Below are 57,409 nucleotides of genomic sequence, written 5' to 3' on the forward strand. Positions count from 1 at the left end.
CGTGGACGCGTGCCAGGGCGACTCCGGCGGACCGCTGGTGGTGGGCGACACGCTGATCGGCGTGGTGTCGTGGGGCGACGGCTGCGCGCAGGCGGGCAAGCCCGGCGTGTACACCAGGGTGTCCTCCTACGTCGAGGACCTTCCCGGCATCTGATAGTCATGCGGGGTGGCCGACTTTCACTCCCGCAAGGGCACTGACCTGACCGCCGCCGAGCTGCACGACCTGCTCCGGCTCCGCGTCGACGTGTTCGTCGTGGAGCAGGAGTGCCCGTATCCCGAGATCGACGGCAAGGACCTGCTGCCCGGCACCCACCACATCTGGGAACAGGGTGACGGCGGAGTCACCGGCTGTCTGCGGGTGCTCGAGCAGCCCGGCGGCGTCCTGCGCATCGGGCGCGTGTGCACGGCGGCGTCGGCGCGGGGCACCGGCCTCGGCGCGCGGCTCATGGCGGCGGCGCTGGAGTATGCGGGCGACGCCGAGTGCGTGCTCGACGCGCAGACCTACGCGCAGGGCTTCTACGCCCGCTTCGGCTTCGAACCGGAGGGCGAGGAGTTCGACGAGGACGGTATCCCGCACATCCGGATGCGCAGGCGATGAGTTCTGCTCGTCATCGCGGTCTGCTTTGTCAGGACCGCGACGACGAGGAGGGACCATGACCACCGAACCGGCGACCGAGCTGGACCATCGCTTCAGTGAGCCCGGCGCCACGGCGACCACCTGGGCGCGGGCGCGCGAGCACCTGGCCGCCGCGCCGCTGTACTGGCTGTCCACCGTCCGCCCCGACGGGCGTCCGCACACGACGCCGCTCATCGGGGTGTGGCTGGAAGGCGCGCTGCACTTCTGCACGGGTGCCGACGAGCGCAAGAACCGCAACCTCGAGGGCAATCCGCACTGCACGATGACCACGGGCAGCAACGACCTCGACGCGGGCCTTGACCTCGTGGTCGAGGGCGACGCCGTGCGCGTGCGCGACGAGGCACGGCTGCGCCGGATCGCGGAGGCGTACGTGGCGAAGTACGGCGAAGACTGGCGGTTCTCGGTGCGCGACAACGCCTTCCATCACGGCGACGGGGGTACGGCATTGGTGTACGAGGTGGCGCCGAGGACGGCGTTCGGCTTCGCCAAGGGCACCTACGGGCAGACCCGCTGGCGGTTCCAGCGAGCCTGACGTGGCCTCGTCGCTCTCGAAGCCCCGGAGCCGACCGCAGTGAAGGCCACCTTGCCTGCGCTCAACGCAGCGAAGGTGGCCTTCACTGCACACCCACCGCACCCGGCTCCGCCACGGCCCAAAAGGTCTCTAGCCGCGTGCTCCGCGCGGGGCGACCTCGGTGATCACCTTCACCGCGCGCTCCACATCGGACTCCGCGAGCGCGGCATGCGCGGTGAGCCGCAGGCGCGAGACACCGTCGGGCACCGAGGGCGGCCGGAAACAGCCGACCCGGATGCCGTGCTCGGCGCACGCCGCCGCCCAGCTGACGGCCGCGTCCGCGCTCGGCGCCTGCACCGACACCACCGCGCCATAGGGCGTACTCACGCGGAAACCGGCTTCCCGCAAGCCGTTCGCGAGTCCCTGCGCGGCCGTGAGGACCTTGCCGGGCAGGTCCGGTTCCTCCTTCAGCACGCCGAGTGCCGCGAGCGCCGCTGCCGCGCTACCCGGCGCGAGGCCCGTGTCGAAGATGAAGCTGCGCGCCGTGTCCACCAGATGCTTGATCACGCGGCGCGGCCCCAGCACCGCGCCGCCCTGCGCGCCGAGCGCCTTGGAGAGCGTGATGGTGGTGACCACGTCCGGTTCGCCGGACAGGCCCGCCTCGTGCACGGCGCCTCGCCCGCCCGCGCCCAGCACGCCGAAGCCGTGGGCGTCGTCGACCAGCAGCGCGGCACCGTGGGCGCGGCACGCCTCGGACAGCTCCCGCAGCGGCGCGAGATCCCCGTCCACGGAGAACACCGAGTCGGTGACCACGATGGCCCTGCGCTTGCGCCGCGTGGCCAGCGCGTGCGCGATCGCGGCCGGGTCGCCGTGGGCCACGGCGGCGACGTCGGCGCGGCCGAGCCGGCAACCCTCGATCAGCGAGGCGTGGATGTACTTGTCGGTCACGATCGCCGACTCGGCGCCCGAGAGCGCCGTGACCGCGCCCAGGTTGGCCGTGAACCCGGACGAGAACACCAGCGCCGCCTGCGTACCGCAGAAGCGGGCCAGCTCGTGCTCCAGTTCGGCGTGCAGCTCGGTCGACCCGGTGACCAGCCGGGAGCCGGTGGAACCCGCGCCCCAGCGCAGCGAGGCCGCCGCGGCCGCGCCGGCGACCCGCTTGTCCCTGGCCAGCCCGAGGTAGTCGTTGCCGGCGAGGTCGAGCTCGTCGGAGACGGGTCCGCGCGGCCGGAGACGCCTGGTGAGGCCCGCTTCGGTGCGTTTGGTGGCCTCGGCGTCGAGCCAGTCGAAGACCTGGTCTGGCTGGGTTGCGGGGAAAGCTGGACCGGGTGCGTTCACGCCTGGCAGTCTCGCACCGGGCAGGAAAGGAGTGGGGAGCGAGGGTGACAGAGGACGCACAACTGGCACCGATGCCGGAGGACTGGGAGCGCGCACTGGCCGTGGTGGCGCACCCCGACGACCTGGAATACGGCAGCTCGGGCGCGATCGCGCGGTGGACCGACCAGGGCCGTTCGGTGGCGTACGTGCTGGCCACGCGGGGGGAGGCAGGCATCGACGGGCTCACGCCGGAGGAGGCGGGCCCGCTGCGGGAACAGGAACAGATCGCGAGCGCGCGCGTCGTGGGCGTGGAGACGGTGGAGTTCCTCGACTACGCCGACGGCGTGATCGAGTACGGCCTGCCGTTGCGCCGCGACCTCGCCGCCGCGATCCGCAGGCACCGCCCGGAGCTGGTGGTGATGACCAACCACCACGACACGTGGCCGGGCGGGCCGTGGCTCAACATGGCCGACCACCGCAACGTCGGGCTCGCGACCCTCGACGCGGTGCGTGACGCCGCCAACCGCTGGGTGTTCCGGGACCTGCTGGACGAGGGCCTGGAGCCGTGGTCAGGGGTGCGCTGGGTCGCCGTCGCGGCATCTCCGAAGGCGACGCACGCCGTGGACATCACGGCGACGATGGACCGCGCGGTGGAGTCGCTCAAGGCGCACCGTGCCTACCTCGACGGCCTGTCCGGGCCGATGGCCGACCCCGGGTTCCTGCGCGAGGCCGCCACGGAGACGGGTCAACGCTTCGGCGGCGTCCTGGCCTGCGCCTTCGAACTCATCCCCATGCAGTAACGCCAACCGCCCCCAAGGCCACCTTTGTTGCGCCCGCCCGTCTCCCCCCACCGCCCAAACGGAGACGCTGACGCGCCACTGTGTCGATTCCACGCAACAAAGGTGGCCTTGGGGGCAGATCAGCTGAAGCCCTCAGTGACTGTCCGTGACTGCAGTGAAGGTCACCTTGCCTGCGTTGATCGAACACAGCGGCGCGGAGCGCCTCCGGTTGGGTGGTGGCGCGGGCGACGGGTGGGCGCAGGCAAGGTGGCCTTCACCGCGGTTGGGTGGGTCAGGCGTGGGTGTGGCTGGGGCGGCGGTTGCCGCGCTGGGGGCGGCCGCCCTTGTTCGCGGGCTCGCGACGGCCGCCGAAGGCGGGCCTGCCGCGACCGGGGGCGCCACGACGGCCACCCTGCTGACGCGGCGCGCGGTGCTGCTCGACCACGGGAACACCGCTCGGCGTGCGGGCGCCCGTGATGCGCGCCAGCTCCTCGTCACCGGGGCGGACGGTCGCCGACGCCGGCTTCACGCCCGCGCGGTCGGTCATCCTGCGCACCGTGCGCCGCTGGTCACGGGTCACGAGCGTCACCACCGTGCCCGACGCGCCCGCGCGCGCGGTGCGGCCCGCGCGGTGCAGGTAGTCCTTGTGATCGGCGGCGGGGTCGACGTGCACCACGAGGCTCACGTCGTCGACGTGGATGCCGCGCGCGGCGACGTCGGTGGCCACCAGCACGTGGGTGCGGCCGTCCTTGAAGTCGGCCAGCACGCGGTTGCGCTGGCCCTGCGTCTTGCCGCCGTGCAGCGCGCCCGCGTGCACGCCGCTGGAGCGCAGCCGCGTGGTCAGCCGGTCGACGTGGTGCTTGGTGCGCACGAACATGATCGTGCGGCCCTCGCGGGCACCGATCTCGGTGATCACGGCCTGCTTCTCCTCGTGGGAGACCTGCAGGAGGAAGTGGTCCATCGTGGTCACGCTGGCCGTCACCGGTGCCACCGAGTGCGTCACCGGGTCGGTGAGGTAGCGCTTGACGAGCCGCTCGACGTCACCGTCGAGGGTCGCCGAGAACAGCAGGCGCTGGCCATCGGCCGGGGTCAGGTCGAGGATCTCCCGCACCTGCGGCAGGAAGCCCATGTCGGCCATCTGGTCGGCCTCGTCGAGCGCCACGAACTGGACGGCGTCGAGCCGGCAGGTGCCCTGCCGGACGTGGTCGGAGAGCCGGCCGGGCGTGGCGATCAGCAGGTCCACGCCGCGCGCGAGCGCGTCGGCCTGCCGGGTGAAGGCCATGCCGCCGACGGCCGTGCGGCACCACAGGCCGAGCGACTTGGCCAGCGGGATGAGCGCGTCGGCGACCTGCATCGCCAGCTCACGGGTGGGAACGAGCACGAGCGCGCGGGGCTGCTTCGGCTGGGCCTTGCCGCCGTGCAACCTGGACAGCAGTGCCAGGCCGAACGCGAGGGTCTTGCCGGAGCCCGTCTGGGCGCGGCCGAGCACATCCCGGCCTGCCAGCGCGTCGGGCAGGGTCGCCGCCTGGATCGGGAACGCCTCCGCCATGCCCGCCTGCTGCAGAGCACGCAGCAGCGGAGCCGGAAGGTTCAGGTCGGCGAACGAAGTCGTTGTCACGCAATGCCTCTCGGACGTGGTACGTCGCAAGGAGGCCCGGTTGCCCGCACAGGGGCAGGTCGCGATGGTGGTGCGATGGGCGTTCACAGGGACGGACCCGGCGCACGGTGCTACTGGGCACCACGCGCCAACTGATGGGTGGAGCACCGCGCTCTGGCTACTCGGGCTTGGCGGTGCTCCACCACTCTACCTCAGGGCGCCCCGGCGCTTCGGCGCAGCCTCGCTGCCAGCTCTTGTTCCGCGATTTCGCCTGCGTCCAGACCCCTTGCGGCGAACCACTTCGCCATGTTGCGCACGTCACGTTCGAGGAACGCCGCCCCGCGCGGGTTGCTCACCACGTCCACCACCTGTGGCAGATCGATGAGCAGCAGCCGTCCATCGTGGACGAGCACGTTGTACGGCGAGAGGTCGCCGTGGCACAGACCTTCCCCGGCCAGCAGCTCCAGTGCCACGACGAGCTGGTGCCACAGTCGCAGCAGTTCGTCGTGGCCCGGCCGCAGCTCGGCGAGCCGGGGAGCGGCGGTTCCGCCATCGTCGCCGAGGAACTCCAGGAGCAGCTCCGTACCCGAGAGCTGGACCGGGTACGGCACGGGCGCACCGATCGTCCACAAGCGACTCAACGCGGCGAACTCGGCCGCGGCCCACTGCTCCGCGATGAGGTTGCGGCCGAACGCGCTGCGCTTGCGCATCGCCCGCATCTCCCGGGACCGGCGCACGCGCCTGCCCTCGAGGTAACCGGCGTCGCGGTGGAACGTCTTGTGCTCGTCGGAGCGGTACCGCTTGGCGGCCAGCAGGCATTCCCGCGACCGGTCGGGCAGCCCGCGCCGCAGCAGGTGCACGTCGGCCTCCTTGCCCGTTTTGAGCAGACCGAGCTCGGTGTCGGTGGCGGCGAGCTCGGTGACCACCCAGTCCGGGAACGGGCTCGGGCCGTGGCCGCCCGCGTCCCACGTGGACCAGCGGTCGGCACCGCCGGGCAGCTCGGTCTCGGTGTAGGCGTCGTCGCGCAGCCGGGCGAGCCGGGCGCGCTCGTGCTCGGTGAGCCGTCCACCTCGCGCGGGAGCGGGCTCATCGGCGAAGCGTGGTTTGCGCGGCTTGCGGCGGACGGGACGGTCGTCGAAACGGTCGAAATCGGAAAAATCGTGCGATCGCACTGGAGGGGCTCCTCGTGGAAGGCCCCGCCAGTACTGGCGATCAGCGCGGCGGGGCGGATGGGCGGGCGAACGGAACGCCCGTGACCTCGATAGACACCAGGCACCTCCTTCGGCTCGCCGGCTCTCCGCCGGACCTCACGGTTCGCCTGTCACTGTCCCGGGTCGCCTGCGGGCGCGCAACCGAATTCCGGCAAGCTGGGGATCATGCGGATCGTGGTCATCGGATCGGGGATCGCCGGGGCGGGCGCGGCCTATCAGCTCGCCAGGCTCGGCGCGGAGGTCGTGGTCGCCGACGCGGACCTGCCGGGTACGGCGACCGCCGCGGGCGCCGGAATCGTCTGCCCGTGGACCTCGCGCAAGCTCGACGACGCCGAGCTCGGTTTCGCGGCCAGGGCCGCGGCGTACTACCGGACCTTCACCGAGCGGCTCGCCGAGGACGGCCAGCGCGACTCGTCGTTCGAGCTGGTCGGCGGCATGGTCGTGGCCGAGGACGACGCGGAGCTGGCCGAAGTGCACGAGCGGGTGAGCGCCAACGCGACCCGGTGGCCGGAGGCGGGCGAGGTGAGCCTGCTGGACGCCACACAGGCGCGTGAGTTGTTCCCCGCGCTGGCGCCCGGACTGGGAGCCGTGCACGTCGCCGGCGCCGGGCGGGTGGACGGGCGCAGGCTGCGTGCGGCGATGCTGCGTGCGGCCATCCGGCTCGGGGCTCGGCTGGTCGAGGGCACGGCGGAGCTGCACGTCGCGGGCGAGCACGTCACCGGCGTGCGCGTGGGCAGGGAGCTGGTGGCGGCCGACCGCGTGCTCGTGGCCGCGGGCGCGTGGAGCGCGCAGCTGCTCGCACCGCTCGGAGTGCGGATCGGGGTCGAACCGCAACGCGGCCAGATCAGCCACTTCGAGCTGCCCGGCACCGACACCGCGGCCTGGCCCGTGGTGCTGCCCCTGTCGAGCCACTACCTCCTGGCGTTCCCCGGCTCACGGGTCGTGGCGGGAGCCACGAGGGAGACCGGCTCCGGTTTCGACCACCGGATCACGGCGGCGGGCCAGCAGGAGGTGCTGGACAACGCGCTCGCGGTCGCGCCGGGGCTCGCCGACGCGACGCTCGTGGAAACGCGGATCGGCTTCCGCCCCGCGACCCCGGACGGCAGGCCCCTGCTCGGCGCGCTGACCGCGTACCCCGAGGTGTTCGTGCTCAGCGGCTTCGGCCCCTCCGGCCTGACGCTGGGCCCCTACGCTGCGGCCCTGACCGCCTCGCTGCTGCTGGACCAGCCGGTGGCCGACGACCTCGGCGCGCTGGCTCCGGAGCGCTTCACGCCCCGGTGACCAGCTCCAGCTCGTGCTCGCCGGTGCGTTCCACGGAGATGCCCGCCTTCACCGCCACGGAGACGACACCGTCCACTGTGGATGGTGTGGCCCTGCTTGTGGCCAGCGCGGCGGCGAGCTTGCCCTTGTACGCCTTGTTGTGGTGGCTCACCGTCTTGCGCCTGCCCGCCGCGTCCTCGGTGACCACGCGCACCGTCACCGCGCCCGGCACGCGCGCGAGCGCCGCGTAGGTGCCGGAGCGCAGGTCCACCACCAGCTCGCCGACCTCGGCCAGCACCGGTTCGAGCACCGGCCGCCACAGCGAGCGCAGCGTGCCGAACCCGGGCACTCCGCTGCCACCCGAGAGCCGGTACGCCGGGATCGGGTCACCGGCCCGCACCACGCCGAACAGCGCCGACGCCACCGCGAGCCGCCGCTCGGCCCGTGCCAGCTCGCTCTTGCGGAAGCTCCCCGCGTCCAGCGCGTCGTAGAGCACGCCCGTGTAGCGGCGCAGCGCCGGAGTGGTCGGCGCGGTCCACAGTCGCCCGTTGCGGGCCACCTCGTCCTGCTGCCGTTCCGAGAGTCCCAGCGCGGCCAGGCTCGCCGGCACGTCGGCCGACAGGTCCACGAGCGCGTCGATGAGCTTGCGCCGCAACGGGTTCAGCTCGGGGAAGGACAACGCGCCGAGGTCCAGTGGACCGCCGTCGCCGCCATCGGCCTTGGTCTCGGAGGGAGGAAGCAGAACGAGCACGGCCGGCAAGTCTAGTGGTCAGTCGTGATAGCTCCCCACGCAGAACTCGTTGCCCTCCGGATCGGCCAGCACCGTCCAGATCAGCCCCGGCATCTCGTGGGCGGCGAGCGCCGTGGCCCCGAGTCCCACCAGGCGTGCCACCTCGCCCTCCCGGTCGCCGGTGCCGAAGTCCAGGTGCACTCTGTTCTTGCCCGTGCGCGGTTCCGGTACGCGTTGCAGGGCCAGCCGCACCCCTCCTTCCGTCGTGCTCGACAACATCACGTACTCGCCGTAGTCGGCGGCGATCTCCACGCCCAGTGCCTCGCACCAGAACGCCGCGAGCTTCCGCGGGTCCTCGCAGTCGATCGTCACCATGCCCAGCTGCATCGTCATGCCGTGACACTAGGGAGGGGGTACGACAAATACCGGTTGCAGCAGCTAGGCGGCCGTTGGCTACCCTTCGACGAACGTCTTTTGCGCTTCCCAGGAGAACATCGTGATCACCAGGATGTCGTCGCTGTTCCTGCGCACGCTGCGGGAGGATCCGGCGGACGCCGAGGTACCCAGCCACAAGCTGCTGGTGAGGGCCGGGTACGTCCGCCGCGTCGCGCCGGGCGGTTACTCCTGGCTGCCGCTCGGGCTGCGCGTGCTGCGCAACATCGAGGCGGTGGTGCGCGAGGAGATGGACGCCATCGGCGGGCAGGAGATCCAGTTCCCCGCGCTGCTGCCGAGGGAGCCCTACGAGGCGACGGGCCGGTGGTCGGAGTACGGCGACGCGCTGTTCCGGCTCAAGGACCGCAAGGGCGCCGACTATCTGCTGGGGCCGACGCACGAGGAGCTGTTCGCGCTCACGGTGAAGGGTGAGTACAGCTCGTACAAGGACTATCCGGTCATCCTGTACCAGGTGCAGACGAAGTACCGGGACGAGGCGCGGCCCCGGGCCGGCATCCTGCGCGGGCGCGAGTTCGTGATGAAGGACTCCTACTCCTTCGACCTCGACGACGAGGGCCTTGCCCGCTCGTACCAGCTGCACCGCGACGCCTACATCCGGATCTTCGACCGGCTCGGGCTCGAGTACGTCATCGTCAAGGCCACGTCCGGCGCGATGGGCGGCTCGGCGTCGGAGGAGTTCCTCGCTGTCGCCGAGACGGGCGAGGACACCTACGTTCGCAGCACCGGTTCCGGCTACGCCGCCAACGTCGAGGCCGTGGTCACCCCGCCGCCCGCCGAGCAGCCCGTCGAGGGCAGGCCCGAGGCGCAGGTGCACTACACGCCCGGCACGCCGACCATCGAGACGCTGGTCGACTTCCTGAACAAGGCCGACCTCGGCCGCACGTTCACGGCGGCGGACACGCTGAAGAACGTGCTGGTGAAGACCCGCCAGCCGGGGCAGAAGGACTGGGAGCTGCTGGCCGTCGGCGTCCCCGGCGACCGCGAGGTGGACCTGAAGCGGCTGGAGGCGTCGCTCGAGCCCGCCGAGGTCGCCCTGCTCGAGGAGAGCGACTTCGCCGCCAACCCGTTCCTGGTGAAGGGCTACATCGGGCCGGGGGCGCTGCAGGCCAACGGCGTCCGGTACCTGGTGGACCCACGGATCGTTCGCGGCACCGCGTGGGTCACCGGCGCCGACAAGGCCGACCACCACGTGGTCGACCTCCTGTGCGGGCGCGACTTCACCCCGGACGGCACGATCGAGGCCGCCGAGGTGCGGGAAGGCGACGCCTCGCCAGACGGGCACGGCACGCTCGTCGCCGCGCGCGGCATCGAGATCGGCCACATCTTCCAGCTCGGCCGCAAGTACACCGATGCCTTCGAGGTCGACGCGCTCGGGCCCGACTCGAAGCCGGTCCGTATCACGATGGGCTCCTACGGCATCGGCGTCTCCCGGCTCGTCGCCGTGCTCGCCGAGCAGTTCCACGACGAGCTCGGGCTGGTGTGGCCGCGCGGGATCGGCCCCGCCGACGTGCACGTGGTCGTGGCGGGCAAGGACGAGACCGTGGCCGAGGGCGGTGAGCGCATCGCGGCGCAGCTCTCCGAGCGCGGTGTGCGGGTGCTGCTCGACGACCGCAAGGCCACGCCGGGCGTGAAGTTCGCCGACGCTGAGCTGATCGGCGTGCCGACGATCGTGGTGGTCGGCCGCGGGCTGGCGAAGGGCGTCGTCGAGGTGAAGGACAGGGCGACGGGGGAGCGTTCCGAGATCGCCGTCGACGATGTCGTCGAGCACGTGGTGTCTCTCAACAGCCGGTAGAGTCCGCGCGCATGGGGTGGTGGCGTCGCAAGCCGGACGATCTTTCGGCTCGGTACGGCTACGAGGACCGCGCGGCGCTCAAGGGAATCGGCGGGTACGAGCCGGCCGATGCCGCCGACGCGACGCCGGAGTTCGTCAGGAGCGCCCCGCAGGCGCCGCCTCCTCCCGAACCGCCGAAACCGCGCCCGAAGCGGAAGAAGGCTCCGTTCGCGGTGGTGCTGCTGCTGACGCTCGTCGGCGGGGTCATCAGCCTGGCCAGGGGCATCGCGGGCAATCTCGAGGACGACGACGCCTCGTCGCCCGCGCCGCCCGTCACCGAGGCGGCTCCGTACACGCCGGAACCGGACGTGATCGTGCCTCCCGTGGTCGAGGGCTGGCAGTCCGTCGCGGGCGGCGACGGCGCGTACGCCTACGACGTGCCGCCGTCGTGGACACCGGAGCCGAGCGTGATCCACGGCTGGGAGGCCGACGACGTCCGCCCCGGCATCACGCTCGCCGCCAGCGCGTTCACCGGCGGGGAGGTGTGTGACCACCGGGACCGAGGGGGCGCGGGGGTGACCCCGGTCGACAGCGCTGACCCGGCGTCGGCGGCGAGGGAGACCGCCGAGCTCCTCGCGGGCCACGCCTACTCGGAGGAAGGCGGCCCCGCGCCCGCGCTCGCCGCCGGTGCGCCCGAGCAGGCGACGGTGTCGTTCGGCGGCGACGCCACGCAGCCGGCGAGCATCACGGTGGTGGAGGTGACCACCGAGGGCGGTGACTGCCTGCCCGACCGCGCGCTCGTGGCGGCGATCGCGGTGGAACCTGCCGGGGGCACGGGCCGGATCCCCGTGCTGGTGACCTACGCCGACCAGGACTACGCGGGGGCGCCGACGCGCGACGAGCTGCTGCGCATCCTGCACAGCCTGCGGTCGGTGCCCGAGGAGGACCGCACGACGGTTCCGGCCACGCCCACGTCCTGACCGTCCTAACGCAACAGTCCCGCGAGGACGGCGGCGGTGTCGGACAGGTCGCCGAACACGACGTGCGCGCCGCTGGCCCGCAGCTCGTCCTCGCCGTACCAGCCCGTGGCGACGCCGACCGCGACCGCACCGTGGTGCAGCGCCGACTCGATGTCGTGCGGGGTGTCGCCGACCACCGCCACGGCGCCGGGCGCGAACGTGGTGCCGTGCTTGGCCGAGGCCAGCGCGACGGCGCGCTCGACGAGGTCGGGCCGGTGTGCCGAGAGCGAGCCGTAGCCGCCGATCCCGAAGTCGATGTGGGTGTGCAGGCCGAACGCGCTCAGCTTGTGCTCGGCGATCTCCGGCAGGTTGCCCGTGACGAGCGACTGCACCACGCCGTGCCCGGCGAGCGCGGCGAGCGCGTCCTGCGCGCCGGGCAGTGCGTGTCCCCGGCCGCTCAGCGTCGGCAGTGACCGCGTCGAGAGGGCGACGAGCTCCCGCCACACGCGCTGGACGAGCTCGTCGTCGGCCTCGATCCCGTGTGCGGTCAGCAGCTCGGTGGTGATGGCGAGCTCGGTGCGGCCCGCGAACCTCGGCATCTCCTCCAGCGCGATGCCGGCGACGGAGGCGAGCGCCTCGGTGTACCAGCTGCCGCCGAGCCCGCGCAGGTCGACGAGCGTCAGGTCGATATCCCACAGCACGAGGCGGTTCGGCGAAGCGGTCACCCCGCTCACGCTACCGGGAGCTGTTTTCAACGGACGTTGACATCTTCCGCGCGACGACCGTACCGTGGTCGTGTAATTCAACGGAGGAAGAATTGGGAGGGGATCAGCATGGCTGGTCCGACGTCACGCGGAGGTGGACGGCTCGCGGTGCTGACGGCACTCGTGGGCGGCCTTGCCGTCGTGGTGCTGGGGTTCCTCACGTTCGGCGCGCAGACCACGGCCGCGCCCAAGCACGTGCCGGTCGCGGTCTCGGCGCCGGCGACCGGGCCACTGCACCAGGCGGCCCAGCGGGTCGCGGGGCAGGGCGGCGAGGTGCTCGGGTGGCGCGTCACCACTCCGGCCGAGGGCAGGCAGCTGCTCGAGGACAAGGAGGTCTACGGGGTTCTCGAGCTGACCGCGGCGCAGGGGGCGCCCTCGGCGAAGGTCGTGGTCTCCGGTGCGGTGAACCCGACCGGGACGCAGCTCGCGCAGCAGGGGCTGACCGGTGCGGGTCAGGCACTGACGGCCGCGTTCGCCCAGGGTGGGGCGGCGGCTCCCGTCGCCGTGGAGACCGTGCACGAGACCGGCGCCGCCGGCCGGTTCGCCCCGCTGGGCCTCAGCGCGCTCGCGTGGGTCGGCGGGCTCGCCGCAGGCGCGGCGCTGACGGTGCTCTCGCAGCGCAGGGGGGCCCTGCCGTCGCCGCTCGCCCGGTTCACGCAGGTGCTCGGCACCAGCGTGCTGGTGACCGGTGCGCTCGTCGGCTTCGTCGCGCTGTGGGACTCCTCGCTGCACCTCGGCTGGGAGACGATCGGTTTCGTCTTCCTGACCGCGATGGCGTTCGCCTCGCTGCAGGCCGGGCTCCTGCGCCTGCTCGGGGTGAGGGCGATGGCGATTCTCGGTCCGCTCTACCTGCTCGCGCCGTCGGTGGCGAGCCAGGTGCCTGAGATGCTCAACCCGGCGTACGCGAACCTGCTGTGGTCGTGGACGCCGTTCCGGTTCTCGACCGAGGGCCTGCGGAGCCTGCTCGTCGGCACGCCTGACGCGCCCGACGTCGCGACGGGCGTGTGGGTGCTCGGCGCGATGCTCGTGGCCGGGCTGCTCGTGGTGCTCTGGCCGCGGCGCGGCTCAGCCGGCGAGGAAGCTGAACCGCAGTCGCCGCACGGTGTTGTCGATGTTGGTGTCGACCAGGCAGATCGACTGCCACGTGCCGAGGGCGAGCACCCCGCCGAGCACGGGAACGCTCGCGTACGGCGGTAGGAAGGCGGGCAGCACGTGGTCACGACCGTGGCCACGGCTGCCGTGCCGGTGCCGCCAGCGGTCGTCGCGGGGGAGCAGCTCGTCGATCGCGGCCAGCAGGTCGTCGTCGCTGCCCGCGCCGGTCTCCAGGATCGCCAGCCCCGCCGTCGCGTGCGGGACCCAGACGTGCAGGAGGCCGTCGCCCGCGTCGGCATCGGCGAGAAATCGTTCCGCTTCCTTGGTCAGGTCCTGTACCACGGCGTTTCCGCCGGTACGCAGCTCGATCTCGGTGGAGTACATAGCACAACCGTATCGCTCACCATAGTGCATACTGTATGCGAAACTGTGGTGATTGCGACACTCCTCACGTGATCTGGATAACGTTGTCGTCCAGTATGGTCACCACGCCGGACCGCAGGCCCGAGAGGACGCCAAGGTGACCGAGACTGAATCGCCGACTGGATCGACGTTGACGATCGGCGTGGTCAAGGAGACCAAGCCGGGTGAGCGCAGAGTCGCGCTGGTGCCGAAACTCATCGAACGACTGACCAGACGCGGGCTCAAGGTGGTTGTCGAGCCGGGGGCCGGAGCGGGCGCCCAGCTCGCCGACGACGTGTTCACGGAAGCAGGCGCAACCACGGGCGACGCGTGGAGCGCCGACATCGTGCTCACCGTGGTGCCGCCGAGCATCGCCGACATCGAGCGGCTCAAGCCGGGGACCGTGCTCATCGGGTTCCTCGCCCCGCTCACCAACACCGACGAGGTGGCCGCCATGAAGAAGGCGGGCATCACCGCCTTCGCCGTCGAGTCCATCCCGCGCATCTCCCGCGCGCAGGGGATGGACGCGCTCTCGTCGCAGGCCAACGTCGCGGGGTACCGGGCCGTGCTGCTCGCGGCGCAGCGACTGCCGAAATTCTTCCCGATGCTCACCACCGCGGCGGGCACCGTGCCGCCCGCGAAGGCGCTCGTGCTCGGCGTCGGTGTCGCAGGCCTGCAGGCGCTGGCCACGGCGAAACGGCTCGGCGCGCAGGCGACCGGGTACGACGTGCGGCCCGAGGTCGCCGAGCAGGTGCGCTCGGTGGGCGCCCAGTGGCTCGACCTCGGCATCGAGGCCGCGGGCGAGGGCGGCTACGCGCGTGAGCTGACCGAAGAGGAGCGGGCGCGGCAACAACAGCGGCTCACCGAGGCGATCGGCGGCTTCGACGTCGTGATCACCACGGCGCTCGTGCCCGGCCGCAAGGCGCCCACGCTCGTCACCGCGGAAGCCGTGCGCGGCATGAAGGCGGGCAGCGTGATCGTCGACATGGCCGGGGAGACCGGCGGCAACTGCGAGCTCACCGATCCGGGCAAGGACATCGTCGCCCACGACGTGACGATCTGCTCCCCGCTCAACCTGCCCGCCGAGATGCCCGTGCACGCGAGCGAGCTCTACGCGCGCAACCTCACCGAGCTGCTGGAGCTGATCGTCGACACCGACGGCAAGCTCGCGATCGACTTCTCCGACGAGGTGGTGGCCGGTGCGTGCGTCGCCGGCCGCGACGAGGAGGTGAACTGATGCTGGTCGAAAGCCTCGCCGTGCTGGTGCTCGCCGGGTTCGTCGGCTTCGCCGTGATCTCCAAGGTGCCCAACACGCTCCACACGCCATTGATGTCCGGCACCAACGCCATCCACGGCATCGTGCTGCTCGGTGGCCTGATCGTGCTCGGCATGGGCGCCGACGGGGTGCTCAACAAGATCCTGCTCGTCATCGCCATCGCCTTCGGCACGATCAACGTCGTCGGCGGGTTCCTCGTCACCGACCGCATGCTCGGGATGTTCAAGGAGAAGCCCAAGGAGCAGCAGGACGCCGCCAAGGAGGCGAAGAAGTGACCACCTTCGTCTCGATCCTCTACATCATCGCGTTCGCGCTCTTCATCTACGGCCTCATGGGCCTCACCGGCCCGCGCACCGCGGTGCGCGGCAACTGGATCGCGGCCGTCGGCATGGCGATCGCCGTGATCGCGACGCTGTTGCTGCCCGGCATGGGCAACTGGTGGCTCATCGCGCTCGGCATCGTGCTGGGCACCGTGGTCGGCGTCCCCGCCGCGCGGCAGGTGAAGATGACCGCGATGCCGCAGATGGTGGCCCTGTTCAACGGTGTCGGCGGTGGTGCGGTCGCGTTGATCGCGTGGGTCGAGTTCCGCACCACGGACGGCTACGCGCACGAGCCCCTGTACGTCGCGATCGCCTCGCTGTTCGCCGCGATCGTGGGTTCGGTGTCCTTCTGGGGCTCCAACATCGCGTTCGGCAAGTTACAGGAGCTGATCTCCGGGCGGCCCATCAGCGTCGGCAGGCTCCAGCAGCCGCTCAACGTGCTCCTCGTGGTCGGCGCGCTCGCGTGTGCCGTCGCGATCGCCTCCGGCGGCGGCTCCGAGTGGCTGATCATCGGGGTGCTCGTGGCCTCCGCGTTCCTCGGCGTGATGGTGGTGCTGCCCATCGGCGGTGCCGACATGCCCGTGGTGATCTCCCTGCTCAACGCGTTCACCGGGCTCTCGGCCGCGGCGATGGGCCTCGCACTCGACAACACCGCGCTGATCGTGGCCGGCATGATCGTCGGCGCGTCCGGCTCCATCCTCACCAACCTCATGGCGAAGGCGATGAACCGGTCGATCCCGGCGATCGTCGCGGGCGGGTTCGGCGGCGGCACCGCGGTCGCGGCGGGCGGCGGCTCGGGCGAGCAACGGCCGGTGCGCAGCACCAGCGCCGGCGACGCCGCGATCCAGATGGCCTACGCGAGCAAGGTGATGGTGGTGCCCGGCTACGGCATGGCCGTGGCGCAGGCGCAGCACGCCGTGCGCGAGATGGCCGACCTGCTGGAGAGCAAGGGCATCGAGGTGCTCTACGCCATCCACCCGGTGGCCGGTCGCATGCCCGGCCACATGAACGTGCTCCTCGCCGAAGCGGACGTTCCGTACGAAAGCCTCAAGGAGATGGACGAGAGCAACTCGCAGTTCCCGCAGACCGACGTCGCTCTGGTGATCGGTGCGAACGACGTGACCAATCCGGCGGCACAGTCCGATCCGAGCTCGCCGATCTACGGAATGCCGATTCTCAGCGTGAACTCCAGCCGTTCGGTGATCGTGCTGAAGCGCTCGATGAGTTCCGGGTTCGCCGGAATCGACAACGAGCTGTTCTACGACCCGAAAACGGCCATGCTCTTCGGCGACGCCAAATCGTCGGTGGCCGAGATCGTGGAAGAGCTCAAGGCGTTGTGACGCCGCGGCGGCTCACTGAGCCGCCGCGGAGAAGGTGACCTGCGGGACCTTGGCCGAGGCCGAGGTCCCGCCGCCTTTCCTGGCACCGGTCTTCTTCGCGGCGGGCGATTTCGGGGCGGCGGATTTCGGTGCCTTCTTCGCGGTCACCGTTTTCGCGCTGGCCTTCGTGGCGGTGGCGCTTTTCGCCGGGGCGCTCTTGGTGGTCGTCCGCTTGGCAGCCGCGGTCTTGGCCGTTGCGGTCTTCGCGGTGGTGGTCTTCGCCTTCGTGGTTTTCGCGGCGGCGCTTTTCGTGGTTTTCGCTGCCGCGCTCTTCTCGGCGGTGGTGGTGCGCGTACTCGTCGCCGCCTTCGCGGTACGGCCCCGCGAGGAGGGCTTCGCGGTGGCGGAAGCCGCGGCCTTCTTCGGTGCGGCGGCCTTCTTCGCGGCGGTCTTGGGGGCGGACTTCGTGGTCGGGGCCGATTTCCTCGCCGTCGTGCCCGTGGCGGGCTTCTTCGCGGTGGTGCTCCCGCGGGTGCCGCGCCGCTTCGCCGTGCCGATGATGCGGGGTGCGCGCTTGCGGCCGCCGGTGCGGCGGCCACCGCGCACGTAGCGGTCCAGTACCTCGCGGAGGCTTTCCGCGTTCTCGCCGGAGAGGTCGATGTCGTACTCGACGCCGTCCAACGCGAACCGGACCGTCTCCTGCGCGGGTTCACCGTTGATGTCGTCGAGCAGCTCGACCGCCGTGCTCCTGGCCATGAATGACCTCCCCGTACCGAAACCGTGTGCGCGGCAAGGATAGCGGCAGCGCGCTTTCCCTTGTGTGGCGCCCAGGTTGCGGGACCGGCGCGCGTGGTGTGCGCTCGAGGCATGGCTGAGCGGACTTTCGACGTGGTGGTGATCGGCGGCGGCGCGGTCGGCGAGAACGTCGCCGCGCGGGCGGTCCAGGGCGGGCTCACGGCCGCGCTGGTCGAGCACGAACGCTTCGGCGGTGAGTGCTCGTACTGGGCGTGCATGCCGAGTAAAGCCTTGCTACGACCGGGAAATCTCCTCGCGGCGGTGCGCAGGATGCCCGGCGTCGCCGAGGGTGCCCGGCTCGACCCGGCCGAGGTGTTCGCGCGCAGGGACGCGTTCGTGTCGAACTGGGACGACGGAAGCCAGGTCGACTGGGCGCGCGGTGCCGACGTCGAGGCGGTACGCGGTCGCGCCCGGATCACCGGTGAGCGCGAGGTCACGCTCGGCGACGGTTCGGTGCTCGGCGCCAAGCACGGGGTGGTCGTGTGCACGGGAAGTGTGCCCAGGAAACCGCCGGTGGAAGGGCTCGATGCCGTGCACGTGTGGACCTCGCGCGAGGCGACGTCGGCCTCGCGGGTGCCCGGCACGCTCGTCGTGCTGGGCGCAGGGGTGGTCGGGGCCGAGATGTCGCAGGCGTGGGCGCGCCTCGGCGCGCGGGTGGAGCTGATCGCGACGGGCCCGCGACCGTTGCCGCGCTACCCGGACTTCGCGGGTGACGCCGTGGCTGAAGGCCTGCGCGCGGACGGCGTGCGCCTGCACACGGAGACCCGTGCCGAACGTGTGTCCACTGTAGAGGGAAAGGTGCGCGTGGAGCTGTCCGGCGGCACGACGCTGGATGCCGACGAGCTGCTCGTCGCGACGGGCCGCCGCCCGGCGACCGACGACCTCGGCCTCGACGTGGTCGGCCTCACTCCCGGCGATCCGCTCGAGGTCGACGACACCGGCTTGGTGTCGGGAGTGGACGGTGAATGGCTGTACGCCGCCGGGGACGTCACCGGCCGGGCTTTGCTGACCCACCAGGGAAAGTACGCCGCGAGGGCGGTGGGCGACGTGCTGGCCGCGAAGGCCGCGGGGCGGCCGGTCGACACCACTCCGTGGAGCCGTTACACGGCGACCGCCGACCACCACGCCGTGCCGCAGGTGGTGTTCACCGACCCCGAGGTGGCGTCGGTCGGCCTGACCGAGGGGGAGAGTGACCGGCACCGGGTGCTCGACCTCGACATCGCTGTGGCCGGGTCGGCCTTGCACGCCGACGGCTACACCGGCAAGGCGCGCATCGTCGTCGACACCGAGCGGGAGGTGCTGCTCGGGGTCACGTTCGTGGGCCAGGACGTGGCGGAGATGCTGCACGCGGCGACCATCGCGGTGGTGGGCGAGGTGCCGCTGCGGCGGCTGTGGCACGCGGTGCCCGCGTTCCCCACGATCAGCGAGGTCTGGCTGCGGCTCCTGGAGGAGTACGGCCTGTAGCCGTCACAGCGGCAGTTTCAGCGCGGCCTTGGCGGTGTCGGTGAGGCGGGGGTCGTCGGGCCGCGAGGCTCCGTCGAGCAGGCACGTGAGCACGAGCCGGACGGTGCTGCCGTCGAGCGCGCCCGCGTAGGCGGCGTTGGCGAACGCGGGGACGTCGCCGGGCCAGCGCCTGGTCTCGGTGGCGAAGTCGATGATCGTTCCGCTGCCGGGGGTGTCGGCGAGCTGGAGGAACTCCTGTGCGCTCGCCTCGTCGGCAAACGCCAGCGCGGCGACGGACACGGCCACCGTCGTGCCGTCGACGGTGGTGTCGAAGCTGGCCCTGCGCACCCCGGTGCAGCCGGACTCCTCCAGCGCGACCTGGAGGTCGCCGGTCGCATGCGGGGCGCAGTCGTCGTCGGCGCCCGCGGCGCGCTCGGTGAACTCCACGCCGCCCGCCGTCGTCACAGCCGTCGGCGTGACGGGTGGCGCCTCGTCCTCGCCGCCCCGCGTGAGCACGAGCGCGAGCACCGCGCCGACCACGGCGACGAAGGCGCCCGCCGCGGCGAGCGGCTGCCAGCGCACCCGCTGCGACCGCGGCGTGGGGGCCGGGGGTGGAGCCGGAGCGGGGGCCGGCGCCGGGAGCGGGCTGGGCAGGGGAGCGGGCCGTGGAGGGCGTGGCCGCTCGGGGTTGACGGCCACGGTCACGGGAACGGGCGTGCCCTCTGGCCTGGTCGGATGCTCGATCGGCACCGTCTCGGGCGCGAGCGCGAGCGGGTGTTCCTCGGTGGTGAACCCCTCGGCGGCGAGCGTCTCGTCGTCCTGCTCCGGTGCCGTGGGCTCCAGCGCCCGGACGAGCGCGCGGACCTGCCGCGCCGTGAACGGCTGCTCCGCCGAGGCGAGCGACACGGCGGCCGCGAGCATGCTCGTCGGCGTCGGGTGGACGACGCGAACGGGGCCGGTGAGGTCGGCGGGCGGCTGCTCGACGGTCTCGACGAACGGGCCGACCGCGATCACCGTGCCCAGCGTGGCGTCCGGTTCGACGGCGCGGACGCGTTCGGCGACCGTGGCGGCGAGCGCGAGTGCCTCGATGCCGGGGTTCACGGCCTCGTCCGTGCTGACGAGCGGCCAGCCGTCGGTCCGCCATCGACCGTCCAGCGGCGCGTCGAGGCGCATCGCGGGGTCGGGCAGGTCGACGCCGACCACGACGAGCACGCCGCCGGGCACGATCAGCACGGCGTCGACGGCCTGGGGTGCGCCTTCGGGCTGGACGCCGGCGAGCGCGACGCCGCCGACGACGTTGCGGCCCCGGCCGAGCGACGCGAGCGCGGCGCGGATGTCCTCGGAGACCCGGGTGGGTTGCCGAGGAAACCGGACGAGTCGCACGCGAACCTCCCCTGCAGCCGTGCCTCGCGCTCACACGCTAGCGCGACAAGGTGCCTGGCCGTACGCGCAGCACCGGATGCGGACGGTAGTCATTGACAGTGATCACCGTCACCTAGTTGAGTAATTACTCGTTGGTAGGTCACTGTTGATCTCTCCGTTTTGGAGGATGAGATGCGCTCACGCTCTCTCCGGCCACTGTGGATCGCCGCGTCCGCCGCGGTGCTCGCGTTGTCCGGTGTCACCCCTGTGCAGGCAGGGGAGCCGCCCGCACCCGTGTCGGACACGCTCGCCGCGCTGCTGTCCTCGGCGTCCGGGACGGTGCCCGTGACGGCGCTCGTGCATGGGACCGATCTCGCCTCGGCAGAGAGCGCGGTGCGCTCGGCGGGACTGACCAGGATCACGAGCTTCTCCCGCATCGGTGTGGTCGCCGCATCGGGCACCGCCGACCAGGTGCGCGCGGTGCGCTCGGCGCAGGGCGTCACCTACGTCGAGAACAACGACCCGGTGCGCGTCTACGCCAGCACGGGCACCACGGCGACGCGTGCGCTGGAGGCCAGGGAGACGCTGACCGGAGCCGACGGCCGCTCGCTCGACGGCAGCGGCGTGAGCGTGGCGGTGATCGACACCGGGGTGGACCCGACGCACCCCGCGTTCCGTGGGCCCGACGGCACGAGCCGTGTGGTCGCCAACCTGAAGAGCCTGTGCCTGCAGGGCACGGCGACCGGCTGCATCACGCGCCTGCCGAACACGGTGGACACGGACACGCTTTCACTCGGCGGCCACGGCACGCACGTCACCGGCATCGCGGCGGGTAATGATCTCACCCTCCCGGGTGGCACCCGAGTGGGTGGTTCGGCGCCGGGTTCGAAGATCGTGTCGATCTCCACCGGCGCGGCGCTCGTCGTGCTCGGCACCGACGCGGCACTGAACTGGGTGCTGGAGAACCACCGGGCGCCGTGCGGCGCGGGCGTGTCCCCACAGGCGTGCCCGCCGATCAAGGTGATCAACAACTCCTACGGGCCCAGCGGCGGCGGCGAGTACGACCCGCAGTCGGCGACCGTGAAACTGCAACGCGCGCTGGCCGCCGAGGGTGTGGTGACGGTCTGGGCCAATGGCAACGACGGCGGCGACGGGAGCGAGAACCTGTCCAACCCGGCCGGGCAGGACCCGACGCCGGGCATCGTGTCGGTCGCCTCGTACAACGACCAGGGCACGGGCACGCGCGACGGCACGGTGTCGGACTACTCCTCGCGGGGCGCGGCGGACGTGCGGCAGAGCTGGCCGGACATCTCGGCGCCGGGGGAGAACATCCTGTCCACGTGCAGGCCGTACCTGGTGATCTGCTCGACAGGTCTGCAGCCCGTCAACGGTCCCGGCCCCCTGGATCTGGGCACGTACAACGTGATCAGCGGGACGTCGATGGCGGCGCCGCAGATCACCGGCATCGTGGCGCAACTCTTCCAGGCGAAGCCGGACGCCACACCGGGCGAGATCGAGCACGCGCTCAAGTCGACGGCGTACAAGTACCGGGACGGGGCTCCGTACCAGCAGGACGGGCCCTACACGTCCAGCTTCGACAAGGGCACCGGACTCGTCGACGTGGTCCCCGCCGCGACCGCGCTCGGCGCCGGACCCGCCTGACTCACCCGCCGGTGTGGTCTCCGGGTGAGCAAGGGAGCTTTGCTCTCGTTTGACGGGAGTAAAGCTCCCTTGCTCCTCCCTGGAATGCTCACCGACCGGTGTGATTTCTGGTGCTCATGTGGTCAAATGGGTGAGCTACGTGCAGAATGACCCATGAGTGTCACAGCACTTTCGGATCTTCGTGGTTCGCGAGGTCGTAGGGGAAGACGCCCCTCGTCGAGCAGCGGAGGTCAGCAGTGAGCACTCGTGGCGTGGTGTACGTCCACTCGTCGCCGTCTGCGGTTTGTCCGCACGTCGAGTGGGCGATCTCGGGCACTCTGGGTGTCCGCGTGGAGTTGCAGTGGACGGCGCAGCCTGCCGCCCCAGGGCAGCTCCGCGCCGAGTGTGACTGGCGCGCGCCCGCAGGAATGGCCGGCAAGCTCGCCGGGGCGCTCAAGGCGTGGCCCATGATCCGGTTCGAGGTCACCGAGGAACCCAGTCCCGGCGTCGACGGCCAGCGCATCTGTTACGCGCCCGGCCTCGGGCTCTGGCACGCGCGCACCAGCGCCAACGGTGACATCGTGGTGGGCGAGGACCAGCTGCGCAGCCTCGTGTCGCGGAGCAGGGCGGGCGAGCAGCTCGCGCACAAGCTCGACGAACTGCTGGGCGCGAGCTGGGACGAGGCACTCGAGCCGTTCCGCCACGCGGGCGACGGCGCGCCCGTCACCTGGTTGCACCAGGTGGGCTGAACCACCTGGTTACCCTTGCGGCGTGCCCTCAGGTCCGCCTCGCCCGCGCTGGCTCGTGCCCGTGCTCATCGTGGTGGTGTCGCTGACGGTCGGCGGCGGTCTGCTGGCGCGTGAGGTGTACCAGCCGCCCGACGACGAGGAGGTGGCGGCGAGCCAGCCGACCACGCCGTCGCTCTCCCCGCGGCAGCAGCCGGGGCCGCGCACCGTGGAGCTCAACGCCGACGCCGCGGCACACCCCGAGGCGGAACCCGTGCGGCAGCTGCTGCAGGCCCATTTCGACGCCATCAACGGCCGCGACTACGACCTCTGGACCACCACGGTCGTCGCCGAGCGGGTGCAGGCGCAGCCGCGCAGGGAATGGCTGGCCAACTACCGCAGCACCAAGGACGGCAGCGTCCGCGTGTATCGCCTGGAGGCGGCGCCGGATCAGCGGCTCACGGTACTGGTGGGCTTCACGAGCACACAGGACGTGACCGACGCCCCGCCGGACCTGCTCGAGCCGTGTATCCGCTGGCGGCTGGCGTTCCCGCTGGTGCGTGAGGATGGCGAGTGGAAGCTGGACACCGTCCCGGCCGGCACCATCCCCGAACGCTCCGCCTGCTGAGGTATGCCAGAAGCACCCAAGGCCACCTTTGTTGCGTACAACGCAACAAAGGTGGCCTTGGGGGACAGCGGCTGGGTCAGGCCCGGGTGAAGAGGAGGGCCGTGTTGTGGCCTCCGAAGCCGAAGGAGTTGCTGATCGCGGCGGTCAGCTCCACCTTGCGGGCCTCGCCGGACACGACGTCGAGGTCGACCTTCGGGTCCAGGTTCTCCAGGTTCAGCGTGGCAGGCACGAGCCCGTGGTAGATCGACAGGATCGCGATGATGCCCTCCACCGCGCCCGCGCCGCCGACCAGGTGACCGAGCGCGCTCTTCGGCGCGGTGACCACCGGGTGGTCGCCCACCGCCTTGCGGATGGCAGCCGCCTCGCCCACGTCACCGACGACCGTGGAGGTCGCGTGCGCGTTGACGTGCCCGACGTCGCTCGGCGTCAGGCCGGCCATCTGGATCGCGTGGTTCATCGCCGCGATCTGGCCGATGCCCTCGGGGTGGTTGCCCGTGATGTGGTAGGCGTCCGAGGTGATGCCGAAGCCGCTCAGCCGTGCGTACACCCGCGCGCCGCGGGCCGCGGCCCGGTCGGCACGCTCCAGCACGACGGCGCCGGCACCCTCGCCGAGCACGAAACCGTCCCGGCCCGTGTCGAACGGGCGCGACGCATGCTCCGGGTCGTCGTTGCGCGTCGAGACGGTCCTCGACTGCGCGAAGCCGGCGATGGTGATCGGGGCGATGCAGGCCTCCGCACCGCCCGCGACCACGACGTCGGCCCGGCCCGACTGGATCATCTGGAACCCGGTCGCGATGCCTTCCGCACCGGAGGCACACGCCGAGGCGGGCGAGTGCACTCCGGCGCGGGCCTTGAGCTCGATCCCCACGTGCGCGGCCGGCCCGTTCGGCATGAGCATCGGCACCGTCAGCGGCGACACCTTGCGGATGCCGTGCTCCTCGAGCAGGTCGTCCTGGGTGAGCAGCGTGACCGGGCCGCCGATGCCGGAGCCGATCGTGACGCCGAGCCGCTCCGGCTCCACGTCCGTGTGCTCGTCGGTCTGCTCGGCGAACCCGGCGTCCGCCCAGGCCTGCCGTGCCGCGACGATCGCGACCTGCTCGCAGCGGTCCAGCCTGCGAGCCTGCACGCGCGGGATCGTTTCCGTCGGCTCCTCGGCGAGAGTCGCGCCGATCTTCACCGGGAGGTCGAAGCGCTCGACCCAGTCGGCCTCGATGGTGCGGACGCCACTGCGGCCCGCGATGAGGCCGTCCCAGGTGGACGTGACGTCCCCGCCGAGCGGCGTGGTGGCGCCGAGCCCGGTGATCACCACGTCGATGTTGCTCATTGCAGTCTCCCCGAGGTAGCCAACCGAATTGTTACTTGGAGTTCGCCGCGACGTAGTCGACGGCGTCCCCGACGGTCTTGAGGTTCGCGAGCTCGTCGTCCGGGATCTTGACCCCGAACTTGTCCTCGGCCTGCACGGCGATCTCCACCATGGACAGCGAGTCGATGTCGAGGTCGTCCACGAACGACTTCTCCGTGCTCACGTCGTCCTGCGCCACACCGGCGACCTCTTCGACGATCTCGGCGAGGCCGGACAGGATCTCTTCTTTGTCTGCCACTGGCGGTTTCCTTCCTAATCGAAGCGCTTGCGCTTGCGACGGACCTTAACGCGTCCGCCGCGGGGCGGGAGTATCACGGGCAGATGACGACCTGGCCCGCGTAGGAGAGGCCGGCGCCGAAGCCGACCAGCAGCACCACGTCGCCGGTCTTCACGGTGCCCGCCGCGCGCATGTGGTCCAGCGCGATGGGGATCGAGGCCGACGAGGTGTTGCCGGAGTAGCGGATGTCGTCGGCGACCACCAGGTCGTCCCTGGCGCCCTTCGCCCGCAGCCGCTTGGCGATCGCCTCGACGATCCGCAGGTTCGCCTGGTGGGGGATGAGCACGTCCACATCGGACAGCTCAAGCCCCGCGAGTTCCACGGCGCGCATGGCGATCGGCGCGATCTGCGTGGTGGCCCAGCGGAAGACGGCCTGCCCCTCCTGGAAGAGGTAGCGGTGCTCCCGCATGTAGATCATGTCGACGAGGTCGCCCGCGCTGCCCCACGCCACCGGGCCGATGCCCGGCTCCTCGGAGGGACCGACCAGTGCGGCACCGGCGCCGTCGGCGAAGATGATCGCCGTGGAGCGGTCCTGCGGGTCCACCACGTCGGTGAGCTTCTCCGCGCCGATCACCAGCGCCTTGCCCGCTGAACCGGAGCGGATGAGGTCGGAGGCCACGCCGAGGCCGTAGCAGAAGCCCGCGCACGCGGCGTTGAGGTCGAACGCACCGGCGGCCTTGATGCCGATGCGCTCGGCCACCTGGCCCGCGGCGTTGGGAATGGGCGAGGGCATCGTGCAGTTCGGCACGATCACCGTGTCCACTTCGGAGGGATCGGTGCCCGCGTCGGCGAGCGCTTTGGCGCCCGCGGTGACGGCCATGTCGACCAGCAGCTCTTCCTTCTCGGCGAACCGGCGCTCGACGATGCCGACGCGCTCGCGGATCCACTGGTCGTTGGTGTCCATGAGCTGCGAGAGGTCGTCGTTGGTGACGATCTTGTCGGGCTGCGTGCTGCCGACACCGAGAATGCGCGTTGCCGCGGGTCCCTGCCGCAGCTTCATGGCCGGTCGGCCACCCGTCATCGGACATCCTCCAGGTTCGCGGGGGTCTTGAGTGCGACGAGCGTGGTGACGGTGCCCTTGAGCTCGCGCTTCACCAGGCCGGTCAGGGTGCCGGCGGGCGGCAGCTCGACGGTGCTCGTGACACCGAGAGCGGCGAGCTCACGCATCGTCAGGTCCCAGCGCACCGGCCGGGTCACCTGCTTCACCAGTCGCTCGAGGTACTCGCCGCCGCTGGTCACCACGGTGCCGTCGGCGTTGGACAGCAGCGGGCGAACCGGGTCGGAGGGGGTGATCTCCTCGGCGAGGGCCCGCAGCGCCTCCTCGGCGGGGGCCATGTACTTGGTGTGGAAGGCGCCCGCCACCTTGAGGGGACGCACCTTGGTGCCCTCCAGCGGGTCGGCGACGATCTTCTCGATCTGCGCTGCCGATCCGGAGGCGACGATCTGGCCGGCGCCGTTCTGGTTGGCGGCCTCGAGCCCGTTCTCGTGCAGCCATGCGACCACGCGCTCGGGCTCGCCGAGCATCACGGCGGCCATGCTGGTGGGTTCGATCGCGCACGCCTTGGCCATCTCGGCGCCGCGGACGGCGGCCAGCGCGACGGCGTCGTCGGGGGAGAACACCCCGGCGATGGCGGCGGCGGCGAGCTCACCGACCGAGTGCCCGGCCACGGGCGCGTCCGAGGGCACGCCCTGGGGCAGGTGCTCGGCGGCCAGCAGCGACAGCGCCACGATCAGCGGCTGCGTGATGGCGGTGTCCTGGATCTCCTCGGCGTCGGCCTCGGTCCCGAGGCGCAGCAGATCGAGGCCGGCACGCTCGGACCACTGCTGTACCCGCTCGCGGGCACCGTCGAGCTCGAGCCAGGGGGTGAGCATTCCGGGAGCCTGCGACCCCTGTCCGGGGCAGAGAAGTGCCATCACCCCTTCAGGGAACACGTCCGGCCCGGTCGCGGGGGATGCCGACGGGTCACGAAGTCCGTCGCGTGACGTTGTGGGGAGCCTACAAACGCCAGGTAGTGTGGCCCCTCGCCGACGTGGACCTATTGTCGGGTTCGGGCAGTTCTTTTGTGACTGATGTCACCACAGGCCGCGGGACCGGGCGAGCCTGCCGACCGTGAGCGCCGTGCGCAGCACGAGCGCGTCGCGCGGGTCGCCCGCGTTGCGGCCGGTGAGCTCGGCGGCCTTGCGCAGCCGGTAGCGCACCGTGTTCGGGTGCACGAACAGCTGCCGCGCGCACGTCTCCAGCACGCCACCGCTCTCGAGGTAGGTCTCGATGGTCTCCAACAGTGCAGGCCCCGCGTCCTCCAGCGGCCGCGCGATGCTCTCGATGAGCTGGCGCTCGGCCTCGGCGTCGCCCGCGAGCGCGCGCTCGGGCAGCAGGTCCACCGAGCGGGTGGGCCTCGGCGCCGAGGGCCAGCCGACCACCGCGCGCAGGCCGGACAGTGCCTCCACGGCGCTGTGGTGGGCCTCCGCGAGGCTGCCGACCGTGGGGCCGGCGACCACGGGTCCCTCGGCGAACGCCGTCGACAGCGTCGGCAGGATCGGGCGGTCCCTCGGGCCGCCCTCGGTCGGCCCTGCCACCACCACGACCAGCCGGGAGCCCTGCACGCCGAGCAGCACGGGGCGGCCGGCCCGCGCGGCCCTGCTGCGGACTTCGAACACCACGGTCGGCGGGTCGTCCGACGGCGGGTTGCCCACGAGCACGGTCGCAGCGGCCGCCGGGTCCCAGCCCAGCGCGGCCGCCCTCGACAGCACCGACTCCTCGGCGTCGCCACGCACGATGCCGTCCACCACGAGCGCCTCCAGGCGCGCGTCCCACGCGCCCCGCGCCTCGGCGGCCGCGGCGTAGGAGTTTGCCGCCGCGAACGCGACCTCGCGGCCGTAGCGCAGGATGCCCTCGATGAGCGCGGCGCGCTCCTCCTCGTTGGCGGCGAACTCGGGCAGCTGCTCCTCGAAAACCTCGATGGCCAGCCGCACGAGGCCCACGGTCTGCCGCAGGCTGATCCAGCGCGACAGCTCGCGGGGCGCGGCGCGGAACGCCTCGGTGGTGAGCTTGAGCGCCTCCTTGGAGTCGCGCAGCCACCTGACGAACCCGGCCGCGCCGGTCTGGGTGATCAACAGAACACTGGCCCGCTGGTCCGCGGGCATCCGCCCGAACCACGGCAGGCGTTCCTCCATGGCCGCGACACTTGCCTTCGCAAGGCGGCCGGAGGCTCGTTCGAGTTCGCGCAGGGTCTTGGCGGAAAGGCGCTGCCGTTTGGGGGGTGCCATCGTGACTGCGATACTACGTCCCTGGCAGGCCAGGCCCTAAATTACGAGACCGCCCGACGCGCTGCGGTTCTCGCTGCGTCGGGCGGTCTCGTCTCCCCGGTCCCCACCGGTGATTCCACTATGGACCTTGTGGATCACCGGACGGAAGGGTTCTCACCCTTTCGTGGTCCCCTTTCCCCGGGTCAGCGGAGTACGGCGTGGCCGGGGTTCAGCGCGCCGATCGTGCGCGCGCCCAGCAACTGCATGGTGCGCACGATCTCACCGCGCAGGATGTCCACGGCCCGTTGCACGCCGCGCTCTCCGCCGGCCATGAGGCCGTACAGGTAGGCCCTGCCGACCAGGCAGAGGTCGGCTCCCATCGCGAGCGCGGCGACGATGTCCCCGCCGGAGAGGATGCCCGTGTCCACCCACACCTCGGCGTCGCCGCCCACGGTGTCCAGGGTCGGGGGCAGCAGCTCCAGTGGCGTCGGCGCGCGGTCGAGCTGGCGCCCGCCGTGGTTGGACAGCACCACGGCCTCGGCGCCCGCCTTCACCACGTCCCTGGCGTCCGCTGGATTCTGTATGCCTTTCACCACGAGCTTGCCGGGCCAGCTTTCCCGCACCCACGCGAGATCGTCGTAGCCGAGCGTCGGGTCGAACATCTCGTCGATGAGCTCCGCGGCCGTGCCGCCCCAGCTCGTCAGCGAGGCGAACAACAGCGGCTCGGTGGTGAGCAGGTTGAACCACCACGCGGGGTGCAGTGCGCCGTCGACGAACGTCCGCAGCGTCAGCGCGGGCGGGATCGTGAGCCCGTTTCGCATGTCCCGCAGGCGCGCCCCGCCGACCGGGGTGTCGACGGTGAGCAGCAACGTGTCGTAGCCGGAATCCCACGCCCTGCGCATGAGCTCGGCGCCCGCACCGTGATCGCGCCACACGTAGAGCTGGAACCACTTCCTTGCCTCGGGTGCCGCCGAGGCGACGTCCTCGATCGACGTCGTGCCCATCGTCGAGAGCGCGTACGGGATGCCGCTGCGCTGGGCGACGCGCGCGACCGCGGACTCGCCCTCGTGGTGCATCATCCGCGTGAACCCGGTGGGGGCGAACGCGAACGGCAGCTCCGAGCGCCTGCCGAGCACCTCCACGCTGGTGTCTACATCGGACACGCCGCGCAGCACGTTCGGGCGGAACTCGACGCCGCGGAACGCCTGCCGCGCGCGGCGAAGGCTGTCCTCCAGCTCCGCGGCCCCGTCGGTGTAGTCGAACACGGCCCTCGGTGTGCGCCTGCGCGCGATCGTGCGCAGGTCGGCGATCGTGTGGGCGGCGGCGAGCCGCCGGTCGGTGGGATTGGCCACGAACGGCTTCGGCCGCAGGATCTCGGCGAGCTCGGCCGGTCTCGGCAGTCGGCGCTTGGTCACGGTCCGCTCCTTTGCGCTCCGCTGACGGGACGACCCGTCGCCGGCAGGGCCGGCGACGGGTCGTTGGGTGCTACTACGGCTCAGGCGACGCCGGAGTCCGACGTCTGCGGGCCTGCCGCTGCGACGTCGTGGATCCGGTACTTCTCCGCCGCCTCGACGACCTTCGCCTGGTCGACCTCGCCACGGCGGGCGAGCATCGTCAGCACGCCGACCGTGATCGACTCCGCGTCGACGAGGAAGTGCCGCCGCGCGGCGGGACGGGTGTCGGAGAAGCCGAACCCGTCGGTGCCCAGGGTGAGCATGTCGGTCGGCACCCACGGCCGGATGAGGTCCGGCACGGCGCGCATCCAGTCCGACACGGCCACGACGGGGCCGTTCGAGTCCTTCAGCGCGGAGGTCACGTACGGCTCGCGCGGGGTGTCGCCCGGGTACAGGAAGTTGTCACGGTCGACCTCGACGGCCTCACGGCGCAGCTCCGTCCACGACGTCGCCGACCACACCGCGGCACGGACGCCCCACTCCTCCTGGAGCATCTTCTGCGCCTTGAGCGCGTCCGGCATCGTGACGCCCGAGACGAGGATCTGGGCCTCCGGTCCGTCGCCCTCGGGTGCCTCCGCGTAGCGGTAGAGCCCCTTGAGCAGGCCGTCGACGTCCAGGTTCTCCGGCTCGGCCGGCTGCTGGTACGGCTCGTTGTAGACGGTGAGGTAGTAGAAGACGTTCTCGCCGTTGCCGTCGGGGCCGGTCTCGCCGTACATGCGGCGAAGGCCGTCCCGCACGATGTGCGCGATCTCGAACGACCACGCGGGATCGTACGTCACCGCGGCCGGGTTGGTGGCCGACAGCAGGATCGAGTGCCCGTCCGCGTGCTGCAGGCCCTCACCGGTCAGCGTCGTGCGGCCCGCCGTGGCGCCGAGGACGAAACCGCGGGCCATCTGGTCGGCCGCCGCGTACAGGCCGTCGCCGGTGCGCTGGAACCCGAACATCGAGTAGAAGATGTAGATCGGGATCATCGGCTCGCCGTGCGTGGCGTACGACGTGCCGACCGCCGTGAACGACGCCGTCGAGCCCGCCTCGTTGATGCCCTCGTGCAGCAGCTGGCCCTGCTCGGACTCCTTGTAGGCCAGCATCAGCTGCGCGTCGACCGAGGTGTAGGTCTGCCCGTGCGGGTTGTAGATCTTGGCCGTCGGGAACATCGAGTCGAGGCCGAACGTGCGCGCCTCGTCCGGGATGATCGGCACGATGCGGTTGCCGATCTCGGCGTCCTTGGCCAGTTCGCGGACCAGCCGGACGAACGCCATCGTGGTGGCGACCTCCTGCTTGCCAGAGCCCTTGCGAATGGCCTCGTACACCTTGTCGCCCGGCAGCACCAGCGGCTTGGCCTTGGCCGCGCGCCGCTCCGGCAGGTACCCGCCGAGCGCCTTGCGGCGGCCCAGCATGTACTGGATCTCCTCGGAGTCCTTGCCGGGGTGGTAGTACGGCGGCAGCTTCGGGTCCTGCTCCAGCTGCTCGTCGCTGACCGGGATGCGCTGGGCGTCGCGGAACAGCTTGAGGTCGTCCAGCGTGAGCTTCTTCATCTGGTGCGTGGCGTTGCGGCCCTCGAACGCAGGGCCGAGCCCGTAGCCCTTGATGGTGTGGGCCAGGATCACGGTCGGCTGGCCGTGGTGCTCCAGCGCGGCCTTGTACGCGGCGTACACCTTGCGGTAGTCGTGGCCGCCGCGCTTGAGGTTCCAGATGTCGGCGTCGGAAAGGTCCTTGACGAGGTCCTTCGTGCGCGGGTCACGGCCGAAGAAGTGCTCGCGGACGTAGGCGCCGTCGTTGGCCTTGTAGGTCTGGTAGTCGCCGTCCGGCGTCACGTTCATCAGGTTGACGAGCGCGCCGTCGCGGTCGGCGTGCAGCAGCGCGTCCCACTCGCGGCCCCAGATGACCTTGATCACGTTCCAGCCCGCGCCACGGAAGTAGGCCTCGAGCTCCTGGATGATCTTGCCGTTGCCCCGGACGGGACCGTCGAGGCGCTGCAGGTTGCAGTTGATGACGAACGTGAGGTTGTCCAGCCCCTCGCCCGCGGCGACGTGGATCAGCCCGCGCGACTCCGGCTCGTCCATCTCGCCGTCGCCGAGGAACGCCCACACGTGCTGGTCGCTCGTGTCCTTGATGCCGCGGTCGTTGAGGTAGCGGTTGAACCGCGCCTGGTAGACGGCGTTCATCGGGCCGATGCCCATCGAGACCGTGGGGAACTCCCAGAAGTCCTGCATGAGCCTCGGGTGCGGGTACGACGGCAGCCCGCCGCCCTCGCCCGCGTGCGAGTACTCCTGGCGGAAGCCGTCCAGCTGGTCGGCGGTCAGCCTGCCCTCGAGGAACGCGCGTGCGTAGATGCCGGGGGAGGCGTGGCCCTGGATGAAGATCTGGTCGCCGCCGCCGGAGTGGTCCTTGCCACGGAAGAAGTGGTTGAAGCCGACCTCGTACAGCGCGGCCGACGAGGCGTAGGTGGAGATGTGCCCTCCGACCCCGACACCGGGACGCTGTGCGCGGTGCACCATGATCGCCGCGTTCCACCGGATGTAGGCGCGGTAGCGCCGCTCGATCTCCTCGTCACCGGGGAACCACGGTTCGTTTTCCGTGGGAATCGTGTTGACGTAGTCCGTCGCGGTGAGTGGCGGCACGCCCACGTTGCGTTCCCGGGCGCGTTCCAGCACGCGCAACATCAGGTACCTCGCGCGCTGCTGGCCACCCCTCGCCAGTGCCGCGTCGAAGGAGTCGAGCCATTCGGCCGTCTCCTCGGGGTCGATGTCCGGTAGGTGCGCCGCCAGTCCGTCACGGATGACGCGGACGCGCGCCGGGGCTCCCTGACCGGGTGCGCCGGTGGTGGCGCCTTGCCCGGCCTTGTCGTTCTGGGGGGCCAAGGGATCTCCTCGCCGTTTGTCGCTTCGTTGTGTGCTTCTTCCAGCCCATCGTCGTCGCATTCGCGGCTTACGTCACCGTTACTGTGCGGTAACGTTCGGCATGCGTGCTGCGCGGTGTTTGGCCTGCTGAAGCCCCAGGTGGAGCTTCTCTCCCACCCTAGTTGAGAGCCCTCGGAAGGGGGACGCCGCGGCGGTGCGAATACCCCCTTTTCGCCTCGCGTCCCGGGCGCTCCGCCCGTAGCCTGCTGGACACGAGTTGCCTGCGATCCGGTGTGGACGGTTGCGCCGTGCGCCGCGCCAGTGTTCGCTAAGCCCATCCGTGTACGAAGCGTGCGGGTCGTCGGCGAATCCGGGTGACGCCCCGTACCCAGTTGTAGTTGGAGGAGTGAGGTCGTGGTCGCCGCGGGAGACGCTGATCAGCACAGCGTCGCCGAGAGGCTTGGGATCAAGCCGGACATGGTGGTCCAGGAGGTCGGCTGGGACGAGGACGTCGACGAAGACGTCCGGGCGGCCATCGAGGAGCACACCGGTGCTGACCTGCTCGACGAGGATGCGGACGAGGTCATCGACGTGGTGCTGCTGTGGTGGCGCGACGGCGACGGTGACCTCGGCGACGCGCTCGTCGACGCGAGGGCACCGCTCGACGAGAACGGCGTCATCTGGGTCCTGACTCCGAAGACCGGCCAGCCCGGTCACGTGGAACCGAGCGAGATCGCGGAGGCCGTGCCGACCGTGGGGCTGTCGCAGACGTCGAACCTGAGCCTCGGTGAGGCCTGGGCCGCGACGCGCCTGGTACCGAGGTCGAAATCACGCCGGTAGGCACGAGACTGGCCCATGTGGCGGCCCGCCCACCGCGATAGGGTTGTCCGGCACACGCGGTTTTCATAGGCCGGACGACCTACGGGAGAGGAAATACTCGCTATGGCGGTCGAGGTCGGTTCGCAAGCCCCGGACTTCACGCTCAACGACTACAACAAGCAGGAAGTCACGCTGTCGTCGTTCCGGGGGGACAAGCCGGTGCTGCTTGTCTTCTACCCGTTCGCGTTCAGCGGGATCTGCCAGGGCGAGCTGTGCCAGCTCAGGGACGAGTTCGCCGAGTACGACAACGAGGGCGTCCAGATCCTCGGTGTCTCGGTCGACACCCCGTTCTCGCTCAAGGCGTGGGCCGAGCAGCAGGGCTACCAGTTCCCGCTGCTGTCGGACTTCTGGCCGCACGGTGAGGTCGCCAAGGCATACGGCGTCTTCAACGACAAGGCCGGCCTGGCCGTGCGCGGCACCTTCCTGATCGACAAGGAGGGCGTCGTCCGCTTCGCCGAGGTCAACCAGCCCGGCGAGGCCCGCGACCAGCAGGCGTGGAAGAAGGCCGTCGCGGAGCTCGGCTGATCCACCCCGGCGGCACCGCACGGTGCCGCCACCAGGGCGCATAGCTCAGCGGAAGAGCACCTGCCTTACAAGCAGGGGGTCGCAGGTTCGAACCCTGCTGCGCCCACCCTCAAAGGTTCACCGAGCCTTCGTCAGGCGTTCCGCCCGAATCGGGCAGAAGTGACGTTTTCGCTGGTTAGCGTCCCTCCCGTTCCCCACGACGGGAGGAAATCCGTGACTGACACCGCCCCCACCGGTGGCCTCGACCGGCGAGGCTTCTTCCGCGCGGGCGTGGCCGCCACAGCCACGCTCGCCGCACTCGGCCCACTCGAAGCGCTCAGCGCCCGCACCGCCGGTGCGGCCCCGCTGACCAAGCGTCAATCCAGCCCCGACTACGGCCCGCTGTCCCCGGTCAGGGACCAGACGACCGGGCTGCCCCTGCTGGCCCTGCCGAGGGGCTTCGAGTACCTCAGCTACGGCTGGACCGGTGACGTCATGTCCGACGGCACGCCGACGCCAGGCATGCACGACGGGATGGCGGCCTTCACGCGCCGCGACGGCAGGATCGCACTCGTCCGCAACCACGAGCAGGGCGGCTACACCGGTGCGTTCACCGAACCCGCCTACGACCCCGCCGCGACGGGCGGCACCACCAACCTCGTGTTCGATCCCGAGAAGGGCGAGTTCACGGAGTCGTGGGCGAGCCTGTCCGGCACCATCCGCAACTGCGCCGGCGGTCCCACGCCGTGGGGCACCTGGCTGACGTGCGAGGAGACCACCGAGATCGGTCCGGACGGCACGCGACACGGCTACGTCTTCGAGGTGCCCTTCGACCGCAAGGGCGACCCGTCGCCGCTGAAGGGCATGGGCCGGTTCAGCCACGAGGCCGTCGCCGTGGACCCCGGCACCGGCATCGTCTACCTCACCGAGGACGCCACCCCCTCCGGCTTCTACCGGTACCTGCCGCGCAAGCGCGGGAAGCTTGAGGCTGGCGGAACGCTGCAGATGCTCGTCGTGGAGACCCCGGAGGGCAGCTCGTACTCCACCTACACCGACGGCACGGGCACGCGGTACCGGACGTCGTGGGTCACCGTGCCCAACCCCGACTACGCACCGGGCGAGACCCGGCCCGCCGAGCAGGGCGCCGCGCTCGGCGCGGCCGTGTTCCGCAGGCTGGAGGGCGCGTGGTGGGGTAACGACCGCGTCTACATCGTCTCCACCAGCGGCGGGCCGAAGGGGCAGGGCCAGGTCTTCGAGTACGACCCGAGGACCGAGCGCATGCGCGTGCTGTTCGCGTCGCCCGACGCGACGGTGCTGAACAACCCCGACAACATCTGCGTCAGCCCGCGCGGCGGCATCGTGCTGTGCGAGGACGGCAGCGAGGGTGAGTACCTGCACGGTCTCACCACCGATGGCGAGATATTCCCGTTCGCCCTCAACCGTGTCGTGATCCCCGAGGGCGGGGTGCCGGGCAAGAAGGTGGCGCCCGGCGACTACTCGGGGTCGGAGTGGTGCGGCTCCACGTTCGAACCGAAGCGGGGCAACTGGCTCTTCGTGAACGCGCAGACGCCGGGCATCACCTTCGCGATCACCGGACCCTGGCGGCGCGGCTCCCTGTAGCGCCTGACCGAGGCGGCCAAGATCACGTTACGGCAACGTTTCGTGGCCTTGGTCGCCTTCTCCGGCGATTATTCTCTTTCCAGGTTGTCGGATACCGAGCAGAGGTCTGTCGTGGGCGTTGCTGGTGACGATTCCGGGCGGCTCACCGAGGATCGCGCCGCAGCGCGGCCACTCATCGAGGATCTGCCGGCATCGATGTGGGACCACCCCGGGCCGGGAGAGGAGCCCCCGAGGGCACGTCCGCCGCGCTGGCGCCGGGCGCTGCCGGTCGTGGTGTGCGCCGTGCTCGCCGGGGTGCTGGTATTCGTCGTCGCCGGCCTGCACGGCGGCTCCGGCGGCACGGTGCGCGCGGCCGACCAGGCTCCGCGGGCTCCCCGCGACGGCGCCGCCGCTCTCGGCGTGCGCGACAACCCGCTGCTCACGTCCAGGGCCGTGCTCACGCCGGTGGCGTGCGAACTGCCCGCCTTCAGCGGTGAGCTGCCGAGGCTGCGGGCGTACTACCACGCCGGGCTCCGGTGTCTCGATGCCGCGTGGCGGCCCGTGCTCGACCGCGTCGGCGCGAGGTTCGCCCCGGTCAGGGTGACGTTGATCGACGAGCCCTCGACCCGGTGCGGCGCGCTCCCGCCCGCCGCGGAGGCCACCGGCCTCTACTGCGACCTCGACGGGACGATCTACCTGCCGTACGGACGGGTGCTCGACTCGCTCGGCGTCACCACCGAGGCGCACCTGGCGACGCTGGCCCACGAGTACGGGCACCACGTCCAGCAGCTGAGCGGCATCCTCGGCATGGCCAACCGCGAGCTCGACGCCTACGCCCCTGGCAGCCCGCAGGACCACGAGCTGCATCGCAGGGTCGAACTGCAGGCGAACTGCTTCGCCGGGCTGTTCCTCGCGAGCGCGGCGGGCCGGGGCTCGATCAGCGCCGCCGACGCCGAGGCCGCGGTGGAGGACTTCCGCAACTGGGTCGACAGCGACACCCACGGCGACAACGAGACCCAGCTGCGCTGGGCCAGGGCCGGGTTCGCCGGCGGCACCGTCGCCACGTGCGACACGTGGAACGTGGCCCCAGCCGAGGTCCGTTAGACCCTCGCGCCGGGCGGCCTCGCCGAGGATCCTGGCCCCATGGACACGCGGCTCTCCGACCTCAGCCTCCCCGGCAGGCTCGCCGGCGAGGGCGAACAGATCACGATGGACGAGCTCGCACTCGCCGCGCGCAACCACGGGATGCCGCTGGAGGCGCTGCACCACGATCTCACCCCACACGGTCTGCACTACCTGCTGATCCACTTCGACATCCCGGTGATCGACGCGCGGACGTGGCGGCTGACCGTCAACGGGCACTCCGGCACGCCCCTGTCGTTGTCGCTGGCCGACCTGAGAGCCCGGCCGTCGCGGACGGTGCGGGTGACGATGGAGTGCGCGGGCAACGGCCGCGCGTCGCTGCTGCCTCGGCCGATCAGCCAGCCGTGGCTGGTCGAGGCCGTCGGCACCGCCGAGTGGACGGGGGTGCCGCTGCGCGACGTGCTCGCGGAGGCCGGGCTCGGCGAGGTCACGGTCGACGTGGTGTTCACCGGCGCCGACCACGGGGTGGAGCGCGGCATCGAGCAGGACTACCGGCGCGGGCTCCCGCTCGCGGAGGCACTCGGCGACGACGTGCTGCTCGCCTACGAGATGAACGGGCTTCCGCTGCCGCCGCAGCACGGTTTCCCGCTACGGCTCGTGGTGCCCGGCTGGTACGGGATGGCCCACGTGAAGTGGCTGACCTCGATCGACGTCACCGAGACCCCGTACACGGGCTACCAGAACACCGTGGCCTACCGCGTCAAACACGCCAGCGGCGAGGAGGGCGAGCCGGTGACGCGCATCGTGCCGAGGTCGCTGCTGGTGCCGCCCGGCTTCCCGGACTTCCAGACGCGGCACCGGATCGTGCGGCCAGGGCCGGTAGAGCTCACGGGCCGCGCCTGGTCGGGGCTGGCTCCGCTGGAGCGTGTCGAGGTGAGCACCGACGGCGGCGCGACGTGGTCGCAGGCGAACCTGGAGCCGCCGACGGGACACCGGTGGGCGTGGCGGCGGTTCACCGCGCCGTGGCACGCCGAGCCGGGCACGTACACGCTCGCGGTGCGGGCCACGGACGCCGACGGCAACACGCAGCCCCACCGGGAGCCGTGGAACCGGGGCGGTTACGTGAACAACGCCGTGCACCGCGTACCCGTCACCTGCCTGGCTTAGCTCCCGCAGTGGAGGCGCTGCAGGGTGGAGCCTCGGGCGCTCACGGCACGTTCCGCAACGGCCACGCCTCGCCCGTCGAGCTGTCGATCAGCGCGGCCCGCGTGGCGCGGACCGTCAGCGGCAGCACGTCGTACACCGCCGAGGCGACCTGGGGCAGGCGCTCGGTCTGCGCTCGCGTCGCGAGTGACGAATGTGGCAGCCACCGGCCGGTCTCGTAGTGCTTGTGCACGAGCGCGCCGGTGCCACGCACAGCCTCCACCACGGCCTGCTGGCGCGACACGAGATCGGCGGGCACGGCCGGAACCAGCGAGACCCGGCCACGCCGGAACGTCGCGACCGCGTCGAAGGACAGCTCGAACGGCCCGTGGTCGGGCAGGGTCTCCACGGCCGCGCGCACGGCGACGAGGTCCCAGTCCAGCAGCACGACATAGGACAAGTGCGGGTGATGCCTGCCGTGGGTGTGCGAGGCGAGCGTGGGGACGCCGAGCTCCTCGATGCGCAGCCAGAGCTTGCGCAGCGCGCGCTCGGACCGGCCGTCGAACAGCACGCACACCGCCAGAGCCACGCGCTCGACCGTAGCCCCACCGTGGGAGCCTGCCCCGGTTTCGCGGCTCGTACTGACGGGTACTCCTTACGCTGAGTGACGTCCGTCACAGGAATCAGGAGTCGATCATGGATCCTCGCACGGATGCCCGGGTCGGTGTCGCCGGTGTGCAGCCGGTGCAGGTGCTGGCCGGAATCGTGGGCCTGGCCTACCTGGTGATCGGGATCATCGGGTTTGTGCTCACCGGCTTCGGCGGGTTCACGGACGCCGAGCACAGCACGCTGTGGGTCTTCTCGATCAACCCGCTGCACAACGTCGTCCACGTCGTCATCGGCGTGCTGGGCCTGCTCATGGCGCTCAACTCGGGGTTGGCACGCACGTTCGGGTGGCTGTTGTTCATCGGCTACGGCGTGGTGTTCGTCTGGGGCCTCGCGATCACGGGCGTCTTCTCCAGCAACCCCGTGTCGGGTCTCGGCAACCCGCTCGCCCTCAACACCGCCGACAACTGGCTCCACCTCGGCAGCGCGCTCGTCGGCCTGCTGATCGCGATCATGCCGGCCCGCAAGAAGGTCGTGGCGCCCGAGGAGCCGGTGGGCCCGGCCGCGGGCGGGGCGACGGCGATGGGCGAGGACCCCGCCGCGACCACGGACCCGCGGCGCCGTCAGCACCGCCGCCTCTGGCGCCGGGGCGCCCACACCTGAGGCGGAGCCCGAGTGTCCCCAAGGCACTTTGGTCGCGTTGAACGCAACCAAAGTGCCCTTGGGGGACGTTCGCGTCAGCAGTCGACGTAGGCGACCACGCACGTGATGTTGTCGGGGCCGCCGCCCTCGTTGGCGATGTCGATGAGCCTGCCGACGGCGTCCTCCGGGGTGCCGGCCGACGACAGCACCTCGAGGATCTCCTCCGGTGTCGTGACGTCCGTGAGCCCGTCCGAGCACAGCAGGTACCGGTCACCGGGCTGCGCCGTGTGCGTCGAGAGGTCCGGTTCGGCGGGCGAACCCGCCATGAGCGCCCTGATCAGCACCGAGCGGCCGGGGTGCCGGGCCGCGAGCTCCGGCGGCATCTTGCCCTCGTCGACAAGGGACTGGACCATCGTGTGATCGCGCGTCAGCTGGCTCAGCTCGCCCGCCCTGAGCTGGTAACCGCGCGAGTCGCCGATGTGGGCCAGGCCGAACGTGGTGCCGTCCCACAGCATCGCGGTCAACGTGGTCCCCATGCCCTCCAGCTCGGGGTCGTCCGCCACGCGCTCGTTGAGCCGGGCGGAGGCCACGGCCACGCCCTCGGCCAGCGCCTCCAGAAGATCGGAGGGTTCCTGCTCCGCCTCCGTCAGCCGGTTGTCGAGCTCGGCCATCGCCTCGATCGCGATCGCGCTGGCCACCTCACCCGCGGCGTGGCCGCCCATCCCGTCCGCGACGGCGAGCAGGCGCGGGGTCGCGTAGGCGGAGTCCTCGTTCGCGCTGCGCCGTCGGCCGACGTCCGAGCCCACGGCGTAGCTGAGCCCGAGCGCCTCGTCACGTGTCATGCGAGCAGTGAACCACTGGCCGCCTCAGTTGATGAAGTCCGATAGGTCGTAAACGGTCGTACCCGACACGGTCGTGGGCTCGAAGGTTGTGCCACCCACTCCGCGATGCGGGGCGCGGCGTCGCTGCCCGAGCCGCTGGCGCCGCGGCCCAGCGGTAGCGGGCTCCGTTCTCGCTCAGCAGCGTGGTGAGCTCCGCGCTCGGCGTGCTCGCGCCGAGCGGGCCGCCCGCCGCCCGCAGTGAAGGCCACCTTCACTGCGTTGAACGCAGTGAAGGTGGCCTTCACTGCGTGAAAGGGCTCCGCTGCGGTGTGAAGGGCTCCGCCGCGGTGGCCGCCTCCCGAGCGGGCCCTTAGCCCATGCGATCGGCCGCTCGCCCGGCACGCCTGCCCCGTTCTGTCGGGGGTGCGGTCTAGGGTGGAGCCCTGGAGTTCGCGGCGCGTCTGACGGTCTCGTCAAGGGGAGGTTTTCGCTGGTGTCGAACGATTCCTTCGTCCACCTGCATGTGCACACCGAGTATTCGATGCTCGATGGTGCGGCGAAGATCGCTCCGTTGTTCGCGGAGGCGTCTCGGTTGGAGATGCCGGCGGTGGGGATGACCGACCACGGCAACATGTACGGGGCGGATGAGTTCTACCAGCAGGCGAAGAAGGCCGGGATCAAGCCGATCATCGGGATCGAGGCGTATATCGCGCCGGAGTCGCGGTTTCACAAGAAGCCGGTGTTCTGGGGGCAGTCGAGTCAGCGGGGTGCGGACGAGTTCGGTGAGGGTGGCGACGTCTCCGGTGGTGGTGCGTATACGCACATGACGATGCTGGCGGCGAACGCGGCGGGGTTGCGGAATCTGTTCAAGTTGTCGTCGCTGGCCTCGATTCAGGGGTATTACCGCAAGCCGCGGATGGACCGGGAGCTGATCGCGGAGAACGCGGAGGGGATCATCGCCACGACGGGGTGTCCGTCGGGTGAGGTGCAGACGCGGTTGCGGCTGGGGCAGAAGGCCGAGGCGTTGCAGGCGGCGTCGGATTACAAGGACATCTTCGGGGCGGAGAACTTCTTCCTGGAGTTGATGGATCACGGGTTGCCGATCGAGCGGTCGGTGCGGGAGGGGCTGCTGGAGATCGGCAGGCAGTTGAATCTGCGGCCGCTGGCGACCAACGACTCGCACTATGTGACCAAGGATCAGGCGGATTCGCATTCGGCGTTGCTGTGTGTGCAGTCGGGTAAGACGCTCAACGACCCGAACCGGTTCAAGTTCGACGGTGATGGTTACTACCTGAAGTCGGCGCGGGAGATGCGCGAGTACTGGGACAAGGAGGTCCCGGGGGCTGCGGATTCCACGTTGCTGATCGCCGAGCGGGTGGAGTCGTACGAGGACGTCTACACCCACAAGGACCGCATGCCGGTCTTCACGGTGCCGGAGGGGCACGACGAGGGTTCCTGGCTGCGGCACAAGGTGCAGGAGGGCCTGCACTGGCGCTTCCCGGACGGCATCCCGGACGGCTACGAGGAGCGGTGCAAGTACGAGCTCGACGTCATCGAGCAGAAGGGCTTCCCCGCCTACTTCCTGATCGTCGCCGACCTCATCCAGCACGCCCGTGACGTGGGCATCCTGGTGGGACCCGGCCGTGGGTCGGCCGCGGGCGCGCTGGTCGCCTACGCGCTGGGTATCACCAACCTGGACCCGATCCCGCAGAAGCTGCTGTTCGAGCGGTTCCTCAACCCCGAGCGCACCTCGATGCCGGATATCGACATCGACTTCGACGACCGCCGCCGCGGCGAGATGATCCGCTACGCGACGGAGAAGTACGGCGCCGACAAGGTCGCCCAGGTGATCACCTTCGGCACGATTAAGACCAAGGCCGCGATCAAGGACTCGGCGCGCGTGCACTACGGCCAGCCGGGCTACTCGATCGCGGACAAGATCTCCAAGGCGCTGCCGCCGCCGATCATGGCCAAGGACATCCCGCTCTCCGGGATCGTCGACCCCCAGCACGAGCGCTATGGCGAGGCCGCCGAGGTACGCACGCTGATCGAGACCGACGAAGAGGTCTCGACGATCTTCAACACCGCCCGTGGCCTGGAGGGCCTGATCCGCAACGCGGGCGTGCACGCCTGCGCGGTCATCATGTCCAGTGAGCCGCTGGCCAACGCGATCCCGCTGTGGCAGCGCGACGACGGTTCGATCATCACGGGCTGGGACTACCCGTCCTGCGAGGCCATCGGCCTGTTGAAGATGGACTTCCTCGGGCTGCGCAACCTCACCGTCATCGGCGACGCGCTCGACAACATCAAGGCCAACCGGGGCGAGGAGATCGACCTCGACCGCCTCGGGCTCGACGACGCCGAGGCGTACAAGCTGCTGGGCCGGGGCGACACGCTCGGTGTGTTCCAGCTCGACGGTGGCGCCATGCGCGACCTGCTGCGCCGCATGCAGCCCACCGGCTTCGAGGACATCGTCGCCGTCCTCGCGCTGTACCGCCCCGGCCCGATGGGCATGAACGCCCACAACGACTACGCCGACCGCAAGAACAACCGGCAGCAGATCAAGCCCATCCATCCGCAGCTGGAAGAGCCCCTGAAGGAGATCCTGGCCGAGACCTACGGCCTGATCGTCTATCAGGAGCAGATCATGCAGATCGCGCAGAAGGTCGCCGGGTACTCGATGGGCCGCGCGGACGTGCTGCGCCGCGCGATGGGCAAGAAGAAGAAGGAGGTCCTCGAAAAGGAGTTCGAGGGCTTCCACGCCGGCATGAAGGCCAGCGAGATCGTGCCCGGGGGGTTCTCCGACGAGGCGATCCAGGCCCTGTGGGACACGATCCTCCCGTTCGCCGGGTACGCGTTCAACAAGAGCCACGCCGCCGCCTACGGCCTGATCGCGTACTGGACCGCGTACCTCAAGGCGAACTATCCGGCGGAGTACATGGCGGCGTTGCTGACGTCGGTGGGGGACAACAAGGACAAGTCGGCGGTGTATCTGTCGGAGTGCCGCCGGCTGGGGATCAAGGTGCTGCCGCCGGATGTGAACGAGTCGGGGCTGCGGTTCGCCGCGGTCGGGGACGACATCCGGTTCGGGCTGGGTGCGGTGCGCAACGTGGGCGCCAACGTGGTGGAGTCGATCATCAAGACCCGCGAGGAGAAGGGCAAGTACTCCAGTTTCACCGACTTCCTGGACAAGTCGGAGCTGGTGGTGTGCAACAAGCGGGTGCTGGAGTCGCTGATCAAGGCGGGTGGGTTCGACTCGCTGGGCAACACGCGGTTGTCGATGGTGCGGTTGCACGAGGACGCGGTCGAGGCGGTGGTGCCGCTCAAGCGGCAGGAGGCGATGGGCCAGTTCGACCTGTTCGGCGGTGGGGATGACACGGTGCCGGTGGCGGCGTCGTCGCCGTTGGCGCATCTGAAGTTCGAGGATGAGGAGTACCCGCGCAAGCAGCTGCTGGGCTACGAGCGGGAGATGCTGGGGCTGTATGTGTCGGCGCATCCGCTGGACGGGGCGGAGCGGGTGTTGCGCAAGCACGCCAAGCGGCCGATCGCGGCGATCCTGGCGGATCCGCCCAAGGAGGGTGAGATCGAGATCGCCGGGTTGATCACGTCGCTGGAGCGGCGGGTGAACAAGAAGGGTGAGCCCTGGGCGATCTGCACGGTGGAGGACATGGACGCCTCGCTGGAGGTGTTGTTCTTCCCGAAGTCCTACGCGCTGTTCGCCGCCGATCTGGTGGAGGACAACGCGGTGGTGGTCAAGGGCCGGGTGAACTGGCGCGAGGACAAGATGTCGGTCTTCGGCGGCGGGCTGATCCCGCTCGACCTCTCCGACATCGGCCCCGGCGACGAGGAACCGCCGCTGATGCTGCTGGCCTCGGCGGAGAAGCTCAACCAGAGCGTGGTCACCGAGCTCAAGCAGACGCTGCAGGCCCACCGCGGCGACACGCCCGTGCGCCTCAAGCTGATGGGCAAGCAGCGCGAGACCGTGTTCGCGCTCTACGACTACCCGGTGAAGATCAGCTCGATGCTGATGGGCGAGCTCAAGGGCATCCCCGGCATCACGGCGAGCTCCTGATGCCGCCGCCCCCGGCCCACGCGGCCGGGCCGGGGGAGTGGTCATAACGTGGTCGGGGTGAGCCCGGTCGAGAGCAACGAGCCCGATCCGCGCCGCTGGCGGGCGTTCGCCGTCACCCTCACCGCGGGGTTCATGTCCCTGCTCGACGTCAGCATCGTCAACGTCGCGCTGCCGTCGATCCAGAGCGGGCTCGGCGCGTCGGTCGCGGGCGCGCAGTGGGTGGTGTCGGGTTACGCGCTCGCGTTCGGCCTGGTGCTTGTCGCCGGCGGTCGGCTCGGCGACGCGCTCGGCAGGCGCCGGATGTTCCTCATCGCCCTGTCGGCGTTCATCGCCACCAGCGCGCTCGCGGGCGCGAGCGTCAACGAGGAGATGCTCGTCGCCGCACGCCTGTTGCAGGGCGTCGCGGCCGGGATGCTCACACCGCAGAACAGCGGACTGATCCAGGAGCTCTTCCGCGGCGCCGAGCGGGGGAGGGCGTTCGGCATGTTCGGCGCCACGGTGGGCATCTCGACCGCCGTGGGACCCGTGCTGGGCGGGCTGATCATCGCCGCGTTCGGGCCCGAGACGGGCTGGCGGTGGGTCTTCTACGTCAACGTGCCGATCGGGCTCGTCGCGCTCGTCCTCGCCACCCGGCTGCTGCCGAAGGCACCCCGCTCCGACACGCCCCTGCGCTCCCGGCTCGACGTCACCGGCATGGTGCTGCTCGGGCTCGCCGTGCTGGGCGTCCTGCTCCCGCTCGTCCAGTCGGAGCAGGGCGGCATCGCCCGCCTGTGGTGGCTGTTCCCGCTCGCCGTCGTGCTCGGCTACCTGTTCGTGAGGTGGGAGCGGCGGCTGGTGCGCGACGACCGCGCGCCGCTGCTGGACCCACGGCTCTACACCGAGACGCCGGGCTACGCGATCGGCGCGGCCATCGGCGCCACGTACTTCTGCGGCTTCGCCGGCATGTGGCTGGTGTTCGCCATGTTCTTCCAGCAGGGCCTCGGCTACTCGCCACTGGAGTCCGGGCTGCTGGTCACGCCGTTCGCGCTCGGCTCCGCGGTCTCGGCCGCGATCGCGGGCAGGCTCGTGCCGAAGCGGGGCAGATGGCTCACGGTCACCGGGCTGAGCCTCGTCGCGGCCGGCCTCGTCACCGTCGCGGTGCTCGTGCCACTCGTGGCGGAGGAGGCGATCGGCTACGCGGTGGCCGTTCCGCTGCTCGTGGCCGGGCTGGGCGGCGGCATGGTGATTTCGCCCAACACCACGCTCACGCTCGACCGCGTGCCGACTCGCATGGCGGGTGTCGCGGGCGGCGCACTGCAGACCGGACAGCGGCTCGGCACCGCGCTCGGCGTCGCCGTGCTGGGCTCGGTCTACCACGCGGGCATCACCGGCGCGGGGGAGAGTTACCCGGCGGCGCTCGGCTACGCGATGGCGTGCTCGGTAGCGTTCACGGCCGCCGCGCTCCTGCTCGCGATCGTGGACGCCCGGCGGCATCCTCACCGTCGCCTATCCGAAAAGGCACCCAGCGTGACGAACGCTGGTCCATTGGAGTGACGTTGTCGCGCGCGATCTGGTGTTACGGAGAGCAACCGGGTAGACGTTTACCTGTGCCTTCCATGAGGGTTTCGGCTACCTAGCGTGGCAAATCGGTGGATGACCCGGGGATGGGACCGCAAACCGAGTAAGAACGCTGGGCCGTTCGAGAATGCGTGACTCGAACACTCAGCGTCACCCTCATCGACCACGCTGACCGACGGCCGCGGGGGACCGTTGGCGAGTACGAAGGCACCGCCCGGGTGGGCCCTGGATGGTAGGGGCCGGGGCCCGCCCGGGACTGCGCTCGCGCCGCACGGCCGGACATGCTGGGATGTCGGCGGTCCACCCGTTGTCTGGAGGAGCGCCGATGTCCGCGGAACCCGTGACACCTCACGAGCGGGTCCGGCTGTGGTACCGGCCGATGCGCTCACGCGACCCACACGAGTCGCACCGCGTCGCCACACCGCTGGAACTGCTGTTCGACCTCTGCTTCGTCGTCGCCGTCGGACGCGCGGCGGCCGAGCTGCACCACGCCATCTCCGAGAACCACGTCGGCGACGGTGTGCTGAGCTTCGTGCTCGTCTTCTTCGCGATCTGGTGGGCGTGGCTGAACTTCGCCTGGTTCGCCTCGGCCTTCGACACCGACGACGTGCCCTACCGAATCGCGACACTGGTGCAGATCGGCGGCGGGCTCGTGCTCGCCGCGGGCGTGCCCAGCGCGTTCGAGGGCGACTTCACGGTGATCGTGATCGGCTACGTCGTGATGCGCCTCGCGCTGGTGGGGCAGTGGCTGCGGGCCGCGGCGGCGAATCCCGGCATCCGCCCGACGGCGCTGCGGTTCGCGCTCGGCATCACGCTCGTCCAGCTCGGCTGGATCGCCAGGCTCGCGCTGCCGGAGGGCTTGCTGCTCGCCGGTTTCGCCGTGCTGGCCGTGGCCGAGCTGCTGGTGCCGATCTGGGCCGAGCGCGCTTCGGCGGGCACGCGCTGGCACCCACACCACATCGCCGAGCGGTACGGGCTGTTCACGATCATCGTGCTCGGCGAGGCCGTCTTCAGCGGCACCGGCGCCATCCAGGAGGGCATCGAGACCGGCGAGCACACCGGCGCGCTCGTCTCGCTCGCGGTCGCGGGCCTGGTGATCATGTTCTCGATGTGGTGGCTGTACTTCGAGCGGCCCGCACAGCGCAGGCTCACGTCGTTCCGGGCCGCGTTCCAGTGGGGTTACGGCCACCTGTTCATCTTCGCTTCCGCCGCGGCGGTCGGCGTCGGCATCGAGGTCGCCGTGGACTACGACACGCACATCGCGCACATCTCGTCGCTGCCGGCCGCGATGGCCACCACCGTTCCGCTCGCGATCTTCCTGCTCAGCGTGTGGCTGTTGCACATCGGGCCGCGCAACGAGTGCAGGCCCATCGCGATCGGGTTCCCGGTCGCCGTGGTGCTCGTACTCGCCGCGTCGTTCGGCCCGGCGCCCGTGCACGTCGCCGCCGGGATCGTGGCCGCGCTCGTCGCCACGGTCGTGATCGCGACCCACGGCGAGCGTGAGCCGTCACACCAGGGCGGGTAGTACCTGGCCGAGCGGGCCCCGGAGCACCGCGGCCGCCTGCGCGTCATACGGCGTCTCCGAGGCGTTGCACACGATCACCGTCGCCCCCGCGCTGGCCGCGAGCCCGACGAGTCCCGCGGCGGGGTGCACGGTTAGCGAGGTGCCCGCCGCGAGCATCAGGTCGCACGACACGGCCTCGGCGCGGGCCCGCTCCAGCACGTCGGCGTCCAGCGCCTGCCCGAACGAGATCGTGGCCGACTTGAGGATGCCGCCGCAGAGCTCGCACGGCGGGTCCGTCTCGCCCGCGCGCACGCGCGCGAGCGTCTCCCGCATGTCGCGCCGGTCCGCGCAGCCGAGGCACTCCGTCTCGAACATCGTGCCGTGCAGCTCGATGACCCTGTCCGGAGCGGAGCCCGCCTTCTGGTGCAGCCCGTCGATGTTCTGCGTGATGATCGCCGACAGGCGGCCCTGCCGTTCGAGGTCGACGAACACCTGGTGCGCCGCGTTCGGCCTGGCCTCCCAGCCGGGATGCCGGGTGCGGGCCTGCCAGCTCTGCTCGCGGACCTCCTTGCTGCCCACGTAGGCCTGGAGGTTCGACAGCTTCTCCGCGGCGGGGTCCTTCGTCCACACGCCGTTCGGGCCCCGGAAGTCGGGGATGCCGGAGTCGGTGGAGATGCCGGCGCCGGTCATGGCCACGATGCGGCCCGCACCCGCCACCAGCTCCCTGGCGTGACGCAGCTCCTCGGCGGTGTCCATGCACCCCATGATGCCCCGCGGCCCGCTCAGCGCAGGGCGGACCCGGCCTGCCACTCCTCCCACGACAGCGACCAGTCGCCGTAGAGGTCCCACACCGGCAGCCGCGGTCCGCCGGAGTTGGTCACCTCCACCACGTCGCCGAGGCCGAAGTGCTCGAAGAACCACTGCGCGTTCTCGGCGTTGAGGTTGATGCAGCCATGCGAGACGTTGGAGCTGCCCTGCGCGCTGACGCTGTTCGGGTTCTCGTGCACGAACTCGCCGTCGTTGGAGATGCGCAGCGACCAGCGTTCCTCGGAGCGGTAGTAGTCGGGGTCGCCCTGGCAGACGCCGTAGGTGCAGGAGTCCATCGTGTAGCTGGCCTGCTTGTCGGAGATGACGTGTGCGCCGAGGTGGGTCGGGGTGGCGTCCTTGCCCATGGAGATGGGCATCGTCCGCACCTGCTGTCCGTTGTGGAAGATCGCCATCCGCGCGGTGGCCCCGTCGGCTTTCGCCGTCCAGGAATCGTGCACGCGGTAGGTCTCGGTGCGGTCGCCCGCGCCGTAAACGCCGTTTCCGAAATCGACGCCGTACACTTTCGCGCTCACCGTCAGCGTCGTTCCCGGCTGCCAGTATTCCTTCGGCCGGTAGTGCACGTTCTGGTCGTCGATCCAGTACCAGCCGCCCTTCTGCGCGGGCTGCGAGACGACGGAAAGGCGCTTCTCCACGGCTGCCTTGTCGGTGACCGGCTCGGTGAACTGGAAGACGATCGGCTGGCCGACTCCGACGCCCGTGTCGGCGACCGCGGCGGGCCCGGGGATGAGGTTGGGCTCGGCCTGCGCCTCCGGCGTCACGGTGGTGATCGTCCCGCGCTGCTCGGTCTGCTTTCCGTTGTCCCCCACGGCATGCGCGACGATCCGGTAGGTGCTGCCGTAACCGAGCGGCTCGGCCGAGGTCCACGTCAGCGTGGCCGGGTCGATGGTGCCCCGCACCTCGGCGGAGGTCTCGGTGTTGACCATCGCGACGGCGCGGAGCCTGCCGTGCTCGGCGTGGACGGTGACGGGCGTGACCGGGCTGGCATTCTGCGCACCGTCGTCGCTGATGGTCACCGTGGCGGACAGCCGTGCGGGCGTCGGTTCGGGGCTGTTCGTACCCGTGTTTCCACCCGTGCAGGAAACGAGTGCGAGGGTCGCCGCGCCCAGGATCGCGGCGAAGAGTAATGCCTTCTTGGGAAGCATTTTATCCTTGTTTTATTGATCGAGAAGCCTATTTCACGAAGTGTATCGGGGTTTCGGATCCGCTACCGATGAGTAACACTGGTCACATGTGATTGACACACTCGCGCCGACCCACGAGGAGGGCCGATGGTCGACCAACCGAAGGTGACGGAGAAGGAAGCCAGGGCCGTTGCCGAGGAGGCGAGGGAAAGCGGCTGGCAGAAGCCGTCCTTCGCCAAGGAGCTGTATCTGGGGCGCTTCCGGCTCGACCTCGTGCATCCTCATCCCCGGCCCACCGCCGAGGACTCGGCGAAGGCGGAGAAGTTCCTCACCCGCCTGCGCGAGTACTGCCGGACCCTCGACCCCGCCGTGATCGAGCGCGAGGCGCGCATCCCCGACGAGTACGTCAAGGGGCTGGCCGAGCTCGGCTGCTTCGGCATCAAGATCCCGGAGTCCTACGGCGGGCTCGGGCTCACGCAGGTCGCCTACAACCAGGCCCTCATGCTGGTCGGTTCAGTCCACTCCACGCTCAGCGTGCTGCTCTCGGCCCACCAGTCCATCGGCGTGCCCGAACCGCTCAAGCTGGCGGGCACGCCCGAGCAGAAGGAGCGCTTCCTGCCGAGGTGCGCGAAGGGCGCGGTGTCGGCGTTCCTGCTCACCGAGCCCGATGTCGGCTCCGACCCGGCGCGGCTGGCGACCTCGGCCGTGCCCACCGAGGACGGCGAGGCGTACCTGCTCGACGGCGTGAAACTGTGGACCACCAACGGCGTCGTCGCCGAGCTGCTCGTCGTGATGGCGCGCGTGCCGAAGAGCGAGGGGCACCGCGGCGGCGTCACCGCGTTCGTCGTCGAGGCCGACTCGCCGGGCATCACGGTCGAGCGGCGCAACAAGTTCATGGGCCTGCGCGGCATCGAGAACGGCGTGACCCGCTTCCACCAGGTGCGCGTGCCGAAGGAGAACGTGATCGGCGGCGAGGGCAAGGGGCTCAAGGTCGCGCTCGCCACGCTCAACACGGGCAGGCTCTCGGTGCCGGCCTCGTGTGCCGGAGCGGCGAAGTGGGCGCTCAAGATCGCGCGGGAGTGGTCGGCCGAACGCGTCCAGTGGGGCAAACCGGTCGGCGAGCACGAGGCGGTGGCAGGCAAGATCTCGTTCGTGGCGGCCACGTCGTACGCGCTGGAGGCCGTGGTGGAGCTGTCGGCGCACATGGCCGACGAGGGCCGCAACGACATCCGCATCGAGGCCGCGCTCGCGAAGCTGTGGGCCAGCGAGATGTCGTGTGTGGTCGCCGATGAGCTGATGCAGATCCGGGGCGGCCGCGGCTACGAGACCGCCGAGTCGCTCGCCGCGCGTGGAGAGCGCGCGGTGCCGGTGGAGCAGCTGGTGCGCGACCTGCGGATCAACCGCATCTTCGAGGGCTCGTCGGAGATCATGCACCTGCTCATCGCGCGCGAGGCCGTCGACGCGCACCTGGCCGCGGCCGGCGACCTCGCCGACGCCGAGGCCGACCTCAAGAGCAAAGCGAGCGCCGCGGCGAAGGCGAGCGGCTTCTACGCGAAATGGCTGCCGCAGCTGGTCACCGGCAAGGGCCAGGTGCCGACCTCGTTCGCCGAGTTCGGCAGGCTGGCGGGGCACCTGCGGTTCGTGGAGCGCGCGGCCAGAAAGCTGGCGCGCTCGACGTTCTACGGCATGGCGCGCTGGCAGGCCGGGCTCGAACAGCGGCAGGGGTTCCTCGGCAGGGTCGTCGACATCGGGGCCGAGCTGTTCGCGATGGCGGCCACGTGTGTGCGGGCGGAGATGCAACGCGCGGACGACGTCGAGCGGGGCGAGGCGGCCTACGCGCTGGCGGACGTGTTCTGCAGGCAGTCCCGGCTGCGGATCGAGCGGCTGTTCCACGCGCTGTGGGCCAACACCGACGCGGCCGACAAGGCGCTGACGAAGTCGGTGCTCGCGGGCGAGTACGCGTGGCTCGAGGAGGGCGTGCTCGACCTCAGCGAGGGCACCGGCCCGTGGATCGCCGACTGGCGCGCAGGCGCCTCGGCGGCCGACAACGTCGCCCGCCGCTACCTCCCACCCACGAAGTAGCCGACTGCGAAGATAGCCCTCACCGCCTGTCCATCTGCCCCCAAGGCCACCTTTGTTGCGTTCAACGCAACAAAGGTGGCCTTGGGGGCAGTCGGGTCAGTTGTCTTCGGCGGGCTGGGCTTCGGCGGGTTCCGGGGTCGCCGGGGCGAGGGCCTTCTTCTTCTTGTAGCGGATCAGGAAGAAGACGCCGACCACCGCGAGCACGCCGACCACGATCATGCCGCCCGTGCTCAGCATGCCCTCCACGCGCTTGGCGGCCTCGCCGAGCGCGGCGCCGATGCCGATGTGCAGCGCCGACCAGCACAGCGCGCCCGACGCCGCGGCGGGCAGGAACTTGCGGTACGGCAGGCCCGACGTGCCCGCGGCCGCGGGCGTCAGGGTGCGCACCACCGGCAGGAACCGCGCGAAGAACACCGCCCAGGCGCCCCTCCGCTGGAGGATGCCGGTCGCCTTGTCCCACGCGTCGGTGCCGTAGCGCTGGATGAGCTTCGTGTCCCGCAGCCGTGGTCCGAACCGTCGCCCGATCGCGTAGCCGATCGAGTCGCCGACCGCGGCGCACACGGTGACCACCGCCCACAGGATGAGGAACCGCGGCACGGTGTTGGCCGTGGTGGCCGCGATCAGCAGCCCCGACTCGCCGGGGGCGATGAACCCGAGCCCGATGGTGCACTCGAGGAGCACGAGGAGGCCGGTCGCGCCCACGAGCGCGGGCTGCGGCAGGCTCTGCAGCCATTCGAGCAGGTCGGTTACCACGTGCGTTCCCCTTGTGTGTCGTCCCCGTCAACCCCTGAGACGACAGTAGCGCGTGCCCGGTTCGCCGGTGGTCGGGGTTTTCCCCGATTTCTCCACCGGATCAGGACTGGCGGGCGAGTACGCTGCTGGCCTCCTGCGCGGCGGGCTGGGCGGTGGCGAGGTGCCGCAGGTTCTCGGGCAGCTCCTCGCCACGGTGGGCCTTGGTCTGCGCGTAGAGCTTCCCGGCGCGGTACGACGAGCGCACCAGCGGGCCCGCCATCACACCCGCGAACCCGAGCGACTCGGCGACGGCGGTGTGCTCGACGAACTCCTCGGGCTTCACCCACCGGTCCACCGGGTGGTGCCGGGGCGAGGGCCGCAGGTACTGCGTGATCGTCAGGATCTCGCAGCCCGCCTCGACGAGGTCGCGCATCGCGTCGACGACCTCCTCCGGCGTCTCGCCCATGCCGAGGATCAGGTTGGACTTGGTGACCAGCCCTGCCTCCCGCGCGCGGGTGATGACTTCCAGCGACCGCTCGTAGCGGAAGCCGGGGCGGATGCGCTTGAAGATGCGCGGCACGGTCTCCAGGTTGTGCGCGAGCACCTCGGGCCGCGAGCCGAACACCTCGGCCAGCTGGTCCGGATCGGCGTTGAAGTCGGGGATCAGCAGCTCGACCCCGGTGCCGGGGTTGAGCGCGTGGATCTGACGGACGGTCTCGGCGTAGAGCCACGCGCCGCCGTCGTCGAGGTCGTCGCGTGCCACGCCGGTGACCGTGGAGTAGCGCAGGCCCATCGCCTGCACGCTCTCGGCGACCCTGCGCGGCTCGTCGCGGTCGAACTCCGCGGGCTTGCCGGTGTCGATCTGGCAGAAGTCACACCGCCGGGTGCACTGCTCACCGCCGATGAGGAACGTCGCCTCGCGGTCCTCCCAGCATTCGTAGATGTTGGGACAGCCGGCCTCCTCGCACACGGTGTGCAGGCCCTCGCGGCGGACCAGACCCTTCAGCTCGGTGAACTCCGGGCCCATGCGCGCACGGGTCTTGATCCACGACGGCTTCTTCTCGATCGGCGTCTGGCTGTTGCGAACCTCGAGCCGCAGCAGCTTCCGACCTTCCGGCACAACAGTCACGGCCCCCACACTACGCCCCGGAAACGGGCGATCAACCTACGCCGGATCAGGGGTGACGCCCGTCAACTTCGCGCTCAGCTCCCACAGCCCCGTGCCCAGGGCGGGGTCCAGTGCGGACCGCAGCGGCCGGACGCGCACGGGGTGGCCCCGCAGGCCGCCGGGGCCGTGCGGGCCGAAGTAGTCGCCGCCGCTCACGTCGGGTGCGGTGGCCGCTCGCAGCTGCGGTAGCGCGCCCATGCGGACGTCCTGCGCGATCAGCAGCTCACCGAGCCGGATGCCGGTGCCGATCACCCGCCTGACCACGGCGCTGCCCTGCGACCTCGCCATCGTGGAGCCGAGTTCGCTGCGGCTGTAGCCGGGGTGGGCCGCCACGCTCAGCACCGGCTCGCCCGCCGCGCGCAGGCGCCGGTCGAGTTCGAGCGCGAAGACCTGGTTGGCGAGCTTGGCCTGCGAGTACGCCTTCGCCGGGTTGTAGCGGCGCCGCTCGAAGTTCGGGTCGGCGAGATCGATCCCGCCGCCAGTGGCCGCGAGGCTCGACACCGTGACGACCCTGGCCGCGTTGCCGCCGCGCAGGGCCGGCATGAGCAGCCACGTGAGCGCGGCGTGGCCGAGGTGGTTGGTGCCGAACTGGGTCTCGAAGCCGTCGCGAGTGAGCCCCTTCGGGGCGCCCATGAGGCCCGCGTTGTTCACGAGCACGTCGAGCGAGTCGTGGGTGAGTTCCCTGACCGTCGCCGCGGCGTCCCGGACGGACGCGAGGTCGGCGAGATCGAGCGAGACGAGCACGGGTTTCGTGGCCGCGCGGGAGGCGACGTCGCGCAGCGCCGCCGCGCCGCGTTCGGGCGAGCGGCACGCCAGCAGCACCTTCGCGCCGTGCTCGGCGAGCACCTGCGCGGTACGCAGGCCCAGCCCCGAGTTGGCGCCGGTGACGAGCACCGTGCGGCCGCTCTGGTCCCGGATGTCGGCCTCGCTCCAGCGCACAGCCTCGGTAGCCATGCCGACAGCTAACCACCCGTGCTGACGCACCGCCAACAGGGCTACGCGGTGGGCGCCAGCCTGCGCAGCAACTGCCCCACCGGGTTGGCGCGCCTGCCCGCCGTGAGGTGGCCGGCGCGGGCGCGCAGCAGCGAGACGAACGCCTCGCCGACCCTGGTCACCTCGTCGCGCGGCTCGTGCGGCTCCGCGAGTGCGGCCGTGACGGCGAGCATGCGCAGCTCGGCCTCGTAGGCCCTGCGCAGGGCCGGGTAGCGGTCGACGCTCGCGTCGAGCACGGCCCGCAGGGTGGCGTTCTCGCGGGCGGCGGTGCGCCACGCGCGGGACACGGCGTCGACGTGGTCGGGCTCGCCGCCGGGGACGTCGTAGGCGTCCTCGGGGCCCGCGACCTCGGCGCGCAGTGTGCCCGTGAGCACCTGTGTCCACTTGTACTGCAGGGCGAGCAGCAGCTTCTCCTCGCTGCCGAACGCCTCCCGCGCGCCGGAGATCTCCGCGAACGGCAGCCCGGCCCGCGGGTTACGCGCCGCCTGCTTCAGCACGGCGTCGATGATGTCGCGCCTGCGATAGAAGTCGTTCCAGCTCATGGCCTGTCCCCTCCCGTGACGCGGGTCATACCGTCGGTTTGCGGCATACTCCCGGTACGGACCTGACACGCACAACATACCACCGGTATGGGCGCGGGAAACGCGCGTAGAGTTGTGAGGGTGGTGACAACGAGGTCCAGGCGAGAAGACTATTCGGAGTCCACCCGCGGCGCCCTCGTCGACAGCGCCATCGAGTTGTTCACCAAGCGTGGCTACGCAGGCACCTCTCTCGACGAGATCGCCAGGCGGGCCAGGGTGACCAAGGGCGCGCTCTACCACCATTTCAGTGGCAAGCAGGCGGTGTTCGAGGCCGCGTTCGACGCGGTGGAGACCGAGGTGAAGGGCCGCCTGGAGAAGATCATGACCGGCCCGGAGCCGCCGTGGGAGCGTGCGCTGAAGGGCCTGCGCGAGTTCGTCTCCAGCTGCCTGGACCCGGCGTACCAGCGCATCGCCATCCACGAGGCCCCCGTCGTGATGGGCTGGCAGCGCTGGCGCGAGGCGGAGGACCGCTACAGCTTCGGGCTCATCCGCTCGGCACTGCAGGACCTCATCGACGCGGGCGAGGTGGTGCAGGTGCCCGTCGAGATCACCTCCCGGCTGCTGTTCGGCGCGCTCTCCTCCGCGGCCACCGAGATCGCGAGCTCGCCCGAGCCCGAGAAGGTCGGCGCCGAAGTGGAACAGGTGATCGTCAGCTTGCTGGAGCAGGTGCGCCGTTAGGCTCGTCGGCGTGGAACTGAGGATCTTCACCGAGCCCCAGCAGGGCGCTTCCTACGACGATTTGCTCCGGGTCGCCAAGGCGACCGAAGACGCCGGATTCGATGCCTTCTTCCGGTCCGACCACTTCCTCAGGATGGGGTCGGCCTCCGGACTGCCCGGCCCCACCGACGCGTGGGTCACGCTCGGCGGCCTGGCCAGGGAGACCAGCCGCATCCGGCTCGGCACGCTGGTCACCGCCGCGACGTTCCGGCACCCCTCCGCGCTGGCGATCTCCGTGGCTCAGGTCGACCAGATGTCGGGCGGCCGGGTCGAGTTCGGACTCGGCTCCGGCTGGTTCGCCGACGAGCACACCGCCTACGGCTTCGAGCTGCCCGACATGAAGACACGCTTCGACCGCTACGCCGAGCAGCTGGCGATCATCACCGGCCTGTGGGAGACGCCGGAGGGCCAGACGTTCTCCTTCCAGGGCGAGCACTACACGCTCGACGGCGCGCCCGCGCTGCCCAAGCCCGCGCAGCGGCCCCGGCCGCCCGTGGTGCTCGGCGGCACCGGCAAGAAGCGCACGCCCGAGCTGGCCGCGCGCTACGCCGACGAGTTCAACATCCCGTTCAACAGCCCCGAGGTCGCGCTCGCCCAGTTCGAGCGGGTGGAGCAGGCCGCGACGGCGGCAGGCCGCGACCCCAAGGAGATCGTGCGTTCGGCGGCGCTCGTGGTGGCCGTCGGCCGCGACGACGCCGAGGTGACCCGGCGCGCCGACGCCATCGGCCGTCAGGTGCCCGAGCTGCGCGAGAACGGCGTCGCGGGCACCCCGGCGCAGGCGGTCGAGACCATCGGCACCTGGCGGGAGAAGACCGGCATCACGCGCCTGTACCTGCAGGTGCTGGACCTCTCAGACCTCGACCACCTCGAGTTGATCGCGTGCGAGGTCGCGCGCCAGCTCGACTAGCGCCTGTTTTAATGCGCTGATCTGGAAAGTTTCTGGTCAGCGTGGTGATCACGGCGTGTCAGAGGTCAGATAGTCGAGGTCTCCGGTAGATCGATCAACGACCAAGTAGATCGAGAACACCGGAGACCTCGTGGCCAGCGTAGCGGCGACGGGGCGAGCCGACCTGACCGACGCGCAGTGGGCGGTGCTGGAACCGCTGCTGCCGGTGGGACAGAAGCCGGGTCGCCCACCGAAATGGACCAAGCGTCAACTTCTTGACGGAATCCGGTGGCGGGTGCGTGTGGGCGCTCCCTGGCGCGATGTCCCACCGGTGTATGGGTGCTGGCAGACGGTCTACGGGCTGTTCCGGCGCTGGCAGCGCGCTGGCGTGTGGGCGGTAATCCTGGCGGCGTTGCAGGCCAGAGCCGATGGAGCCGGGGTGATCACGTGGGACGTGAGCGTGGATTCCACGATCAACCGAGCGCATCAGCATGCGGCGGGCGCGCGGTCCGATGGTGACCTTCAGCAGGAACCGCCGGGTGGGGTGGGTGAGCCCGAGCCAGCCGATCACGCGTTGGGCCGGTCTCGGGGTGGATGGACTACCAAGCTGCATCTGGCGACCGAGCAGGGGCAGAGGCCGCTGTCCTTGCTGGTGACCGCAGGGCAGTGGGGGGACAGCCCGCAGTTCGAGGCGGTGCTGGCCGGAATCCGGGTCGCCCGAGTTGGTGGTGGGCGAGCCCGGACCCGACCGGATCGGGTGCTGGCGGACAAGGCCTACAGCTCCCGAGCTAACCGGGCCTACCTGCGCAAGCGCGGGATCGCGTGCACGATTCCCCAGCCCGCCGATCAAATCCGGCATCGCCGCAAGCGTGGACGGGCGGGTGGTCGACCACCCGCGTTCGACCCGCACACCTACACGCAGCGCCACGCGGTCGAATGCGGGATCAACCGCCTCAAACGTAACCGAGCTGTGGCCACTCGATATGACAAGCTCGCGGTCCGCTACGAAACGACAGTCCACATCGCCGCGATCAACGAGTGGCTACCTCGCTTATAAAACACGCCCTAGACGCGGTCAGTTCTGGAGCGCGAACGTGACGCCGGGGGCGCTGGGGGTTTCCGGGCGGGGCAGCCAGCGGTCGTCGCTGACGGCCAGCTCGCCCTCCAGCGCCGCGAGCACCGCCTCGCGAGCGAGCGGGAGCGCCTCGGCCACGGTCACGTCGCGGCCCAGCTCCGCCGACAGCGAGGTCGTGCCCGCGTCACTGATGCCGCAGGGCACGATCTTGTCGAAGGCGCTCATGTCGGCGTTGCAGTTGAGCTCGAAGCCGTGCATGGTCACGCCGCGCTGCACGCGGATGCCGATCGCGGCGATCTTGCGTTCCCGGCCCCGGTCGTCGGCCGGAAGCCACACGCCGCTGCGGCCCTCGACCCGTCCTGTGTGGACACCGAACCGCTCGCACACGTGGATCAGCGCCTCCTCGAGGCGGCGCACGTACTGCACCACGTCGATCGGGTCGGCGAGCTTGACGATGGGGTAGCCGACGAGCTGGCCCGGACCGTGCCAGGTGATGCGCCCGCCGCGGTCGACGTCGATCACCGGCGTGCCGTCGGTGGGCCGGTCCTCTGGCTGCGTGCGCTTGCCCGCCGTGTAGACCGAGGGATGCTCCAGCAGCAGCATCGTGTCAGGGCCCTCGCCGTCGGCTCGGGCGTTGACGTACT

52 protein-coding genes, 1 tRNA gene and 1 pseudogene (2 of these 54 cut by a window edge) are annotated in these 57,409 nt (G+C 70.8%); 29 read left to right on the forward strand and 25 right to left on the reverse strand.

The genetic code is table 11. The annotated features are described in order from the left end of the window. The 3 genes in view from BA062_RS29695 to BA062_RS29705 are tightly spaced (at most 55 nt apart) and all read left to right on the forward strand, a layout consistent with a single transcriptional unit that may run on beyond the window. Positions 1-154: the final stretch of a S1 family peptidase gene (locus BA062_RS29695; protein ID WP_110342374.1), read on the forward strand. The gene continues 623 nt to the left of window position 1, outside the view; 154 of the gene's 777 nt are visible here — the last part of the coding sequence; the start codon falls outside the window, past its left edge; its stop codon occupies positions 152-154. 12 nt (positions 155-166) lie between these two features. Then, positions 167-598 carry a GNAT family N-acetyltransferase gene (locus tag BA062_RS29700; RefSeq protein WP_110342375.1) on the forward strand — a complete coding sequence of 144 codons (432 nt, stop codon included), beginning with the start codon at positions 167-169 and terminating at the stop codon, positions 596-598. A gap of 55 nt (positions 599-653) precedes the next feature. After that, positions 654-1,169, forward strand: a complete 516-nt coding sequence (locus BA062_RS29705; RefSeq protein ID WP_110342376.1) for a pyridoxamine 5'-phosphate oxidase family protein — start codon at positions 654-656, stop codon at positions 1,167-1,169. A 129-nt stretch (positions 1,170-1,298) separates the two neighbouring features. Here the strand turns inward: BA062_RS29705 and BA062_RS29710 are convergent, their stop codons facing one another. Further along, complete coding sequence (locus BA062_RS29710; RefSeq protein WP_110342377.1) at positions 1,299-2,486, reverse strand: 8-amino-7-oxononanoate synthase; 1,188 nt, start codon at positions 2,484-2,486, stop codon at positions 1,299-1,301. Between the two features lie 71 nt (positions 2,487-2,557). Here BA062_RS29710 and BA062_RS29715 point away from each other — a divergent pair, with 71 nt between their 5' ends. Next, positions 2,558-3,265 carry a PIG-L deacetylase family protein gene (locus BA062_RS29715; protein WP_391356412.1) on the forward strand — a complete coding sequence of 236 codons (708 nt, stop codon included), beginning with the start codon at positions 2,558-2,560 and terminating at the stop codon, positions 3,263-3,265. A 271-nt stretch (positions 3,266-3,536) separates the two neighbouring features. Here BA062_RS29715 and BA062_RS29720 read toward each other — a convergent pair whose 3' ends face one another. Both BA062_RS29720 and BA062_RS29725 read right to left on the reverse strand, forming a co-directional pair. Continuing rightward, positions 3,537-4,862 (reverse strand): DEAD/DEAH box helicase, encoded by a 1,326-nt coding sequence (locus tag BA062_RS29720; protein ID WP_245960066.1) that lies wholly within the window; start codon positions 4,860-4,862, stop codon positions 3,537-3,539. A 191-nt stretch (positions 4,863-5,053) separates the two neighbouring features. Then, positions 5,054-6,013, reverse strand: coding sequence for a serine protein kinase RIO (locus BA062_RS29725; RefSeq protein ID WP_110342379.1), 960 nt, complete (start codon positions 6,011-6,013; stop codon positions 5,054-5,056). A gap of 204 nt (positions 6,014-6,217) precedes the next feature. On the opposite strand from BA062_RS29725, the gene BA062_RS29730 reads away from it, so the two are divergent. Beyond that, positions 6,218-7,333: an NAD(P)/FAD-dependent oxidoreductase gene (locus BA062_RS29730; protein ID WP_110342380.1), complete on the forward strand. Its 1,116-nt coding sequence runs from the start codon at positions 6,218-6,220 to the stop codon at positions 7,331-7,333. On the opposite strand, the gene yaaA is transcribed toward BA062_RS29730, so the two are convergent. Together yaaA and BA062_RS29740 are read right to left on the reverse strand one after the other, a co-directional pair. Then, positions 7,320-8,063, reverse strand: a complete 744-nt coding sequence (yaaA, locus tag BA062_RS29735; protein ID WP_110342650.1) for a peroxide stress protein YaaA — start codon at positions 8,061-8,063, stop codon at positions 7,320-7,322. The two genes, BA062_RS29730 and yaaA, sit on opposite strands and share 14 nt — an antisense overlap. 18 nt (positions 8,064-8,081) lie before the next feature. Beyond that, positions 8,082-8,435: a VOC family protein gene (locus BA062_RS29740; protein ID WP_110342381.1), complete on the reverse strand. Its 354-nt coding sequence runs from the start codon at positions 8,433-8,435 to the stop codon at positions 8,082-8,084. A 103-nt stretch (positions 8,436-8,538) separates the two neighbouring features. On the opposite strand from BA062_RS29740, the gene BA062_RS29745 reads away from it, so the two are divergent. Together BA062_RS29745 and BA062_RS29750 are read left to right on the forward strand one after the other, a co-directional pair. Further along, positions 8,539-10,287, forward strand: coding sequence for a proline--tRNA ligase (locus tag BA062_RS29745; protein WP_110342382.1), 1,749 nt, complete (start codon positions 8,539-8,541; stop codon positions 10,285-10,287). Between the two features lie 11 nt (positions 10,288-10,298). Beyond that, the gene (locus BA062_RS29750; RefSeq protein WP_110342383.1) at positions 10,299-11,246 is read left to right on the forward strand and encodes a DUF8017 domain-containing protein; all 948 of its coding nucleotides are present in this window, start codon (positions 10,299-10,301) and stop codon (positions 11,244-11,246) included. A gap of 5 nt (positions 11,247-11,251) precedes the next feature. On the opposite strand, the gene BA062_RS29755 is transcribed toward BA062_RS29750, so the two are convergent. After that, positions 11,252-11,950, reverse strand: coding sequence for an HAD family hydrolase (locus BA062_RS29755; protein ID WP_245960067.1), 699 nt, complete (start codon positions 11,948-11,950; stop codon positions 11,252-11,254). A gap of 108 nt (positions 11,951-12,058) precedes the next feature. Here BA062_RS29755 and BA062_RS29760 point away from each other — a divergent pair. After that, positions 12,059-13,111 (forward strand): annotated as a pseudogene (locus BA062_RS29760) (ABC transporter permease); the annotation flags it as partial. Here BA062_RS29760 and BA062_RS29765 read toward each other — a convergent pair. Beyond that, a complete protein-coding gene (locus BA062_RS29765) occupies positions 13,055-13,465 on the reverse strand; it encodes a YjbQ family protein (protein ID WP_110342384.1) in 411 nt (136 codons plus the stop codon). The pseudogene BA062_RS29760 and the gene BA062_RS29765 overlap by 57 nt on opposite strands. Positions 13,466-13,601: 136 nt before the next feature. Between BA062_RS29765 and BA062_RS29770 the strand changes: the two genes are divergently transcribed. Genes BA062_RS29770 through BA062_RS29780 form a run of 3 tightly spaced genes read left to right on the forward strand, consistent with a single transcriptional unit; the run spans position 13,602 to position 16,419 of the window. Beyond that, entirely contained in the window at positions 13,602-14,720 is a 1,119-nt protein-coding gene (locus BA062_RS29770; protein ID WP_110342385.1) for a Re/Si-specific NAD(P)(+) transhydrogenase subunit alpha, read from the forward strand. Continuing rightward, positions 14,720-15,034 (forward strand): NAD(P) transhydrogenase subunit alpha part 2, encoded by a 315-nt coding sequence (locus BA062_RS29775; RefSeq protein ID WP_110342386.1) that lies wholly within the window; start codon positions 14,720-14,722, stop codon positions 15,032-15,034. The genes BA062_RS29770 and BA062_RS29775 overlap by 1 nt, the downstream gene beginning before the upstream one ends. Further along, positions 15,031-16,419 (forward strand): NAD(P)(+) transhydrogenase (Re/Si-specific) subunit beta, encoded by a 1,389-nt coding sequence (locus BA062_RS29780; protein WP_110342387.1) that lies wholly within the window; start codon positions 15,031-15,033, stop codon positions 16,417-16,419. The genes BA062_RS29775 and BA062_RS29780 overlap by 4 nt, the downstream gene beginning before the upstream one ends. 12 nt (positions 16,420-16,431) lie before the next feature. On the opposite strand, the gene BA062_RS29785 is transcribed toward BA062_RS29780, so the two are convergent. Continuing rightward, positions 16,432-17,154 (reverse strand): Lsr2 dimerization domain-containing protein, encoded by a 723-nt coding sequence (locus BA062_RS29785; RefSeq protein ID WP_110342388.1) that lies wholly within the window; start codon positions 17,152-17,154, stop codon positions 16,432-16,434. 111 nt (positions 17,155-17,265) lie between these two features. Here BA062_RS29785 and BA062_RS29790 point away from each other — a divergent pair, with 111 nt between their 5' ends. Further along, positions 17,266-18,657 (forward strand): dihydrolipoyl dehydrogenase family protein, encoded by a 1,392-nt coding sequence (locus BA062_RS29790; RefSeq protein ID WP_110342389.1) that lies wholly within the window; start codon positions 17,266-17,268, stop codon positions 18,655-18,657. 3 nt (positions 18,658-18,660) lie between these two features. On the opposite strand, the gene BA062_RS29795 is transcribed toward BA062_RS29790, so the two are convergent. Then, complete coding sequence (locus BA062_RS29795) at positions 18,661-20,019, reverse strand: hypothetical protein (RefSeq protein WP_110342390.1); 1,359 nt, start codon at positions 20,017-20,019, stop codon at positions 18,661-18,663. A 171-nt stretch (positions 20,020-20,190) separates the two neighbouring features. On the opposite strand from BA062_RS29795, the gene BA062_RS29800 reads away from it, so the two are divergent. From BA062_RS29800 to BA062_RS29810, 3 genes are all read left to right on the forward strand, one after another. Further along, positions 20,191-21,660, forward strand: a complete 1,470-nt coding sequence (locus BA062_RS29800; protein WP_110342391.1) for a S8 family peptidase — start codon at positions 20,191-20,193, stop codon at positions 21,658-21,660. A 236-nt stretch (positions 21,661-21,896) separates the two neighbouring features. Next, positions 21,897-22,388 carry a DUF3145 domain-containing protein gene (locus tag BA062_RS29805; protein WP_110342392.1) on the forward strand — a complete coding sequence of 164 codons (492 nt, stop codon included), beginning with the start codon at positions 21,897-21,899 and terminating at the stop codon, positions 22,386-22,388. A 22-nt stretch (positions 22,389-22,410) separates the two neighbouring features. Continuing rightward, a complete protein-coding gene (locus BA062_RS29810) occupies positions 22,411-22,992 on the forward strand; it encodes a hypothetical protein (RefSeq protein WP_245960069.1) in 582 nt (193 codons plus the stop codon). A gap of 76 nt (positions 22,993-23,068) precedes the next feature. Here BA062_RS29810 and BA062_RS29815 read toward each other — a convergent pair whose 3' ends face one another. The 7 genes from BA062_RS29815 to aceE form a co-directional block, all read right to left on the reverse strand. Further along, positions 23,069-24,316: a beta-ketoacyl-[acyl-carrier-protein] synthase family protein gene (locus BA062_RS29815; protein ID WP_110342394.1), complete on the reverse strand. Its 1,248-nt coding sequence runs from the start codon at positions 24,314-24,316 to the stop codon at positions 23,069-23,071. A gap of 31 nt (positions 24,317-24,347) precedes the next feature. Next, on the reverse strand, positions 24,348-24,593 hold the full coding sequence (locus BA062_RS29820; RefSeq protein WP_110342395.1) for an acyl carrier protein: 246 nt from the start codon (positions 24,591-24,593) through the stop codon (positions 24,348-24,350). A 73-nt stretch (positions 24,594-24,666) separates the two neighbouring features. Then, positions 24,667-25,653, reverse strand: coding sequence for a beta-ketoacyl-ACP synthase III (locus BA062_RS29825; RefSeq protein ID WP_110342396.1), 987 nt, complete (start codon positions 25,651-25,653; stop codon positions 24,667-24,669). Continuing rightward, on the reverse strand, positions 25,650-26,564 hold the full coding sequence (locus tag BA062_RS29830; protein WP_281271670.1) for an ACP S-malonyltransferase: 915 nt from the start codon (positions 26,562-26,564) through the stop codon (positions 25,650-25,652). The genes BA062_RS29825 and BA062_RS29830 overlap by 4 nt, the downstream gene beginning before the upstream one ends. A 141-nt stretch (positions 26,565-26,705) precedes the next feature. Then, positions 26,706-27,899: a PucR family transcriptional regulator gene (locus BA062_RS29835; RefSeq protein ID WP_110342398.1), complete on the reverse strand. Its 1,194-nt coding sequence runs from the start codon at positions 27,897-27,899 to the stop codon at positions 26,706-26,708. 182 nt (positions 27,900-28,081) lie between these two features. Continuing rightward, on the reverse strand, positions 28,082-29,293 hold the full coding sequence (locus tag BA062_RS29840) for an alpha-hydroxy acid oxidase (RefSeq protein ID WP_110342399.1): 1,212 nt from the start codon (positions 29,291-29,293) through the stop codon (positions 28,082-28,084). Between the two features lie 80 nt (positions 29,294-29,373). Continuing rightward, positions 29,374-32,193: a pyruvate dehydrogenase (acetyl-transferring), homodimeric type gene (gene aceE / locus BA062_RS29845; RefSeq protein ID WP_110342400.1), complete on the reverse strand. Its 2,820-nt coding sequence runs from the start codon at positions 32,191-32,193 to the stop codon at positions 29,374-29,376. Positions 32,194-32,586: 393 nt separating this feature from the next. On the opposite strand from aceE, the gene BA062_RS29850 reads away from it, so the two are divergent. From BA062_RS29850 to BA062_RS29875, 6 genes are all read left to right on the forward strand, one after another. Beyond that, a complete protein-coding gene (locus BA062_RS29850) occupies positions 32,587-33,012 on the forward strand; it encodes a DUF3052 domain-containing protein (protein WP_110342401.1) in 426 nt (141 codons plus the stop codon). Between the two features lie 102 nt (positions 33,013-33,114). Then, positions 33,115-33,576, forward strand: a complete 462-nt coding sequence (locus tag BA062_RS29855; RefSeq protein ID WP_110342402.1) for a peroxiredoxin — start codon at positions 33,115-33,117, stop codon at positions 33,574-33,576. 34 nt (positions 33,577-33,610) lie between these two features. Beyond that, positions 33,611-33,682: transfer RNA gene (locus BA062_RS29860), tRNA-Val, on the forward strand. Positions 33,683-33,789: 107 nt separating this feature from the next. After that, the gene (locus BA062_RS29865; RefSeq protein ID WP_146240103.1) at positions 33,790-35,175 is read left to right on the forward strand and encodes an alkaline phosphatase PhoX; all 1,386 of its coding nucleotides are present in this window, start codon (positions 33,790-33,792) and stop codon (positions 35,173-35,175) included. Positions 35,176-35,370: 195 nt separating this feature from the next. Beyond that, complete coding sequence (locus tag BA062_RS29870) at positions 35,371-36,258, forward strand: neutral zinc metallopeptidase (RefSeq protein ID WP_110342404.1); 888 nt, start codon at positions 35,371-35,373, stop codon at positions 36,256-36,258. A gap of 39 nt (positions 36,259-36,297) precedes the next feature. Beyond that, a complete protein-coding gene (locus BA062_RS29875) occupies positions 36,298-37,404 on the forward strand; it encodes a sulfite oxidase (RefSeq protein ID WP_110342405.1) in 1,107 nt (368 codons plus the stop codon). 40 nt (positions 37,405-37,444) lie between these two features. Here the strand turns inward: BA062_RS29875 and BA062_RS29880 are convergent, their stop codons facing one another. Next, positions 37,445-37,969, reverse strand: coding sequence for a 2'-5' RNA ligase family protein (locus BA062_RS29880; protein WP_110342406.1), 525 nt, complete (start codon positions 37,967-37,969; stop codon positions 37,445-37,447). 107 nt (positions 37,970-38,076) lie between these two features. Between BA062_RS29880 and BA062_RS29885 the strand changes: the two genes are divergently transcribed. Then, positions 38,077-38,649: a DUF4383 domain-containing protein gene (locus tag BA062_RS29885; protein ID WP_110342407.1), complete on the forward strand. Its 573-nt coding sequence runs from the start codon at positions 38,077-38,079 to the stop codon at positions 38,647-38,649. Between the two features lie 74 nt (positions 38,650-38,723). Here BA062_RS29885 and BA062_RS29890 read toward each other — a convergent pair whose 3' ends face one another. Further along, the gene (locus BA062_RS29890) at positions 38,724-39,470 is read right to left on the reverse strand and encodes a PP2C family protein-serine/threonine phosphatase (protein ID WP_110342408.1); all 747 of its coding nucleotides are present in this window, start codon (positions 39,468-39,470) and stop codon (positions 38,724-38,726) included. 472 nt (positions 39,471-39,942) lie between these two features. On the opposite strand from BA062_RS29890, the gene dnaE reads away from it, so the two are divergent. The 3 genes from dnaE (at position 39,943) to BA062_RS29905 (ending at position 46,603) form a co-directional block, all read left to right on the forward strand. Continuing rightward, a complete protein-coding gene (dnaE, locus tag BA062_RS29895) occupies positions 39,943-43,521 on the forward strand; it encodes a DNA polymerase III subunit alpha (protein WP_110342409.1) in 3,579 nt (1,192 codons plus the stop codon). A gap of 57 nt (positions 43,522-43,578) precedes the next feature. Next, complete coding sequence (locus tag BA062_RS29900; RefSeq protein ID WP_110342410.1) at positions 43,579-45,054, forward strand: MFS transporter; 1,476 nt, start codon at positions 43,579-43,581, stop codon at positions 45,052-45,054. A gap of 349 nt (positions 45,055-45,403) precedes the next feature. Further along, positions 45,404-46,603 carry a low temperature requirement protein A gene (locus tag BA062_RS29905; RefSeq protein WP_110342411.1) on the forward strand — a complete coding sequence of 400 codons (1,200 nt, stop codon included), beginning with the start codon at positions 45,404-45,406 and terminating at the stop codon, positions 46,601-46,603. On the opposite strand, the gene BA062_RS29910 is transcribed toward BA062_RS29905, so the two are convergent. Both BA062_RS29910 and BA062_RS29915 read right to left on the reverse strand, forming a co-directional pair. Then, positions 46,586-47,338, reverse strand: a complete 753-nt coding sequence (locus tag BA062_RS29910) for an SIR2 family NAD-dependent protein deacylase (RefSeq protein WP_110342412.1) — start codon at positions 47,336-47,338, stop codon at positions 46,586-46,588. The genes BA062_RS29905 and BA062_RS29910 overlap by 18 nt on opposite strands. A gap of 26 nt (positions 47,339-47,364) precedes the next feature. After that, the gene (locus tag BA062_RS29915; RefSeq protein ID WP_110342413.1) at positions 47,365-48,552 is read right to left on the reverse strand and encodes a L,D-transpeptidase; all 1,188 of its coding nucleotides are present in this window, start codon (positions 48,550-48,552) and stop codon (positions 47,365-47,367) included. Between the two features lie 126 nt (positions 48,553-48,678). On the opposite strand from BA062_RS29915, the gene BA062_RS29920 reads away from it, so the two are divergent. Then, positions 48,679-50,613, forward strand: a complete 1,935-nt coding sequence (locus BA062_RS29920) for an acyl-CoA dehydrogenase family protein (protein WP_110342414.1) — start codon at positions 48,679-48,681, stop codon at positions 50,611-50,613. Between the two features lie 96 nt (positions 50,614-50,709). On the opposite strand, the gene BA062_RS29925 is transcribed toward BA062_RS29920, so the two are convergent. The 4 genes from BA062_RS29925 to BA062_RS29940 form a co-directional block, all read right to left on the reverse strand. Beyond that, positions 50,710-51,366: a DedA family protein gene (locus tag BA062_RS29925; protein ID WP_110342415.1), complete on the reverse strand. Its 657-nt coding sequence runs from the start codon at positions 51,364-51,366 to the stop codon at positions 50,710-50,712. Between the two features lie 100 nt (positions 51,367-51,466). Beyond that, positions 51,467-52,474: a lipoyl synthase gene (gene lipA / locus BA062_RS29930; RefSeq protein ID WP_110342416.1), complete on the reverse strand. Its 1,008-nt coding sequence runs from the start codon at positions 52,472-52,474 to the stop codon at positions 51,467-51,469. 36 nt (positions 52,475-52,510) lie between these two features. Then, the gene (locus BA062_RS29935; RefSeq protein ID WP_110342417.1) at positions 52,511-53,467 is read right to left on the reverse strand and encodes an oxidoreductase; all 957 of its coding nucleotides are present in this window, start codon (positions 53,465-53,467) and stop codon (positions 52,511-52,513) included. A 41-nt stretch (positions 53,468-53,508) separates the two neighbouring features. Continuing rightward, positions 53,509-54,048, reverse strand: a complete 540-nt coding sequence (locus BA062_RS29940; RefSeq protein WP_110342418.1) for a hypothetical protein — start codon at positions 54,046-54,048, stop codon at positions 53,509-53,511. Between the two features lie 87 nt (positions 54,049-54,135). Here BA062_RS29940 and BA062_RS29945 point away from each other — a divergent pair, with 87 nt between their 5' ends. From BA062_RS29945 to BA062_RS29955, 3 genes are all read left to right on the forward strand, one after another. Further along, positions 54,136-54,765, forward strand: coding sequence for a TetR/AcrR family transcriptional regulator (locus BA062_RS29945; RefSeq protein ID WP_110342419.1), 630 nt, complete (start codon positions 54,136-54,138; stop codon positions 54,763-54,765). 10 nt (positions 54,766-54,775) lie between these two features. Next, positions 54,776-55,711, forward strand: coding sequence for an LLM class F420-dependent oxidoreductase (locus tag BA062_RS29950; protein WP_110342420.1), 936 nt, complete (start codon positions 54,776-54,778; stop codon positions 55,709-55,711). Positions 55,712-55,841: 130 nt separating this feature from the next. Beyond that, positions 55,842-56,747 (forward strand): IS5 family transposase, encoded by a 906-nt coding sequence (locus tag BA062_RS29955; protein WP_110339501.1) that lies wholly within the window; start codon positions 55,842-55,844, stop codon positions 56,745-56,747. Between the two features lie 18 nt (positions 56,748-56,765). On the opposite strand, the gene lipB is transcribed toward BA062_RS29955, so the two are convergent. Next, on the reverse strand, positions 56,766-57,409 hold the 3' portion of the coding sequence (lipB, locus tag BA062_RS29960; RefSeq protein WP_110342421.1) for a lipoyl(octanoyl) transferase LipB. It continues 103 nt past the right edge of the window; the window shows 644 of its 747 coding nt (coding positions 104-747); the start codon falls outside the window, past its right edge; it ends in the stop codon at positions 56,766-56,768.

The sequence above is a fragment of the Prauserella flavalba genome, from assembly GCF_003202235.1.
GTDB classification, from domain to species: domain Bacteria; phylum Actinomycetota; class Actinomycetes; order Mycobacteriales; family Pseudonocardiaceae; genus Prauserella_A; species Prauserella_A flavalba.

Coding starts and splice junctions, on each gene's coding strand:
- BA062_RS29705 (WP_110342376.1), top strand. CDS start 654: ATGACCACCGAACCGGCGACCGAGCTGGACCATCGCTTCAGTGAGCCC.
- BA062_RS29715 (WP_391356412.1), top strand. CDS start 2,558: ATGCCGGAGGACTGGGAGCGCGCACTGGCCGTGGTGGCGCACCCCGAC.
- BA062_RS29730 (WP_110342380.1), top strand. CDS start 6,218: ATGCGGATCGTGGTCATCGGATCGGGGATCGCCGGGGCGGGCGCGGCC.
- BA062_RS29740 (WP_110342381.1), bottom strand. CDS start 8,435: ATGACGATGCAGCTGGGCATGGTGACGATCGACTGCGAGGACCCGCGG.
- BA062_RS29750 (WP_110342383.1), top strand. CDS start 10,299: ATGGGGTGGTGGCGTCGCAAGCCGGACGATCTTTCGGCTCGGTACGGC.
- BA062_RS29765 (WP_110342384.1), bottom strand. CDS start 13,465: ATGTACTCCACCGAGATCGAGCTGCGTACCGGCGGAAACGCCGTGGTA.
- BA062_RS29775 (WP_110342386.1), top strand. CDS start 14,720: ATGCTGGTCGAAAGCCTCGCCGTGCTGGTGCTCGCCGGGTTCGTCGGC.
- BA062_RS29785 (WP_110342388.1), bottom strand. CDS start 17,154: ATGGCCAGGAGCACGGCGGTCGAGCTGCTCGACGACATCAACGGTGAA.
- BA062_RS29790 (WP_110342389.1), top strand. CDS start 17,266: ATGGCTGAGCGGACTTTCGACGTGGTGGTGATCGGCGGCGGCGCGGTC.
- BA062_RS29800 (WP_110342391.1), top strand. CDS start 20,191: ATGCGCTCACGCTCTCTCCGGCCACTGTGGATCGCCGCGTCCGCCGCG.
- BA062_RS29815 (WP_110342394.1), bottom strand. CDS start 24,316: ATGAGCAACATCGACGTGGTGATCACCGGGCTCGGCGCCACCACGCCG.
- BA062_RS29825 (WP_110342396.1), bottom strand. CDS start 25,653: ATGACGGGTGGCCGACCGGCCATGAAGCTGCGGCAGGGACCCGCGGCA.
- BA062_RS29835 (WP_110342398.1), bottom strand. CDS start 27,899: ATGGCACCCCCCAAACGGCAGCGCCTTTCCGCCAAGACCCTGCGCGAA.
- BA062_RS29855 (WP_110342402.1), top strand. CDS start 33,115: ATGGCGGTCGAGGTCGGTTCGCAAGCCCCGGACTTCACGCTCAACGAC.
- BA062_RS29870 (WP_110342404.1), top strand. CDS start 35,371: ATGTGGGACCACCCCGGGCCGGGAGAGGAGCCCCCGAGGGCACGTCCG.
- BA062_RS29875 (WP_110342405.1), top strand. CDS start 36,298: ATGGACACGCGGCTCTCCGACCTCAGCCTCCCCGGCAGGCTCGCCGGC.
- BA062_RS29885 (WP_110342407.1), top strand. CDS start 38,077: ATGGATCCTCGCACGGATGCCCGGGTCGGTGTCGCCGGTGTGCAGCCG.
- BA062_RS29890 (WP_110342408.1), bottom strand. CDS start 39,470: ATGACACGTGACGAGGCGCTCGGGCTCAGCTACGCCGTGGGCTCGGAC.
- BA062_RS29905 (WP_110342411.1), top strand. CDS start 45,404: ATGTCCGCGGAACCCGTGACACCTCACGAGCGGGTCCGGCTGTGGTAC.
- BA062_RS29910 (WP_110342412.1), bottom strand. CDS start 47,338: ATGGACACCGCCGAGGAGCTGCGTCACGCCAGGGAGCTGGTGGCGGGT.
- BA062_RS29915 (WP_110342413.1), bottom strand. CDS start 48,552: ATGCTTCCCAAGAAGGCATTACTCTTCGCCGCGATCCTGGGCGCGGCG.
- BA062_RS29920 (WP_110342414.1), top strand. CDS start 48,679: ATGGTCGACCAACCGAAGGTGACGGAGAAGGAAGCCAGGGCCGTTGCC.
- BA062_RS29935 (WP_110342417.1), bottom strand. CDS start 53,467: ATGGCTACCGAGGCTGTGCGCTGGAGCGAGGCCGACATCCGGGACCAG.
- BA062_RS29940 (WP_110342418.1), bottom strand. CDS start 54,048: ATGAGCTGGAACGACTTCTATCGCAGGCGCGACATCATCGACGCCGTG.
- BA062_RS29945 (WP_110342419.1), top strand. CDS start 54,136: ATGGGCGCGGGAAACGCGCGTAGAGTTGTGAGGGTGGTGACAACGAGG.